51 protein-coding genes and 2 tRNA genes (2 of these 53 only partly in view) are annotated in these 56858 nt (G+C 56.9%); 20 read left to right on the top strand and 33 right to left on the bottom strand.

Annotation, left to right across the window (positions count from 1 at the left end):
- From AM218_RS10140 to AM218_RS10120, 4 genes are all read right to left on the bottom strand, one after another.
- Positions 1 to 610, bottom strand: the 5' portion of a protein-coding gene (locus AM218_RS10140; protein ID WP_054413759.1) for a M42 family metallopeptidase. 461 nt of this gene lie to the left of the window's left edge; the window shows 610 of its 1071 coding nt (coding positions 1-610); its start codon is at positions 608 to 610; its stop codon lies off the left edge, out of view.
- Positions 611 to 930: 320 nt separating this feature from the next.
- A complete protein-coding gene (locus AM218_RS10130; protein ID WP_054413757.1) occupies positions 931 to 2496 on the bottom strand; it encodes an acyl-CoA carboxylase subunit beta in 1566 nt (521 codons plus the stop codon).
- Positions 2497 to 2646: 150 nt separating this feature from the next.
- Positions 2647 to 5247, bottom strand: a complete 2601-nt coding sequence (locus AM218_RS10125; RefSeq protein WP_054413756.1) for an ATP-dependent Clp protease ATP-binding subunit — start codon at positions 5245 to 5247, stop codon at positions 2647 to 2649.
- Between the two features lie 131 nt (positions 5248 to 5378).
- On the bottom strand, positions 5379 to 5999 hold the full coding sequence (locus AM218_RS10120) for a WbqC family protein (RefSeq protein ID WP_054413755.1): 621 nt from the start codon (positions 5997 to 5999) through the stop codon (positions 5379 to 5381).
- Between the two features lie 107 nt (positions 6000 to 6106).
- Here AM218_RS10120 and AM218_RS10115 point away from each other — a divergent pair, with 107 nt between their 5' ends.
- A complete protein-coding gene (locus tag AM218_RS10115; RefSeq protein ID WP_054413754.1) occupies positions 6107 to 6979 on the top strand; it encodes a hypothetical protein in 873 nt (290 codons plus the stop codon).
- Positions 6976 to 7884 carry a lysophospholipid acyltransferase family protein gene (locus tag AM218_RS10110; RefSeq protein ID WP_054413753.1) on the top strand — a complete coding sequence of 303 codons (909 nt, stop codon included), beginning with the start codon at positions 6976 to 6978 and terminating at the stop codon, positions 7882 to 7884. The genes AM218_RS10115 and AM218_RS10110 overlap by 4 nt, the downstream gene beginning before the upstream one ends.
- Positions 7885 to 8011: 127 nt before the next feature.
- On the opposite strand, the gene AM218_RS10105 is transcribed toward AM218_RS10110, so the two are convergent.
- The gene (locus tag AM218_RS10105; protein WP_054413752.1) at positions 8012 to 8641 is read right to left on the bottom strand and encodes an L-threonylcarbamoyladenylate synthase; all 630 of its coding nucleotides are present in this window, start codon (positions 8639 to 8641) and stop codon (positions 8012 to 8014) included.
- Between the two features lie 287 nt (positions 8642 to 8928).
- Between AM218_RS10105 and mltG the strand changes: the two genes are divergently transcribed.
- From mltG to AM218_RS10075, 6 genes are all read left to right on the top strand, one after another.
- Complete coding sequence (gene mltG / locus AM218_RS10100; RefSeq protein ID WP_082318172.1) at positions 8929 to 10002, top strand: endolytic transglycosylase MltG; 1074 nt, start codon at positions 8929 to 8931, stop codon at positions 10000 to 10002.
- 86 nt (positions 10003 to 10088) lie between these two features.
- Entirely contained in the window at positions 10089 to 10592 is a 504-nt protein-coding gene (locus AM218_RS10095) for an acyl-CoA thioesterase (protein ID WP_054413751.1), read from the top strand.
- 49 nt (positions 10593 to 10641) lie between these two features.
- The gene (locus AM218_RS10090; protein WP_231717472.1) at positions 10642 to 11613 is read left to right on the top strand and encodes a YihY/virulence factor BrkB family protein; all 972 of its coding nucleotides are present in this window, start codon (positions 10642 to 10644) and stop codon (positions 11611 to 11613) included.
- Positions 11614 to 11705: 92 nt separating this feature from the next.
- Positions 11706 to 11795, top strand: a tRNA-Ser gene (locus tag AM218_RS10085).
- A gap of 53 nt (positions 11796 to 11848) precedes the next feature.
- Positions 11849 to 11933, top strand: a tRNA-Ser gene (locus AM218_RS10080).
- Between the two features lie 235 nt (positions 11934 to 12168).
- Positions 12169 to 12612 carry a hypothetical protein gene (locus AM218_RS10075; RefSeq protein ID WP_054413750.1) on the top strand — a complete coding sequence of 148 codons (444 nt, stop codon included), beginning with the start codon at positions 12169 to 12171 and terminating at the stop codon, positions 12610 to 12612.
- Between the two features lie 144 nt (positions 12613 to 12756).
- On the opposite strand, the gene AM218_RS10070 is transcribed toward AM218_RS10075, so the two are convergent.
- Positions 12757 to 14910: a hypothetical protein gene (locus AM218_RS10070; RefSeq protein WP_054413749.1), complete on the bottom strand. Its 2154-nt coding sequence runs from the start codon at positions 14908 to 14910 to the stop codon at positions 12757 to 12759.
- Between the two features lie 186 nt (positions 14911 to 15096).
- Between AM218_RS10070 and AM218_RS10065 the strand changes: the two genes are divergently transcribed.
- Both AM218_RS10065 and AM218_RS10060 read left to right on the top strand, forming a co-directional pair.
- Positions 15097 to 16350, top strand: coding sequence for a zinc dependent phospholipase C family protein (locus tag AM218_RS10065; RefSeq protein WP_054413748.1), 1254 nt, complete (start codon positions 15097 to 15099; stop codon positions 16348 to 16350).
- 94 nt (positions 16351 to 16444) lie between these two features.
- A complete protein-coding gene (locus AM218_RS10060) occupies positions 16445 to 17380 on the top strand; it encodes an alpha/beta fold hydrolase (protein ID WP_054413747.1) in 936 nt (311 codons plus the stop codon).
- Between the two features lie 117 nt (positions 17381 to 17497).
- Here the strand turns inward: AM218_RS10060 and AM218_RS10055 are convergent, their stop codons facing one another.
- From AM218_RS10055 to AM218_RS10025, 6 genes are all read right to left on the bottom strand, one after another.
- Positions 17498 to 17911 carry a hypothetical protein gene (locus AM218_RS10055; protein ID WP_054413746.1) on the bottom strand — a complete coding sequence of 138 codons (414 nt, stop codon included), beginning with the start codon at positions 17909 to 17911 and terminating at the stop codon, positions 17498 to 17500.
- 77 nt (positions 17912 to 17988) lie between these two features.
- Complete coding sequence (locus tag AM218_RS10050; protein WP_054413745.1) at positions 17989 to 19368, bottom strand: TolC family protein; 1380 nt, start codon at positions 19366 to 19368, stop codon at positions 17989 to 17991.
- 200 nt (positions 19369 to 19568) lie between these two features.
- The gene (locus AM218_RS10045) at positions 19569 to 22646 is read right to left on the bottom strand and encodes an efflux RND transporter permease subunit (RefSeq protein WP_071843756.1); all 3078 of its coding nucleotides are present in this window, start codon (positions 22644 to 22646) and stop codon (positions 19569 to 19571) included.
- Between the two features lie 86 nt (positions 22647 to 22732).
- A complete protein-coding gene (locus AM218_RS16355) occupies positions 22733 to 23191 on the bottom strand; it encodes a GNAT family N-acetyltransferase (RefSeq protein WP_071843755.1) in 459 nt (152 codons plus the stop codon).
- Positions 23192 to 23220: 29 nt separating this feature from the next.
- Positions 23221 to 24381, bottom strand: a complete 1161-nt coding sequence (locus tag AM218_RS10030) for an efflux RND transporter periplasmic adaptor subunit (RefSeq protein WP_054413741.1) — start codon at positions 24379 to 24381, stop codon at positions 23221 to 23223.
- 175 nt (positions 24382 to 24556) lie between these two features.
- On the bottom strand, positions 24557 to 25051 hold the full coding sequence (locus tag AM218_RS10025) for a YciE/YciF ferroxidase family protein (RefSeq protein ID WP_054413740.1): 495 nt from the start codon (positions 25049 to 25051) through the stop codon (positions 24557 to 24559).
- 118 nt (positions 25052 to 25169) lie between these two features.
- Here AM218_RS10025 and AM218_RS10020 point away from each other — a divergent pair, with 118 nt between their 5' ends.
- The gene (locus tag AM218_RS10020; protein ID WP_054413739.1) at positions 25170 to 25514 is read left to right on the top strand and encodes an MGMT family protein; all 345 of its coding nucleotides are present in this window, start codon (positions 25170 to 25172) and stop codon (positions 25512 to 25514) included.
- A gap of 27 nt (positions 25515 to 25541) precedes the next feature.
- Here AM218_RS10020 and AM218_RS10015 read toward each other — a convergent pair whose 3' ends face one another.
- From AM218_RS10015 to xseA, 6 genes are all read right to left on the bottom strand, one after another.
- Positions 25542 to 25955 (bottom strand): response regulator, encoded by a 414-nt coding sequence (locus AM218_RS10015; protein WP_054413738.1) that lies wholly within the window; start codon positions 25953 to 25955, stop codon positions 25542 to 25544.
- Positions 25956 to 26007: 52 nt separating this feature from the next.
- Positions 26008 to 26790, bottom strand: coding sequence for a sensor histidine kinase (locus AM218_RS10010; RefSeq protein ID WP_054413737.1), 783 nt, complete (start codon positions 26788 to 26790; stop codon positions 26008 to 26010).
- Positions 26791 to 26847: 57 nt separating this feature from the next.
- Complete coding sequence (locus AM218_RS10005) at positions 26848 to 27600, bottom strand: hypothetical protein (RefSeq protein WP_054413736.1); 753 nt, start codon at positions 27598 to 27600, stop codon at positions 26848 to 26850.
- An 8-nt stretch (positions 27601 to 27608) separates the two neighbouring features.
- Complete coding sequence (locus AM218_RS16570; protein ID WP_054413735.1) at positions 27609 to 27794, bottom strand: hypothetical protein; 186 nt, start codon at positions 27792 to 27794, stop codon at positions 27609 to 27611.
- 269 nt (positions 27795 to 28063) lie between these two features.
- Positions 28064 to 28342 carry an exodeoxyribonuclease VII small subunit gene (gene xseB / locus AM218_RS09995; protein WP_082318171.1) on the bottom strand — a complete coding sequence of 93 codons (279 nt, stop codon included), beginning with the start codon at positions 28340 to 28342 and terminating at the stop codon, positions 28064 to 28066.
- A gap of 45 nt (positions 28343 to 28387) precedes the next feature.
- Positions 28388 to 29755 (bottom strand): exodeoxyribonuclease VII large subunit, encoded by a 1368-nt coding sequence (gene xseA, locus AM218_RS09990; RefSeq protein WP_054413734.1) that lies wholly within the window; start codon positions 29753 to 29755, stop codon positions 28388 to 28390.
- Positions 29756 to 29899: 144 nt separating this feature from the next.
- On the opposite strand from xseA, the gene AM218_RS09985 reads away from it, so the two are divergent.
- Positions 29900 to 32005 (top strand): M13 family metallopeptidase, encoded by a 2106-nt coding sequence (locus AM218_RS09985; protein ID WP_054413733.1) that lies wholly within the window; start codon positions 29900 to 29902, stop codon positions 32003 to 32005.
- Between the two features lie 246 nt (positions 32006 to 32251).
- On the opposite strand, the gene AM218_RS09980 is transcribed toward AM218_RS09985, so the two are convergent.
- The 3 genes from AM218_RS09980 to AM218_RS09970 form a co-directional block, all read right to left on the bottom strand.
- Complete coding sequence (locus tag AM218_RS09980) at positions 32252 to 33004, bottom strand: peptidylprolyl isomerase (protein WP_197273943.1); 753 nt, start codon at positions 33002 to 33004, stop codon at positions 32252 to 32254.
- Positions 33005 to 33091: 87 nt separating this feature from the next.
- Positions 33092 to 33730, bottom strand: a complete 639-nt coding sequence (locus tag AM218_RS09975; RefSeq protein WP_054413731.1) for a TMEM175 family protein — start codon at positions 33728 to 33730, stop codon at positions 33092 to 33094.
- Positions 33731 to 33911: 181 nt separating this feature from the next.
- Positions 33912 to 35102: a zinc dependent phospholipase C family protein gene (locus AM218_RS09970; protein WP_082318168.1), complete on the bottom strand. Its 1191-nt coding sequence runs from the start codon at positions 35100 to 35102 to the stop codon at positions 33912 to 33914.
- 129 nt (positions 35103 to 35231) lie between these two features.
- On the opposite strand from AM218_RS09970, the gene AM218_RS09965 reads away from it, so the two are divergent.
- Positions 35232 to 36269: a hypothetical protein gene (locus AM218_RS09965; RefSeq protein ID WP_054413729.1), complete on the top strand. Its 1038-nt coding sequence runs from the start codon at positions 35232 to 35234 to the stop codon at positions 36267 to 36269.
- 12 nt (positions 36270 to 36281) lie between these two features.
- On the opposite strand, the gene AM218_RS09960 is transcribed toward AM218_RS09965, so the two are convergent.
- From AM218_RS09960 to AM218_RS09950, 3 genes are all read right to left on the bottom strand, one after another.
- Positions 36282 to 36938: a hypothetical protein gene (locus AM218_RS09960; RefSeq protein ID WP_054413728.1), complete on the bottom strand. Its 657-nt coding sequence runs from the start codon at positions 36936 to 36938 to the stop codon at positions 36282 to 36284.
- Positions 36939 to 37047: 109 nt separating this feature from the next.
- On the bottom strand, positions 37048 to 37566 hold the full coding sequence (locus AM218_RS09955; RefSeq protein ID WP_054413727.1) for a CinA family protein: 519 nt from the start codon (positions 37564 to 37566) through the stop codon (positions 37048 to 37050).
- 160 nt (positions 37567 to 37726) lie between these two features.
- Complete coding sequence (locus tag AM218_RS09950) at positions 37727 to 39019, bottom strand: amidohydrolase family protein (RefSeq protein ID WP_054415491.1); 1293 nt, start codon at positions 39017 to 39019, stop codon at positions 37727 to 37729.
- Between the two features lie 118 nt (positions 39020 to 39137).
- Here AM218_RS09950 and AM218_RS09945 point away from each other — a divergent pair, with 118 nt between their 5' ends.
- Positions 39138 to 39398, top strand: a complete 261-nt coding sequence (locus AM218_RS09945) for an acyl-CoA-binding protein (protein WP_054415489.1) — start codon at positions 39138 to 39140, stop codon at positions 39396 to 39398.
- A 77-nt stretch (positions 39399 to 39475) separates the two neighbouring features.
- On the opposite strand, the gene AM218_RS09940 is transcribed toward AM218_RS09945, so the two are convergent.
- Together AM218_RS09940 and AM218_RS09935 are read right to left on the bottom strand one after the other, a co-directional pair.
- Positions 39476 to 39697, bottom strand: a complete 222-nt coding sequence (locus tag AM218_RS09940) for a CDGSH iron-sulfur domain-containing protein (protein ID WP_054413726.1) — start codon at positions 39695 to 39697, stop codon at positions 39476 to 39478.
- Between the two features lie 132 nt (positions 39698 to 39829).
- Complete coding sequence (locus AM218_RS09935; protein ID WP_054413725.1) at positions 39830 to 40348, bottom strand: GNAT family N-acetyltransferase; 519 nt, start codon at positions 40346 to 40348, stop codon at positions 39830 to 39832.
- Between the two features lie 142 nt (positions 40349 to 40490).
- On the opposite strand from AM218_RS09935, the gene AM218_RS09930 reads away from it, so the two are divergent.
- Positions 40491 to 41147 carry a hypothetical protein gene (locus tag AM218_RS09930; protein ID WP_054413724.1) on the top strand — a complete coding sequence of 219 codons (657 nt, stop codon included), beginning with the start codon at positions 40491 to 40493 and terminating at the stop codon, positions 41145 to 41147.
- A gap of 21 nt (positions 41148 to 41168) precedes the next feature.
- Here the strand turns inward: AM218_RS09930 and AM218_RS09925 are convergent, their stop codons facing one another.
- Complete coding sequence (locus AM218_RS09925) at positions 41169 to 41612, bottom strand: hypothetical protein (RefSeq protein ID WP_054413723.1); 444 nt, start codon at positions 41610 to 41612, stop codon at positions 41169 to 41171.
- A 288-nt stretch (positions 41613 to 41900) separates the two neighbouring features.
- Between AM218_RS09925 and AM218_RS09920 the strand changes: the two genes are divergently transcribed.
- Entirely contained in the window at positions 41901 to 42524 is a 624-nt protein-coding gene (locus AM218_RS09920; RefSeq protein ID WP_054415487.1) for a deoxynucleoside kinase, read from the top strand.
- A gap of 113 nt (positions 42525 to 42637) precedes the next feature.
- Here AM218_RS09920 and AM218_RS09915 read toward each other — a convergent pair whose 3' ends face one another.
- The 4 genes from AM218_RS09915 to AM218_RS09900 all read right to left on the bottom strand — a co-directional run bounded on the left by AM218_RS09915 (position 42638) and on the right by AM218_RS09900 (position 47744).
- Positions 42638 to 43312: a DUF2461 domain-containing protein gene (locus AM218_RS09915; protein WP_054413722.1), complete on the bottom strand. Its 675-nt coding sequence runs from the start codon at positions 43310 to 43312 to the stop codon at positions 42638 to 42640.
- A 48-nt stretch (positions 43313 to 43360) separates the two neighbouring features.
- Positions 43361 to 44104: a DUF547 domain-containing protein gene (locus AM218_RS09910; protein WP_054413721.1), complete on the bottom strand. Its 744-nt coding sequence runs from the start codon at positions 44102 to 44104 to the stop codon at positions 43361 to 43363.
- Between the two features lie 367 nt (positions 44105 to 44471).
- On the bottom strand, positions 44472 to 45305 hold the full coding sequence (locus AM218_RS09905; protein ID WP_054413720.1) for an MOSC domain-containing protein: 834 nt from the start codon (positions 45303 to 45305) through the stop codon (positions 44472 to 44474).
- A gap of 105 nt (positions 45306 to 45410) precedes the next feature.
- A complete protein-coding gene (locus AM218_RS09900) occupies positions 45411 to 47744 on the bottom strand; it encodes a T9SS type A sorting domain-containing protein (protein WP_157547622.1) in 2334 nt (777 codons plus the stop codon).
- 407 nt (positions 47745 to 48151) lie between these two features.
- Here AM218_RS09900 and AM218_RS09895 point away from each other — a divergent pair, with 407 nt between their 5' ends.
- The 3 genes from AM218_RS09895 to AM218_RS09890 all read left to right on the top strand — a co-directional run bounded on the left by AM218_RS09895 (position 48152) and on the right by AM218_RS09890 (position 52761).
- Positions 48152 to 50776, top strand: a complete 2625-nt coding sequence (locus AM218_RS09895) for a PIG-L family deacetylase (RefSeq protein WP_054413718.1) — start codon at positions 48152 to 48154, stop codon at positions 50774 to 50776.
- 135 nt (positions 50777 to 50911) lie between these two features.
- On the top strand, positions 50912 to 51043 hold the full coding sequence (locus AM218_RS17125; RefSeq protein WP_262489764.1) for a hypothetical protein: 132 nt from the start codon (positions 50912 to 50914) through the stop codon (positions 51041 to 51043).
- On the top strand, positions 51040 to 52761 hold the full coding sequence (locus tag AM218_RS09890; RefSeq protein WP_054413717.1) for a sodium:solute symporter family protein: 1722 nt from the start codon (positions 51040 to 51042) through the stop codon (positions 52759 to 52761). The genes AM218_RS17125 and AM218_RS09890 overlap by 4 nt, the downstream gene beginning before the upstream one ends.
- A 107-nt stretch (positions 52762 to 52868) precedes the next feature.
- On the opposite strand, the gene AM218_RS09885 is transcribed toward AM218_RS09890, so the two are convergent.
- Positions 52869 to 53765 carry a DUF2911 domain-containing protein gene (locus tag AM218_RS09885; RefSeq protein WP_054413716.1) on the bottom strand — a complete coding sequence of 299 codons (897 nt, stop codon included), beginning with the start codon at positions 53763 to 53765 and terminating at the stop codon, positions 52869 to 52871.
- Between the two features lie 276 nt (positions 53766 to 54041).
- Between AM218_RS09885 and AM218_RS09880 the strand changes: the two genes are divergently transcribed.
- Positions 54042 to 55043 carry a 2-hydroxyacid dehydrogenase gene (locus AM218_RS09880; RefSeq protein ID WP_054413715.1) on the top strand — a complete coding sequence of 334 codons (1002 nt, stop codon included), beginning with the start codon at positions 54042 to 54044 and terminating at the stop codon, positions 55041 to 55043.
- Positions 55044 to 55073: 30 nt separating this feature from the next.
- Here the strand turns inward: AM218_RS09880 and ppsA are convergent, their stop codons facing one another.
- A protein-coding gene (gene ppsA, locus AM218_RS09875; protein WP_054413714.1) for a phosphoenolpyruvate synthase crosses the window boundary here: on the bottom strand, positions 55074 to 56858 show its 3' portion. It continues 657 nt past the right edge of the window; only the last 1785 of its 2442 coding nucleotides appear in the window; the start codon falls outside the window, past its right edge; its stop codon occupies positions 55074 to 55076.

Below are 56858 nucleotides of genomic sequence, written 5' to 3'. Positions count from 1 at the left end.
AGAGGCCGTAGGGCAGCTTGTTCTTATTCTCCTTCAGCATGCGGGCCACTTCGGCAATCATGAAGCCGCCGATGCGGTTGTCCAACGCGCGGCCCACATAGAACTTCTCGTTCAGCACCATGAACTCGTCCTCGAAGGTGACCACCGAGCCCACGTGAATGCCCATGGCTTCCACCTCTTCCTTGTTGGCGGCGCCGCAGTCCAGGTACACGGTTTCAATGGTAGGCGCTTTGTCCTGCTCCACCTTGCGCACGTGAATGGCCGGCCAGCCAAACACCGCCTTCACAATGCCTTTGGCGGTGTGAATATTCACGCGCTTGCTGGGCGCTACCAGGGGGTCAGAACCGCCATTGCGGCGCAGGTACAGAAAGCCCGATTCGGTAATGTAATTAACGAAGTAGCTGATTTCATCCGCGTGGGCTTCAATCACGACTTTGTACTTGGCTTTGGGATTGATAACGCCCACCACCGTGCCATAGGTATCCACGAAATACTCGTCGATATACGGCTTTATATAATCCAGCCACAGCTTCTGGCCTTCCTTCTCAAAGCCGGTAGGAGAGGCGTTATTCAGGTATGTCTGGAGGAAGTCGAAAGATTCTTGACGCATAATTTAAAGGAAAGAGCAGTTAGCTTACCCTTAACAGGTTAAGCAGTAGGAACAAGAGAGCAACAAAAACACAACTGCCGCCGGAAAACAGTAAGTATCGACTGGCTTTAGCAACATTAGTATCTGAGGCTAAACCTGCACCACTAAAGTCTGGTAAGTTGCCATCAATCATTAGGAATACGCAAAGTGCTATTACGAGTAATATCAATATTCCCTTCCCAATTCCAGATTTGAGTAGCAGGCCAATGAAAGAGCAAATAATGCCTAGAAAGAACAGTAAGATGCTTATTGCTGGCAAACCCATATCGTAGGTCTTAAGCTTATAGCGGAATGTTTCCGTGCTTCTTACGAGGTAGCGTATCCACTTTGTTCTCCAGCATCTTGAAGGCGCGAATCAGCTTCTGGCGCGTTTGCGAAGGCAGAATAACCTCATCCACAAAGCCGCGGTGGGCGGCGCGGTAAGGCGTGGCGAACTTCTTCTGATACTCATCTACCTTTTCCTGCAGCTTGGCTTCCGGGTCTTCGGCCTGCGCAATTTCCCGCTTGAAGATGATTTCCGCGGCACCTTTGGCACCCATTACCGCAATTTCGGCGGTGGGCCAGGCGTAGTTCATATCAGCGCCAATGTGCTTGGAGTTCATCACATCATACGCTCCGCCGTAGGCTTTGCGGGTAATTACAGTGATGCGCGGCACGGTAGCTTCGCAGAAAGCGTAGAGCAGCTTGGCCCCATTGGTGATAATGCCGCGCCACTCCTGGTCGGTGCCGGGAAGGAAGCCGGGCACGTCTTCCAGCACCAGCAGCGGAATGTTGAACGAGTCGCAGAACCGCACGAAACGGGCGGCTTTGGTGGAGGCATTGATATCGAGCACGCCCGCCAGTACAGAGGGCTGGTTGCCCACAATACCAATGCTGCGGCCACCCAGGCGGGCAAAACCCACTACAATGTTCTCGGCAAAGTTCTGGTGCACTTCCAGGAAGGTATTCGCATCAATGATGCCTTCAATTACCTCCCGGATGTCGTAGGGTTGGTTGGGGTTTTCGGGAATGATGGTGTCCAGCACGGGACGCATCTCGTCGGAGGCCTCGTAGGGCAGGGCCGGGGCGGTTTCCTCGCAGTTCTGCGGCATGTAGCTCAGCAGGGCTTTGAGGTGATTGATGCAGGCTACCTCATTGGCGCACGAAAAGTGCGTGACGCCGCTCTTGGCCGAGTGGGTGCTGGCACCACCCAGTTCTTCGCTGGTCACGTTTTCGTGCGTAACCGTTTTTACTACGTTGGGGCCCGTCACGAACATATAGCTCGTGTCTTCCACCATCAGAATAAAGTCGGTAATGGCGGGGGAGTACACCGCGCCGCCCGCGCACGGGCCCATAATGGCCGAAAGCTGTGGCACCACGCCGGAGGCCAGCGTATTTTTATAGAAGATATCAGCGTAGCCACCCAGGCTTACTACGCCTTCCTGAATGCGGGCTCCGCCAGAGTCGTTCAAGCCGATAACAGGGGCACCATTCTTCATGGCCAGGTCCATGATTTTTACGATTTTCTCGGCGTGGGTTTCGCTCAGAGAGCCGCCAAAAACCGTGAAATCCTGGGAGAAAACGTACACCAAGCGGCCGTTTACGGTGCCATAGCCCGTTACTACTCCGTCGCCCAGATAGTATTCCTTATCCAGCCCGAAGTCCTTGGAGCGGTGCATCACAAACTTGCCGATTTCCTCGAAGGAGCCTTCGTCCATCAGCAGATCTACCCGCTCCCGCGCCGTGAGCTTGCCTTTTTTGTGTTGGGCCTCAATTCTTGCCTGACCACCGCCGAGTAGGGCTTCGGCATTTTTGCGGGCCAGAATTTCGATTTTGCTCAGTTGGGCTTCAGCGTGCGGATCAGACATTGGGTGGGGATGGGGTAATCAGAAAATGCAACCGGAATGAATACCAAAGGTAACCAAGAGAGGAAAAGATTAACGCCTGATTTTTTGGCCAGGAAAAACAAAAAGGGCTGACCCAATTGGGTCAGCCCTTTTTGTTAACTGATTCAGCAATTATTTGCCCTTCTCCGCATCCGGCGCGTCAGGTTCCGGAGTCTCCTCCGGCCGTTCGTCGCTGGCTAGTTTGGGGGTTTCCCCGCTCTTGCTTACGGCAAACGTCAACTCTTCTGCGCCTTCCGTGTAGTCGGCCGTGATAACGTCTCCCTGGGCAATCTGCGCCTTCAGGATTTCCTCCGCAATCGGGTCTTCAATGTACTTCTGAATAGCCCGGTTGAGCGGACGAGCGCCAAATTTGGGGTCGTAGCCCTTCTCGGCTACGAAGTCCTTGGCGGCCTCCGTCAGTTCTACACGGTAGCCCAAGGCTTGTACCCGCGAGAGCAGCTTGGCCAGCGAGATGTCGATTATTTTGTGAATGTCCTTCTTCTCCAGGGAGTTGAAGACAATAACATCGTCCAAGCGGTTGAGGAACTCTGGGGAGAAGGTTTTGCGCAGGGCGTTGGTGATAGTGCTCTTCGTCAGCTCATCCATGTTCTCATTGCGGGCCTTTGTGCCGAAGCCGATGCCTGCGCCGAAGTCCGCTAGGTCGCGGGCTCCGATGTTGGAGGTCATGATGATGATGGTGTTGCGGAAGTCCACCTTGCGGCCGAGGCCGTCGGTCAGAATACCATCGTCCAGCACCTGCAGGAGCAGGTTGTATACGTCCGGGTGCGCCTTCTCAATTTCGTCGAGCAGGATAACCGAGTACGGCTTGCGGCGGATTTTCTCCGTCAGCTGACCGCCCTCTTCATAACCCACGTAGCCGGGAGGCGCGCCTACCAGGCGCGATACGCTGAATTTCTCCATGTACTCCGACATGTCGATGCGCACGAGCGAATCTTCCTTGTCGAAGAGGTAGGTAGCCAACACTTTGGCCAGCTCCGTTTTACCCACACCCGTTGGGCCGAGGAACACGAACGAGCCGATGGGCTTTTTCGGGTCTTTCAGGCCTACGCGGGTACGCTGGATGGCTTTCACCAATTGCTTAATGGCCTTTTCCTGCCCAATTACTTTGCCCTGCAGCTCCTCACCCATGTTGAGCAGCTTCTGGCTTTCGTTCTGGGCCACGCGGCTCACCGGAATGCCAGTCATCATGGCTATTACTTCAGCCACGTTTTCCTCCTTCACGGTGTACCGCTTCTTCTTGGTTTCGTCTTCCCAGTTCTTTTTGGCCAGCTCCAGCTGCTCCAAGAGCTTCTTCTCTTTGTCGCGGAGCTGGGCGGCTTCCTCGTATTTCTGCGACTTCACCACGCGGTTTTTCTCCGTCTTGATGTTCTCGATGCTCTCTTCGAGCTTGAGAATATCCTCGGGCACCACAATGTTGTTGATGTGCACGCGGGCGCCGGCTTCATCGAGAATATCGATGGCCTTGTCTGGCAGGAACCGGTCACTCATGTAGCGGTCCGACAGTTTCACGCAGGCCTCAATAGCCTTGTCGGTGTACACTACGTGGTGGTGGTCCTGATACTTGTCCTTGATGTTGTGCAGGATTTCGATGGTTTCCTCCGGCGTAGTGGGGTCCACCATCACCATCTGGAAACGACGGGCCAGAGCACCATCTTTCTCAATGTACTGCCGATACTCATCCAGGGTGGTAGCGCCAATGCATTGAATTTCGCCGCGGGCCAAAGCCGGCTTGAACATGTTGGAAGCATCCAGCGAGCCGGAGGCTCCGCCAGCACCTACAATCGTGTGCAGCTCGTCAATGAACAGAATCACGTCGGGCGACTTTTCCAGCTCGTTCATCACGGCCTTCATGCGCTCCTCAAACTGACCGCGGTACTTGGTGCCGGCCACCAGGGAGGCCAGATCCAGCGTCACCACACGCTTGCCAAACAGCACGCGCGATACTTTCTTCTGAATGATGCGCAGAGCCAGGCCTTCGGCAATAGCCGTCTTACCTACCCCGGGCTCACCAATCAGAATGGGGTTGTTCTTTTTGCGGCGCGAGAGAATCTGAGCTACGCGCTCAATTTCTTTTTCGCGGCCTACAATGGGGTCCAGCTTGTCGTCCTCAGCCAGCTTGGTCAGGTCGCGGCCGAAGTTATCGAGCACGGGAGTGCGCGACTTTTCGCCCGGTTTCTTGGCCGTGGAGCTGCTGCCTGATTTAGACGAGCTGCCAAACAGTTTGTCGTTGTCGTCGTCGTCGGTATCAGAAGGACCGGCGGAAGGACCCGGCGTGTTGCCGTGGTAGTCTAAGGAGTCGCGCACTGCTTCGTAGTTAACGTTGAACTTAGCCAGAATCTGAGAAGAGATGTTGTCCTCATCGCGCAGAATCGAGAGCAGCAGGTGCTCCGTGCCAATGATTTCGCTCTTAAAGATCTTGGCTTCCAGGTACGTAATCTTAAGTACTTTTTCCGTCTGTTTTGTCAGCGGAATAGAGCCGGTAATGCTGGTGCCCTGAGTGGCGGTATTGCGGGTAGCTTGCTCTAAAGCATACTTGAGCTCGTCCACGGAAACGCCCAGTTTTTTGAGCAGTCCAATGGCCGTGCCTTCGCCCTCGCGAATCATGCCCAGCAAGAGATGTTCGGTACCGATATAGTCGTGACCGAGCCGGATGGCTTCTTCCCGGCTCAGGGAGATGACCTCCTTGACTCGATTTGAGAATTTAGCTTCCATGCAGATAAGGTAGTGAAGAAAAACGGAACCCCGCAAGCGCAAATAGCACGTTTTAGGGCAGGGAAGGCCGTGGGTACCTGAAAACAGGCGGGTACGGACGAAGGTTCGGAAATAGATAAGCGGCAAAGACCCTACACGAGAAAACTGCCGGCAGCTGGCCCTTGCATAAATAACAAGTCCAGGATGCTTAAGTTGGGTACAAATTGTACGCCAAAGGTTTGGGCATACGGGCGTACCGACGTCCTGTCAGGTTCCGGGGTAACTGGATCTTTGGGTGACAGCCAGTCGCGCCGGTCGCGCAGGGCCTCGGGAGGGTAGGAAGCATGATACTCGGTGGTGAATTCCACAGGAATTCGCAGCCGCAGACAGCGCAAAAAGAAAGCGAGTAGCGAGAGATTCAGGTCGAAAAGCAGCGCCGGTTTCTGTACGTAAATGTCGTGCAGATAGTCGGCGTAATATTCAAAATACGGGCTACCCCCGTATGCGGTTTGCAAGGTGCGCCAGTGTTGATGCACCCAGTTCTGTCGATAATCGATTTCCAGCTCCGTAATACGTACTTTCTCGCTGCGGTTACCATCAATAACCGGTACCGTAAGTGGCTTTACCCCCTGCGCGGTGAGAATAAGGCAGCGGTTGCGGTAGGTCTGCTTGCGGTAGTGCTCGTGGCTCTCCAGCCACAATGCATCCTGGCCGGCCAGTGCTGCAAAAAATGCCGCCGGTGGATTATATTGAGTTTCAAATAAAACAGGCATGATGCTAGCTTAGGGCAGGCAGACAACTGGCCCGCCGCGCCCAAGTTACACGTTGCTGCCCCGGTCTGTACTATCCATTTGCCGTACCTTTAGTCCGCCAACCTGTCATGAAAAGACTTCTCTTTGCCTTTCTGGGTGTTTTTCTGAGCGTTGCAGCCCAGGCCGGAGCCCCTAAGCTCACGCTGGACGTAGCCGCTTTTCGTAACGATGACCGGGGCCGGAATGGTGGGGTGCTGGATATGTTTGCCACCGTGGATGGCAACTCCCTAGCCTATAAGCGCCGGGCGCCCAGAATTTTTCAGGCGACCGCCTCCCTTACCCTGGAAGTGCTGGCCAAGGATGGTAAGATAGTGTATAGCGAAATGGTAAAACTGCGGCCACCGGTGCTGAATGACACCACCCAGGCCCTGAAAAACCCCATGAGCTTTCAGAAGCGCATTATGCTGCCTGATGGCGTGTACACCATACGTGCCCAGGTAACGGACCAGTACCGGGCCGGTGGCAACCGCATTTTAGAGGTGCCTATTACCATAGAGTTTGATAAGCCAGGCCTGCGCCTGAGCGACGTGGTGGTGCTGTCCAAGCCCGCCTCCCGCTCGGCGGCGCAAACCAACTTCAACCGGGGTGGCTATATGCTGGTGCGCACGCCCGGTGGCCTTTACGGCCGCGGGGCCGATAAACTCTATCTGTACGCTGAGCTATATAACGCGCCCCAGGAGCAAACCCTCACCACCAAATACCGCCTGCGCCCCGTGGGCGGTACCAAAGACGCGGCCACGCTGGCCGGCACGGCGAAACCCGTGGCCGGGGCGCCCCATTTGCTGATTGCTGCCATGGATATTGCCAAGCTGCCGGCCGGGGAATACGATTTAATTGTGGAAGTTCGCGGCGCCAAAAGCAAGCTGCTGGCCAGCAAAACCACGCGGGTACTGCGCGACCCCGACACGTACGCCCCAGCCGGGGCTGTTATCAATCCATGAGTTCAACTATTGCCCCGCCCACGTACCCGTGGTATTATCGTCCGCTTGAATGGTTTTTACGGGGCTTAGCGTCTCTGCCGCTGCCGCTGCTGTACGGACTGGCCGAAGTGCTGTATTTCCTGATGGCCTACGTTCTGCGCTACCGGGAGCGGGTAGTACTGGAAAACCTGCGCAACTCCTTTCCCGAAAAAACGGAGGCGGAACATAAAAAACTGGCCAAGCAGTTTTACCGGCACTTTGCCCAGCTAATGGTAGAAATACTGTGGCTGCGGCAGGCTTCCCCGGAGGAATTGAGCCGGCGGGTTTCGTACCCCAACAAGCATGTCATTACGGATCAGCTGGCCAAGGGGCGCTCCTTGCTGGCCCTGGGCTCCCACGAGGGCAACTGGGAATGGATTCTGACTTCGGGGGCTCTACAGATCAATGCGCCGGCGGTGGGCGTGTACCAGCCGCTGAATAGTCCGTTTTTCGACGATTTTATGTACAAGCTGCGCACCCGCACCGGAGCTGAGCTGGTAACCATGCGCGAAACTATTCGCTATATGGCAGCCAGCCAGGACCGGCAGCAGCTGCTGTGCATGTTGAGCGACCAAAGCCCAAGCAACGCCAAAAACCGCTACTGGACGCAGCTCCTACACCAGGAGACGGGTTTCTATACCGGCGCCGACCGTTTAGCCGCCCAGTTTCAGCTGCCGGTGGTTTTTGTCAGCATCCGGCGAAAGCGGCGGGGATACTATGAAGTAGTGCTTACCGAGCTTTATGATGGCAATACGCCTCTGGACCCCAATCAGCACCGGATAACTGAAGCCTTTGCGCGGGCTATGGAGAAGGATATCCGGGCTGCGCCGGCTGATTATCTCTGGTCACACCGCCGCTGGAAACATAAGCGCCCGGTAGGAGAGTAGGGGCAGTTGGCTACTACAAATCCTGAATCTTTTGCAACTAAAAAGCCCCTGCCGTTTAAAAAACGGCAGGGGCTTTTTAGCGTCAATCAAATACTGCCCCTATACAGGCAACGGGTAATTAACCCTTTTACAAATACTGCTCAATATCTCCGGCACCCTGCCGGATGATGGTAAAGTCATCATCGGTGCAGTCCACCACAGTGCTGGCAATGTTATTTCCGAAGCCGCCATCAATCACCAGGTCTACCAGGGCGCGATATTTCTCGAAGATGAGGTCGGGGTCGGTGCTGTACTCCAGAATTTCGTCTTCATCGTGCACCGAGGTACTCACAATGGGGTTGCCCAGCTCCCGCACCAGCGCCAGGCAGATATTGTGGTCGGGCACGCGGATGCCCACGGTTTTGCGCTTAACGCCCCCGTATTTGGGTGCTTTGGCGCTGGCCTCAAAAATGAAGGTGAACGGGCCGGGTAGTGCTTTTTTCAGGACTTTGTAAATGGGGGTGGTAATGCCGTTGGCGTAGTCAGTAATGTGCGAGAGGTCGGAGCAGATAAAGGAGAGGTTGGCTTTATCGGGTTTCACGCCTTTGATGCGGCAAAGCTTCTCCACCGCTTTGGCGTTGGTGATGTCGCAGCCCAGGCCGTAAATGGTATCCGTGGGGTAAATAATAACGCCGCCGTTGCGCAGCACGTCCACTGCCTGCTGAATGCGGTTTTGCGGTGGGTTATCGGGGTGAATGCGGAGCAGCGTGGCAGACATACGGAGTAGGAGCTAGGGTGAAATAATCAATAACACCTCCGGACTAAGGGAGGCGGCCGGGGCAAGGTACGGTACCCGCCAGAAAACTTTCACTAGTTCGGTTTTTTGGCCCTGCAGGTTGCATCCGGCCTGCTAAATCTGCCGGCTACCGGGAAGTGCGGGCCGCGGCGGCGGAAGATGATGCGCAGAAGCTTACTTTTGCGGGTCGGAGCCATAACTTCCCGGGCGGATATCCGCCTGGTATTGGCTCTACTTCTTTTTACCTCTACTTATCGTCCTGCCTTCGCATGGCCTCACCCCGCATCGACTACAAAGCCCGCGCCATTCGCCGCCGCAACCGTTTTGCCGCCATCACGGCTGTTTTGGGGCTTTTGTTCGTCACGTTCTCCTACTATTTCTACCAGGTTTTCTACACGCCCAACGTAGAAACCAAAGGCCGCCCCACTTACGTGTTGGTGCGCCGCGGCGAAACCGCCAAAGCCGTGCTGGACTCCATTGAAGCCACCGGCGTGATTGTGGACAAGCTCAGCCTGCACTTCGTGGCCCGCATCATGAAGTATGATAAGCTGGTGAAGCCCGGCCGCTATGAGCTGAAGGATGGCTACACCAACCGGCAGCTGATTTCGGACCTTCGCGCCGGCCGACAGTCCCCGCTTAAGCTCACCTTTCAGAACATCCGTCTGCGGGAAGACCTGGCCCGCAAGCTTAGCACTGCCATCGACTCCCGCCCCGGCCAGTTTGATTCGCTGCTAAGTAGCCCCAACTACACCAAAAGCCTGGGTTTCGATACCACGAGCATTCTGACGATGTTCATTCCCAATACCTACGAGCTGTACTGGAACTCCTCGCCCGATAACCTCATGCAGCGCATGAAAAAGGAATACGAGAAGTTCTGGACACCCGCCCGCGACGCCAAGCGCAAGGCCCTGGGCCTTACCCGGGCCCAGGTAAGCACGCTGGCCAGCATTGTGGAAGCCGAGCAGCAGCAGCACGCCGATGAGCGCCCCCGCGTGGCCGGAGTGTACCTCAACCGCCTCAAGCGCGGCATGAAGCTGCAGGCCGACCCCACCGTGGTGTACGCCAACCAGGACTTCACCATCAAGCGGGTGCTGAACGTACACTTGCTGAAAGACTCGCCCTACAACACGTATAAGTACGCGGGCCTGCCGCCCGGCCCCATCAATCTGCCCAGCATCGCCAGCATTGATGCCGTATTGAACCCCGAAAGCCACCAGTACCTGTATTTCTGCGCCAAGGAGGATTTCAGCGGCTACCATGCGTTTGCCCGTAATGAGCAGGAGCACCTGGTAAATGCCCGCCGGTATCAGGCCGCCCTGAGCCGGGCCGGCATTATGAAGTAAATTCAGTGGCCGGTTGAGAGTTGCCAGTATGCTGGCTCTAATTCACATAACTGGCCACTGACAATTATCAACTGACAACTCTGAATATGTATAGCCACGATACCGCCATTCGCGTCCGCTACGCCGAAACCGACCAGATGGGCTACGTGTACCACGGCAACTACGCCGCGTACTTCGAGGTGGCCCGCACCGAAGCCTTCCGACAGCTGGGTATCCGCTACAAAGACCTGGAGGCCGATGGCGTAGGCATGCCGGTAGGGGAGATTCGCACCCGCTTCCGGCGCCCGGCCCGCTACGATGACCTGCTGACTGTGCGCCTGCTCCTCAAGCAGCCCGCCGAAGGCTCGCGCGTTCTTTTCGAATACGAAATCTATAATGAAGCCCAGGAACTGCTTACCGAAGGCCATACCCTGATGGTATTTGTGAGCACTGCCAATGGCCGGCCGGTTCCCATTCCCGAAGATATTCAGGCCAAGCTGGCGCCCTTTTTCAGCGACGATGAGCTAACCAGCCCGCTCACGCCGCCCAAGCAAAAACTACCCTCGGAAGCTCCGGCCCCGGCCGCGTTTTTAAAGGGGAATGAAAGTTAAGCCACCTAAAAGCTCCTTTCTCACTGAAAATACCGCCATGTTAATGCGTATGCCACGCCGGTACCGGGTTTCCAACATGCGCCAGCAGCGCACGTACCGGAAGCTTATTATCTGGCTGAAGCGGCTGCGCTTTAACCGGGGAAAAGCCTCGGTATATGATGTGGTAGACCACATGATTCAGGAGTTGAAGCTGGACAGTGTGACCAAGCGGGCCAGCTATATGGCCTTCAACTTCACCATCTCCATCTTTCCCACCATCATCTTCCTGTTCACACTCATTCCCTACATACCCGTCCCCAATCTTAACCTGGACATCCTGCAGTTCCTCTCCGATTTTATACCGCGGGAGATGTACGTGGCCATTGCGGATACCATTGAGGACATTGTGAACATTCCGCACGGCGGCTTGCTGTCGTTTGGTTTTGGGGCGGCCCTGTTCCTCAGCTCAAATGGCATAATGGCGCTGCTGGATGCCTTTGACAAAAAGTACCACACCTTCAAGCGGCGCACCTATCTGCGGAAGCGGGTTATTGCTACGCTACTTACCGTGGTGCTGGCTATGGTGCTATTGCTCTCCATTGCGGGTATTTTCTTTGGTACTTATATCATTGACACCTTAGTGTTTTATGAGATAGTGCCCGAGCGCCTCACGGCACTGCTAATCACGGTATTACGCTACGGCTCCGTGGTAGCCCTGTTCCTGTTTACTACCTGCCTGATTTACTATTATGTACCGGCCGTGCAGGACCGCTGGCCCTTTCTATCGGCCGGGGCCGTGGTAGCCACGCTGCTGATTTTTCTGGTGTCGTCCCTGTTCATTCTCTACATCAAAATCTTCGACTCCTATAACCACTTCTATGGCTCCATTGGCGCGCTGGTGGGCTTCATGGTGTGGCTGGATTTTGTTTGTATGACCCTGATTGTGGGCTTTGAAGTGAACGTGAGCATTGATGCCGTAACGGGCCGGCTGAAGCGGTATGTGATTCGTAATGAGGAATTAGCCGCGCACCCGCACCCTTAGCCGCAAAAAAAAACGAAAAAATAGCTGCCCGCGCTTGCGGCAGGCAGGGGAGCCGACTACTTTTGTCGTCCCAATCCACTCAGTTGGGCCTTAGAGAGGTGGCAGAGTGGTCGAATGCGACGGATTCGAAATCCGTTATACCTGCAAGGGTATCGGGGGTTCGAATCCCCCCCTCTCTGCCAGTGGCTTTTTCTTTCGCGGGAAAAGTTGTTGTTTTACATACCGCGAACAAGTTAGAGGAGTGGCAGAGTGGTCGATTGCGGCGGTCTTGAAAACCGTTGAGGGTTAAACCTCCGGGGGTTCGAATCCCTCCTCCTCTGCAGAGCAACAGCCCCGTTTCCAGCATGGAAACGGGGCTGTTGTATTTTAGGCTACTACTGCCCGCGACATACATTTAAGACACATCAGGCGGAACCAGCATGCATAGAAGCGGGTTTTCCAGTGAAGTAATAAATCAGTAGGAGATAGATAAGCTTCAGGGCATCCTGATATTCAGGCTTTAGGAATTATCTTCTGCTAGCTATATTGCGCCATCATATTTTCTAAATTCATCATATGCGCTTTTTAATTTATCTGGCCACTTTTCTAGTGCTTTTCACAGCTTGTTCAAAAGACAAAGCGGAGCCAGCCAAAACTCCCCCAGTAGACCCTAACAAGGCAGTTATTACGCTGCGTGTTACTTCTAATTCTACAGCCAAGGACGTACAGGTGTATATCCTGCCAAAAGATGGCACACAGAATGACCTGTTTTCCTATGAGGCTACTTACAACGAAACTCCTCAGGAAGTAACCGCAAAGCAGATCAGCCATCGGACGGACGCCACGTTTAGAATTGCTGGTTCCGATGAGTTCAAGCCTGTACCTAACTCTGGCAAAGTACACGCCGAGCTGATAGCCGATGGTCAGGTAATATCCACACTGGATTTTGATACCAGCAACCCTCCCCAAGATCCAACTACTAAGCTGTATTACATTCAGCGAGTGGTTACCATTCCATAACAACTACCAGCTTTCTTCCACAGAATAGGAATAGTTGGAGTGAGAATTTCAAGCAAAAGCCCTGGCATCAGAACTGATGCCAGGGCTTTTGCTTGAAAAGGGAATTGCCGAAATACAGCGTTTCGCTTACCACCATTTCCCGCCTTATAAGCGTACCCCAATACCCGGCCCCAACAGAAAGAAAGGCTTGCCTTTCGAAAGCAGCCAACCACCGCCTAGATACAATGGGAATGAGAGCTTGGCATCACGCCGTGTGGGGTATACTGAGCCTAGAATCACGATGCCCAAGTCACGCTCTACGCTGGTGTCATTGCTATTAAGATTGAAGGCATTGAGGGCAACAAAGCCCGCACCAATCTTATATGGCCGCAGCCGATTTATCTTCTCTGGATGATAAAAGCTAAGCTGCCCCAGCATAGCCAGAGAAATACCTCCGAAGGAGCCAAAACCTGTATCACCAGACTTGCGAGTGAGTAGACCGCCAGGAAAACTCACGTCAATATCAAACTTCATCTTACGTTTGAATACCAACTCCAGCTTCTGCGAAAAGCCCGGCTCCTGGTACTGCCCAGGTGTATGTTTGACGGTAATGATGACCGTACTCCAATCATCCATATCATAGGTTTTACGCGCTGACAGCAGGCTGTTAAGGCTGATATTACCTACCTGGCACTGCTTGTCTTGGTAGAACGCCGCCCGCACCGAGCTGCCATCAGGGCACACCACCACGTTATCTACCGTGCGCATTTCAATCAGCTCCCCCTTGCTGTTCTGCGTCCGGATATCGAAGGTGAGGTACTGCTTGCCGTAGAGCTGCTGGTCGGCATCAATGGCACCCGAGTTGAAGCTGAAAACGACGTCGCTGATGGTACGGTCGTAGAGAATAGGGCCGTTGAAGCGCGTGATGGGGCGGGGCGCTTCACCGAAGGTAACGGCTACAAAATCGAGCGGGTGAGGGCGCTGAAATTCCTTGATGGCCAGCTGAAAACCCGTGGGCTGACCGGCATTGAAAATGGTAATGCGCTTTTTATCAATGGTTGAGGGCACCTGCACACGGTACACCACGGCCGCATCGGAGCGGATGCTGGAATCGGAAGGCACTACCTGCACATCCTCAAAATGAAACCGCGCCCGCTGCAGAGACTCTCCCTCCAGGCGCACATCCACCGTTTCGCCGGGGTTCACGGTGTTGCTGCTGGTCCAGTCGCCGCCGCGGTGGCGCACGCTCAGGGCCGTAACGGCCGTTTTAGGTGAGATATTGAAGTTGGTGACGTACTTGGCTTTGTCGTCCTCTTTGATGTAGAGGTAGCTATCAGTCTGGCGGTGGGTGTTGAACACGCGCAGCCAGCACAGCACCCGGTCGTTGGTGAGGTACTGCCGCGTAAACAGCTCGGCAATAAGCGCGCCGCCGGCCTCTTCCTGGTCCTCAATGCGGTAGGTGTGCTTCAGATCGAAGGTGCGGCCGTTATCCAGAATCAGCTCTACGCCCTGGCGGCGGGTGGCTTCGGTCAGCGTAATTTCTTTTTTATCGACGCTCAGAAAGCGCAGCCGGGAGGCCTTCACCGTAAATTCCTGGCGCAGCGGTGGCAGGCCATAGGTAAGGCGGCGGTTGTTGTCGGTGAGGAAGGGGCGCTCCGTCTGGGCACGCACGGTGAGCAGGCGGTTACCTAAGGTATTAGGCAGAACATGCAGCCGCAGCTGGCCTTTGTCCTGGGTGAGGCGGTAGTCAATATCCTGGCCGCGCGTCCATTCACCGGTGGTACGCACGTTTTTGGCGTTGTTGCTGGACAGGTCGTACACCTTTTCCTCGCCCACAAATAGCTCCGTATCGTTGGGACGGAAATCGAGGGTGGTGCGCGTAACGGGCAGCAGGTTTACCGTCTGGGCCTGCGCGGGCTGGCCGGCGCTATCGGCGGGAGCCGTGAACGTGAGGCGCAGGAACTGGGCGGAGGTAAGGTCGCGGAAGCGCAGCTTGGCGCGGAGAGATTTTCCGTCCGGCGCCAGCGTGAGCGAATCAAGCAGCTGAAAGTCGGCGGAGCGGACCAAGCGGAGCGGTTTCTGCGGCTGCGAAGGCAATACGGTCAGATCCACCGTTTCATCGTCGCGCCGGTAAGTGAAGAAGAGGTGTGGCTCGCCTTTCACCAGGAAAGTGGAGTGGGAAAGGCTATAGCTGAGCGTATCAGTCCGCAGCACTACTTCCCGCAGTAGGGGACTGGCAGCCGGCGCCTGGGCCTGGGTGTGGGTGGGTAATAAGGCCAGTAGAAACAGCCATCCAAGAAAAATCCAACGGTAACTCACCAGACAAACAAAGCAGAACAAACCAAACCGTCGTGCTTCCGCATCAGACATTCACTGACAAAAATACGGGTGCCGCCGGGTTATGCCGCATTTTATTCGGGCTTTTCCCACCTGGCCGCCTCTGCGCTGCGCAACGGAATGCCCGGACTATACGTTGCGGACGTATAAGCTCCTTGCTTTTTTCCTATGCAACGCATTCTTCTTACCGGCCTGCTGCTGGTTCTGGCTTGGGTGCCGGCCGCCGCCTATTCCGTCCTCACGCACCAGGCCAACATTGATTCTACCTGGGAGCCCTGCCTGGTGCCCACGCTGCAGCGGCGCTTTCCCGGCGCTACCCCCGCAGAGCTGAAAGAGGCTAAAGCCTACGCCTATGGCGGGGCTATTATCCAGGATATGGGCTTTTATCCATTCGGCTCCAAGCTGTTTACCAACCTGACGCACTATGTGCGCAGCGGCGACTTTGTGCGCAACCTGCTGGATGAGGCCCACAACCGGAACGAATATGCCTTTGCTCTGGGGGCGCTGGGCCACTATGCCGCCGATATCAGTGGCCACCCCGAGGGCACCAATAAAGCCCTGGCTTTCGTGTATCCCCAGCTGAAAGCGGAGTTTGGCGAAGTCATTACCTATCATGAGGCGCCCAAACAGCACACACAGCTGGAGTTTTCTTTTGATGTGCTGCAGGTAGCGGCCGGCCGTTACCGCTCCGATGATTACCACAACTACATCGGCTTTAAAGTAAGCAAGGAAGTGCTGGAGCGGGCTTTTGAGAAAACGTACAGCCTGAAGCTGGGGCAGGTTATTGCCAACGTAGACTTAAGCATTAGCTCGTACCGCTTTGCCGTAAAGGAGATTATTCCGATGGCCACCCGCGCCGCCTGGCAGAGCAAAAAGAAGGATATCTTGGCCATCAGCCCCAAGGCCCGCCGCCGCGACTATATTTATGATATCAGCCGCCGCCAGTATCGCAAGGAGTTTGGGGGTAGCTACCAGCAGCCGGGCTTTGGGGCGCGCGTGCTGTCCTACCTGGTGCGGGTGCTGCCTAAGGTTGGCCCCCTGAAGCCTTTTGCGTTCAAATTGCCCACGCCCGAGGCGCAGAAGCTCTTTCGGAGCAGCTTTCATCAGGTAATAGGCACCTACTGCGGGCTGCTGAATAAGCAGGGCTACCTGACTGCGGCCGCCCTGCCCAATACCGATTTTGACACCGGCCACATCACCCGCACGGGCGAGTACCCCCTGGCCGATGAAACCTATAGTGAATGGCTGCTCAAGCTGAATAACAACAAGTTTGAGGGCCTGACAGCACCGCAAAAAAAGAGCATTCTGGCCTTTTACACGCCGGCAGAGGGCAAAACCAATCCTCCGCTCAATGAGGATAAGCAACGGCAGACCCAGGAGGCCCTGGACCATTTGCGCACGCTCGTGACCAAAGAAGAGTAACAATAGTTGTTAGCTCTTAATCAAGAGCATTCTTGCCGTAACCCGGGCAACCCTTGCCCAAAAATCGTGGTCTGGCCAACATAATAACGTTGCTATGACTCTGGTTTTCCGCTTCCGCCTGTTTCTGTTTTGCCTGCTGCTGCCCGCCCTGGCAGCGGCCGCCCCGCATGGGCCGCTGGTCAATGGCACCCCCACATTGCTTACTTCGGATGGGGTTCAGCTTTATGCCTCAATTTCCGGCAAAGGCATTCCGTGTGTGTTTGTGCACGGCGGGCCGGGAGCCTGGAGCGGCATGCCGCAGGCGCTGGCCGGCCCCGCTCTGGAAGATAAGTTTCAGATGATCTGGTACGACCAGCGGGGTAGTGGCCGCTCCCAGAACGACCCGCGCCACAACTATTCGCTGGAGCGCATGGTGCAGGATCTGGAGGAAATCAGGCTGCAGCTGGGCGTAGAGCAGTGGGTGGTGATGGCGCACTCCTTTGGCGGTACCATTGCCACTGCCTACGCTGCCAAATACCCACAGCATGTGCGCGGACTGGTGCTGGTAGAGTGCACGCTTTACCTCTCAGACTCTATGCGCAGCATGATTCAGGATGGTATGCCCTTTACTACCGTCACTGACCGCACCCCGTACCTGGATGAAACCAGGCCCCTGTCGGAACGCTGGCCGCTGGTGATTGATATCTTCAATGCGCAAAACACCTGGCGCAAGCTGCAGTACCAGACCGACGAGGGTTTCCAGAAAGTAGAAGCCGCCGACCAGGGGAACCCCCGAACCGGCGAATTCGGCTCCTACGTCTTCAACCTGCCCGAATATCAGCAGGACTTCACCCTGCTCACCCCGCAGCTTACCGCCCCGGTGCTGGTCGTAACCGGAGCGAAAGACTACTGCATCGGCCCCAACCACTACAAGCTCTTCCGTTTCCCCAATCAAAAGGTAGCCGAGATGCAGACGGGCCACGTGCCCTTCGTGGAGGAGCCAGTTGCCTTTCAGCAGGCCGTGGCAAAGTGGGCGAAGAAGCTGAAGTAGTTTCCTTACAAATCAATTGCCGGCCTAAGCCGCGCATATTAAGGCCCGGTCTGGAAGGTGCAATCCTTCTAAACCGGGCTTTTTAAATGAAGGGCAGAAGCCCGATTTTCGGCAGACTTAATTGGCCAGAAGCCATGTATTGGCTTCCCCTTCGTTGTTGAAAATGGCCACGTCATAGCCCCGGTTGGGGTTGGAGGCCGTTTTCATGCTGGCCCGCAGGCTGGGGCTGGCGTTTAGCGCTTCTTCGCGGCTGGGCGAAATTAGGTAAGCCAAGCGTGCCCGGCGCGGAGCCAGCGCCGCTACTACTTCCGGCAGCCACACGTTGGCGGCCCAGGCCGCCATATCAGGGGTAGGCTGGGGTCGGCGGCGCACGTCAATTAGCCAGCGCGTGGTATCGTGCGTGCGGGCCTGGGCGAGGATGGTGTAGTAGTCGTGTTGGAAAAGTTCGGGCTGCAAGGCATCCAGCCAGCGTACCGTGAGCACATCCAGGTCGGCGCGGTACTGAATTTCAAGTCTGGGCGAAGAATCCATAAGGCAAAGAAAGCACGGGAAGCGCAATTACGGCTTATTCTGCCAGAATGGCTTCCCCGCAGCGGCTGCGGATACAGCTATTCCCGTACCAGGCCGCTGCTCAGGCGGCGGAGCGTCGTCTCGGCCTGCTTGGCCTGAAAGCGGATATCGAGCAGACGGTTTTCGGCGTCCAGCTGGCTGCGCTGGGCTTCCCGCAGAGCCAGCGGCGTAAGCAGGCCCAGGCGGTAGCGCTCCAGGGCAATGGCCACGTTCTGGCGGGCCAGCAGAATATTATCTTCTTCCAGCTGCAGCAGCTGCAGGCGGGTTTGGTACTGGGCATACGCCTGCTCGGCTTCTGCATCCAGCTGCAGTTGGGTTTGCTCCAGCTGCAGCTTGCTTTGCACCTCGCCAATACGCGCGTTCTGCTCCAGCCGGTTGCGGTTGAAACCATCAAAAATAGGCACCGAGGCCACCACGCCATAGTTTAAGCCGTGCGTGGTGTTGGTGCTGGTAGTGAGCTGGGTGCCGGCGAAGGCCGCGTTATTAATGTTGCGGTTGAGCCCGTAGCCGGTAGTGAGGCCCACCTGCGGCAGGCGGGAAGCCCGCACCAGGCGCCGCTCGTAAGTGGCCACTTCAGTATTAATCTTAGCCTGCTGCAGGCGGGGGTTATTCTGCCGGATGGCCTGGGCTACGGTTTCCCGGCTCAGGTCGCGGCTGACCACAATGGAGTCGGCGGGCTGAAAATCCAGGGCGGGGGAGCGGCCCAGTAGGTTATTCAGGTTTACTTTAGCCGTTTTCAGGGCTTCCTGCTGCTGAATCAGGCCTGCACGGTCGGCGTTATAGTCCACGCGGGCGGTCAGTACTTCCACCTTGGCACTCACGCCCACATCCGCGCGGGCCTGGGTCAGGTCAATTCGCTGCTGCCCGATGCGCAGGGCTGCTTCAAAGCTCTGAATCTTGCCGGCTTCGCGCACCACCGTAAAGTAGGCGTCGGTAATGTCGGCCACGGTTTCCTCGGCTGTAGCACGGGTAACCTGGCGCTGGCCCTGAGCCACACGCTGGAGCCGGTCGTAGGCAATGAACATCCCCAGGCCGTCGAAAATGGTCCAGGTGGCGGCTACGTTGGTGTTTAGCTGGTTGGAGGTGGCCCCGTTCACAATGCGCGGGTCATTATCTCCAAACTGCTGGTTGAGATTGTTGCGGTTGAAGTTGCGGGTGGCATTGCCATTCACGGTGGGCAGCTGCCCGGCGTTGCCGCGCGTTACGTTGTTGCTGGCAATGCGCTCCTCCTGGCGGGCCAGCTGAATTCCGTAGTTATTTTCCAGCCCAATGCGAATCGCCTCCGCCAAGGTCAGCGTGGGGCCGGTATTAACTACCTGCGCCGAGGTGGGCTGCGGCCGGGAAGCAGGCTGCTGGGCCAGGAGCGGCAGGGGAAAGGCCAGAAGCAGAAACAGAGAACGGCGAAGCGGAAAGATCATGAATATCAATACTGTAGCTGAAAATCAGTTCCCCGCCTTTGGAAGGCAGGGTGCCCGAAGGGCGGGGTAGTTAACCGGTAAACGAGGCACGAGGGAGGTGTTTTCAGTAAACAACCTTCGCCAGGCGGCCAACCACCCCAGCGGCAGGAAACTGCCGCGTCCCCTTCTCCCCGCGGAGAAGGGGTATTTTGTTTGGCTGCTTAAGCGGCCACGGCTTGTTTTTCCTCGGTGTGCTTGTGCTTTTTCGCCGTGGCGAAATAGGAGTACATCACCGGCACGATATACAAGGTGAGGCCCGTAGCGAAGAACAGGCCGCCCACCACGCCAATACCCATGGCCCGGCGGCTAAGAGCACCCGCGCCCGTGGCAATGGCAATGGGCAGAATGCCCAGTATAGCGCACAAAGAGGTCATGAGAATGGGGCGGAAGCGGGCCGTAGCGCCTTCCACCAAGCCGGTCATGTAGTCCACGCCCTGCTCCACGCGCTGGTTGGCAAACTCCACAATCAGAATACCATTCTTGGTTACCAAGCCTACCAGCATGATAATGCCGATTTGCGAGAACAGGTTGAGCGTCTGGTTGAAATACCACAGGCTCAACAACGCGCCCGAGAGTGCCAGCGGCACCGTCACCATGATGATGACCGGGTCGCGGAAGCTTTCAAACTGCGCGGCCAGCACCAGGTAAATCAGCACCAGAGCCAGGCCGAAGGCAAACACCAAGGAAGAGGAGCTTTCCTGGAAGTCGCGGGAAGGGCCGGAAAGCTCGTTGGTGAAGGTGTCGTCCAGGGTTTTGTCGGCAATGGCCTGCATGGCCGCAATACCATCGCCCAGAGTTTTGCCCGGGGCCAGGGAGGCGGAGAAGGTAGCCGCGTTGTAGCGGTTGAAACGGTAGAGCTGGGGCGGCGTGCTGCTTTCCGTCAGGCGAATGACATTGTCCAGCTGCACCAGCTTGCCGTCGGCGGCTTTCACCGAGAGTTGGCGCACGTCCAGCGGCTGGTTGCGGTCTTCCCGCGCTACCTGGCCAATAATCTGGTACTGCTTGCCCTCCCGGATAAAATAGCCGAAGCGCTGCCCGCTCAGGCCGGCCTGCAGCGTCTGGGAAATACTCTGCACTGATACACCCAGGCTCTGGGCCTTTTCGCGGTCAATGTTGATGCGCAGTTCCGGCTTGTTGAATTTCAGGTTGACATCCACAAACTGGAAGGTGGGATCCTGCCGGGCCGCATCCAGAAACTTGGGTACGGCTGTGCGCAGCTTCTCAAAGTCCTGGGTCTGAACCACAAACTGCACCGGCAGGCCGCCACCGCCACCACCAATACTCTGGTCCTGCGAAACGGAGGTGCGGGCGGCCGTCAGGCGCTTCACGCCGCGGCTCATAATTTCGGCCACCTGGTCCTGGGTTTTGGGGCGCTGATCAGCCTCTACCAGCAGCACGCGGGCAATACCGGAGTTAGAGCCACCGCCAAAGCCGGGCGAAGTCACGGTAAAGACACTGTTCAGGTTTTCAGCCCCCGTAGAGTCCATGGCCAGCTTGGTTATCTGGGCCATGTAGGCATCCATAAACTCAAACGAAGCGCCTTCCGGACCGGTAGAATTCACGTTTACGCGGCTGCGGTCTTCCACCGGCGCCAGTTCCGAAGGCAGCGTCTTCATGAAAAACCAGATGCCTACGCCCGTGCCGGCCACCACCAGCCAGGCCAGCCAGCGGTTGCGCAGAAAGGTTTGCAGGCTTTCCTGGTAGCCCCCAATCATGCGCTCAAAAAACGGCTCGGTTTTGCGGTAAAACCAGTTATGCTTTTCCTGCCGCTTGAGCAGCTTGGAGCACATCATGGGGGTGAGCGTGAGCGAGACGAAGGCCGAAATCAAAACCGAGCCCGCTACCACAATGCCAAACTCCCGGAACAGACGCCCGGTAATACCCGTCAGGAACACCACCGGCAGGAACACGGCCGCCAGTACAATAGTGGTACTGATTACGGCCATCAGAATTTCTTCTGAGCCCTTGATGGAAGCCTCCTTCGGGTCTTCGCCGTCCTCAATGCGGGAGTAAATATTCTCCAGCACCACAATGGCGTCGTCCACTACCAGGCCAATAGCCAGCACGATGGCCAGCAGCGTCAGCACGTTAATGGAGAAGTCCAGCAGGTACATCACGAAGAAAATACCCACCAAGGAAACCGGAATAGCCACTACCGGAATCAGAGTAGAGCGCCAGTCGCGCAGGAACAGGAAGATGATGACCACTACCAGCACAAAGGCCTCAATAATGGTGTGCTCCACTTCCTGAATGGAGTTGCGGATGAAGACCGAGTTATCAATGGCCGGGCGCAGCTCCAGGTCCTTGGGCAGGTCTTTGCCGAACTGCTTTACCCGCTTGTTGAACTCGTCGGCAATATCAATCTGGTTGGAGCCCGGCTGCGGCACCACGGCCAGGGCCACGCCCGGCACGCCATTCACCCGGAAAATGGTCTGGTCGTTTTCCGGGTACAGCTCGGCATAGCCCACATCCGAGAAGCGCACCAGGGAAGAGGCGTCTTTGCGGATAATCAGGTTGTTGAAGTCGTCTACCGACGTCAGGCGGCCCATGGTGCGCAGCGTGAGCTGCGTGTTCAGGCCCGAAACGGCGCCGCTGGGCAGCTCCACGTTTTCGCGGGTAAGGGCCGCCTGCACCTCTACCGGCGACACGCCCAGCGCCGTCAGCTTCACGGGGTCCATCCACAGGCGCATGGAGTACTTTCGCTCCCCGTACACCCGGATTTCCGATACGCCCGGAATGGTCTGCAGGCGCTCTTTCAGGGTGTTGTTGGCGTAGTCCGTGAGCTCCAGTAGGCTGCGCTTGTTGCTGCTGAGGTAGTTGATGACAATGGGCTGGGAGTCGGCGTTGGCCTTGCTCACGATGGGCGGGTCGATGTCCCGGGGCAGGCGGCCCTGGGCGCCGGATACCTTGTCGCGCACGTCGTTGGCGGCGGTTTCCAGGTCGGCGTCGAGGTCAAACTCCACGGTAATCTGGGTGCGGCCATCACGGCTGTTCGAGGTCATGTTCTTGATGCCCGCAATGCCGTTGAGGGCTTCTTCCAGCGGCTCAGTTACCTGGCTCTGCATCACATCGGCCGAGGCCCCGGTATAGCTGGCTGATACCGTAATAATAGGCGGGTCTACGCTGGGGTATTCCCGAATACTGAGGTACCGAAACCCGATAACGCCAAATATCACGATGACAAGGCTCATCACGATGGCGAGGACCGGGCGGTTGATACTAGTGGAGGATAAGCTCATAAGGAAGCGCTTCTACTACTCTATACTCTACAAAAATGCTGCTTGCAACCGCCCTAAAGCCAGCTGGTCAGCTTAAAAACAAGGGGCTACTCCGCCGGCACCGGCTTTATAAACCGTTTGGGCTGCTCGGAGTAGCCTTCGCGCAGGTAAAACCGATGAGCGGCCTCACGCCGGGCGCCACTACTGATTTCAATACGACCACAACCCAGCTGCAAAAGTGCCTGTTCAGCGGCCCTTAGCAACTGTTGGCCAATGCCCTGGCTGCGGTATTCGGCCGCGACCACCAAAGTAACCACGCGGCCATCGGGTGGACGGTGCAGAAAATACGTGCGATGCAGCAGCACAACCCCTACTATCTGCTCTTGCCGCACCGCTACCAGTACCTGGTCACCGGCGGCAGTAAGGGCATCCAGTCGCTGCTGCAACTCCTGCTGTTCGGTCGGATACCCGAGTTCCGCTACTAACTCTGCCAGGGCCGCCGCATCTGCCGGCATTGCCTGCCGGATGTGGATGGCAGACGAAAGGGGAGGAGAGGTGGCGTTCATGGGTAAATCCTTTCGACAGAAGAAGAAGCTTATAGCTCAGTTTTCTGGACCAGAACAGCATCGCCGGGCTTCAGCTGCAGAATACCCGTCCGGATAACGGTGTCGCCCACGGCCAGGCCGTCAGTAATCTGAATCACTTTTTCTGAGCGAATACCAATCTTCACCTTCGTAGAAACAGCCTTGCCATTTTTTACCGTGAATACGGTGTAGCCGCTGGCTTCCGGTATTACCGCTTCGGTAGGCACCTGCAGGGCATCCGTGGATTCGCCCAGCTGCAGGTTTACTTTCACAAAGGAGCCGGGGCGCAGCTCGTTGCCGGTGTTGGCGTAGCGGGCGCGCACCGGTTGGGTGCGACTCACGGGGTCAATCTGCGGGTCAATGGCGTATACCTTGGCCTCGTATTTCTTGTTGGTGGCTTCGTCGGTTACCGTTACCACGTCGCCTGCCCGCACTTTAGAGGCAAAGCGGCCGGGCACGGCGAAGTCAATCTTCACGGGCCGGATGCGGGAGAGAGTGGTAATCTCAGTGCCAGGGCTCACGTAGGTGCCTACCGTAGCGGTGGTCAGGCCCAGCACCCCATCAAAGGGGGCGCGCACGTAGGCTTTGGCCAGGTTGGCGCGCAAAGCCTGCAGCTCGGCCTGGGCCGTGAGCAGCTGGTTGTTGGTTTGCTCGTATTCTTGGGCGCTGATGTATTCTTTATCCAGCAGCACGCGCTGGCGGCGCTCCTGGTCGCGGTAGAGCTTAATGTTAAACTCCTGCTTGCGCAGATCAGCCTGAATCTCATCGGCATTGATGCTGAACAGTACCTGCCCCCGGCGGACCGGCTGGCCCTCCCGAATGTTGAGGCTGGTAATCTTGCCCGATATCTCACTTTTGATAACCACGGCCTCATCAGCCAGCACAGAGCCGGTGGCGGCTACTTCATCGGTCAGGTTAGTGGGCTTCACTACATAGGCCTGTACGGGAGTCTTAGAGCCTTTCCCGTCTTTGCCGGCGGGGCCGCCGGCGCCACCCTTACCTCCTTTACCGCCCGGACCACCCTTGCCGCCGGCCGCCGGGGCCGGGAAGTAGTGCATCTTCACAAAAACCAGCCCTGCTAGCAGCGCCAGCGTCAGAAAAATCCATAAAAACCGTCGGCCGCCGGTGCGTGGCTCTTCTACAACTTGCTCTTCGTGTTCCTTTGTTTGCATAGTATCAAAATAGGCACGCCTGCTTTCTCGCTATCAGGCGCTTATCCGCTGCGAAATTATCCGCTGTACACAACACCCCGCTTCCTGATAAGGTTACCAGAAACCCGGGCAATGCGCCATTGACACAAAAAAAGCCTGCATGTTGCAGGCTTTCCCTGTTTTAGGGCGCAATTACCTACATGGCTTTGGCATTGATGTAGTTCTTGGCCAGGTCATTGAGCTTGGTATCAGTCATTTGCTCTTCCTGCAGTGTCTGGCGCAGCAGCTGGGCCGCATCGGTATGGCCGAGGCGCTCGGCGTAGTGCGCCGCCGTGCCGTAGCCGGAAATTTCGTAGTGCTCTACGCGCTGGGCAGCGGCAATCAGAGCAGCATCCTTCACTTCATCGGTGGCATCTTCATGAATGGTATCCTGGCCTTCTTTTACCAGGCCTTCCATGGCTTTGCAGGTATGGCCGGAGAGAGACACATCCAGCATTTTGCCGATTTTCTCTAGGCGCGAAACCTGATTTTGTGTTTCCTGCAGGTGCTTTTCAAACCCCTGGCGCAGGCGGGTATCCTGAGCTTCTTTGGCCATTTTGGGTAGCGCCTTCAGGAGTTGATTTTCAGCGCTATAAAGATCTTTCAGCTGTTCGTGAAACAGGTCGTCGAGGCTTTTGAGTTTACCAAACATAAGTCAATAGAAGTAAGGTGAATAGATAAAATGCTCCGTTCATCGGAACACTTTATCTGCTTACGCCTACTCCCGGCAGCGGTTGTTATGTTATTTTGGTCTTTCTAACGTTTGCCGTATGCCAACCTCAGCTGAAAAGCCCCGCAATTTCTTTCAGGATGTATACGATGTAGTGCGGCTGGTGCCGCCGGGGCGGGTCACCTCCTACGGGGCCGTGGCCCACTACCTGGGCGCCAAAAATGGGGCGCGCATGGTAGGCTGGGCCATGATGGCGGCCCACACGGAAACCGACGTGCCCGCGCATCGGGTCCTGAACCGGCAGGGGCTGCTAACCGGGCGCCAGCACTACAGCACGCCCACAGCCATGCAGAAGGCTTTGGAAGCGGAAGGCGTGCGGGTGGTAGACGACCAGGTACAGGACTTCAGCCAGCTGTTCTGGGACCCCAGCATTGAATTAGGCTAAGCAACCGGCTGGCCGGGCCAGGAAATTTCAGGCCAGGCTCAGGCTGGCGGCATGGTCCTGCGCGGCGGCCTCAATGGCCAATTTCATTTCCTCGGGGCTGGCATTTTTCAGCAGGTAGCCGTGGGCACCTTCTGCTACCAGCTGCTCTATCAGCTCCGGCTCGTCGTGCATGGAGATAATAACCACGCGCACCCGGGGGTATTGCACGCGCAGCAGGCGCGTGGTCTGCAGGCCGTCCAGCACGGGCATCTGCAAATCCATGAGTACTACCTGGGGCGGGGTGGGCAGCTGGTCAATGAGCTCCAGCAGTTCCTGCCCGTCACCGGCTTCCGCCACAATCTCCACGTTGGGAAAGCTGGAGAGCAGGGCCCGCAGCCCTTTGCGGAACAGCACATGGTCGTCGGCGAGGGCAAGGCGGATAAGCGAAACAGGCTGGCTCATGGGCTAAACAGGCAGGAAGCTGTAGGGTAGCAAAGATATAAAATAGAGTAGGCTAATTGTCAGAAAGATAAAGCACCGGAAAGGAAATCCAGATCCGGGTTCCGGTTCCGGGAGTAGACTGCTGCCGCAGGGTGCCCTGCAGGAGCGTAACCCGGCTGCGCATGTTGGTGAGCCCTAGTCCCGTGCGCGTATCAGGCGAGGGTACGGCTTCGCTGCCCGAGAGGTCGAAGCCTATACCATCATCAGTATAGGTGATATTCAGATGGTTGGTGGCAAATACCAGATGAATGTGAATCAGGCTGGCCTGGGCGTGGCGCAGGCCGTTGCCCATCAGCTCCTGCACAATGCGGTACACGGCCAGCTCCTGCATGGGGCTTAAGCCCAGGGGTTTGCCATGCTGCGTCAGCTCTACCCGGGTGCCGCCCGGCGGCACCGCCCGCGCCAGCGCCTCCAGGGCAAACGTAAGCCCGAATTTGACCAGGGCAGCCGGCAGCAGATTACGCGAAATGCGCCGCACTTCACTGATGGCCTGGTCCAGCAGTCCGGTCATTTCCCGGGTGTCCTGGGGCTGGCCCATGGCCGTGAGGTGCAGCTTTACAATGGCCAGGGTGGTGCCTACTTCATCATGCAGATCAGCGGCAATGCGGCGGCGCTCTTCTTCCTGGGCTACTAGCGCAGCCTCCAGGGCTTGGCGCTGGGCAGCATCCTGCACGTTGCGCAACCGTTCCTGCTGCCGAAGCAGCCGCCGCTGGTAGCGCACCACAAACACCACAATGCTAAAGGCCAGGAATAGTAGAACGGATAGTACAACCGCGAATACGCGTAAAATATCCATGAATTTCCTGGGTTGCGGCTTCCGCGGCGGTTAGAAGAATCGAGAATAATACCAGGCTTACTTCAGCACCATTTTTTGTTGCCTACCTAATTGATAAAAGGCCAGGGTAAGCAACCCATAGCTCACCAAAGTTACACTGGAATGCACGAGACCGAATAAAGCCTGATAGTTCCGCCCATTGGTGTAATTAGTATCTGCCAACATTTTGTTGATAATGTTACCAAAGACTAATACCCCGGTAAGCTGGACAATGGCCGATATACTGATCCAGAACATCGGTTCACGCTCTATCTGGCTGGTGCGCAATTGCTGCAGTAGCTGCTCAAAGTACAGCAGACAAAGCACTATCACCGTAATATTCTGGCTGAACTCAGTGTATTCGTTGTGTTTAAACTCTAAAAAAGGATTAAAGTAGAACGAATCGAACAGGGCGATGAGCACCAAAACCGGTATCCATCCGTGTAGCACCCGCCTGATGGTTTGGCTTTGCAACGCATAGTAGTACACGCCTATAAAGCCCAAACACCGAATATTGCTTTGTAGGTGCGCAAATCCCCAGGTGGAGATACCATAAGACGGCAACTCAAACATGGCTATAAACTCCGCGTTAAGGCTAAGCAGGTTGAGAGTATTTAAGAAAAAGCAGTTGATTTCGAGTGCTACTAGTACCCAAAACAAGATCTGCACCGGCAAGGTCCAATACTCCCGGCGCTGCCACGCTACCCAAAGCGGATATAGAAGTGCAAACTGGCAAATCCAATAAATAGAACTGCCCACTTCTTGCAGCCAATTGGGTAGCGTGTAGTCCATTCGCTGGGTTATATGTTATTTAAAGAGTTGGCTACGCCGGAGTTAGGCGGCGATGCGCAGCCTTCATCCAGTACCAGAGTGGTCATATCATCTTCGTTGCTTTTAGCACCTACCAGAACCAGTTTGGGAGTAGTGCCATCCAAACCATAATAAACCCGAATGCCCATACAGCCCGTTTGGTTGAGTAAGCTCATGAGTTTGTTTCTGCCGAAGAAGTATCCTTTTACTTCATCAGCATGATCAGTCTGATATGCGCAAGTAAGATTATGCGCTGTGTCTAATTCAATGATGCTGCCTTCTGACCCGGAGAATGCCATAGAGATTGTAAAAAGGTAAACTGTAAAATGATTGAAAACGACGCATTTGCAGCCGTTTTCAAATATAGATTTTAATGCATGTTAAACAATGCGGCCCTTAGGTCAGAATGATAAAATAGCTGGGTTTTTGGGCTTTAGCCGGAAGGCTAGAACAGCATGCCGGGAATGCCGGGAGGCGGGGTGTTCCGGGGGGCTTCCTCCCAGCTTTCTTCCTCTTCGTCGGCTTCTTCTTCGTCCAAGCTATCAAATACCTGGTCAATAGCCGCTTCAGCGGCCCGCAGCTTCTGCTTGCACAACCGAATCAGCTCGGAGGAGCGCTGCACTTTGGCCGTCAGCTCGTCTACATCTACCGTGTCTGTTTCCAGCGCCCGTAGTATGGTTTCCAGCTCTTCAATGGCGTTGCGGTAGGTAAAGTCGGTACTCATTTTACTAAACGATAAATCAGCAGATGGTAAATGTAAATGGTTTTATCAGCGCTTAGGCAGCAGGGCCGTAAGCAGGCGCAGGCGCTCCGCTGCCAGCAGTTGCACGGTGTTAGCGGCAGCGGTATGCAGGCGGGCTTTTAGCTCCAGTTGGTAGCGCAGGCGCACCAGGGCATCGTGGCGGCGGCGGTGCTGGCGGCGGAACCGCTGGGCTAGGGCGCGCCCCAGCCGCCGGAGCCGGCGCTGCTGGCGCTGGCTGGCCTGGTGGGCCGCGCGCTGCAGGTGGTGGCGCCGTGTGGTAGTTGCCCGTTGTTGAGCCGTTACTACAGTGCGGGCGGCACTGGTCAGCTGGCGGGCATGCTGCTGCAGGTCCAGGTGCTGGGTCTGATACCGGCTTTTGGCGGCCTGCCGCAACTGGTTCCCCAACTGCAGAAGCTGGCGCTGCCGGTCAACTAACTGCTCATTGGCCAGCTCCCGAATGCGGGCGGCATAGCCATCAAATACTGCATCCAGCCGGCCCAGGCGCTCCGTAAGGAAAACCGCTACGGCCGTGGGTGTTTTCAGCGCCATATGCGCGGTCAGGTCTACCACGGCTTCGTCCCGCTCGTGGCCAATACCCGTGAGCACCGGCAGCGGAAAAGCCCCCACCGCCGCCGACACGCCATAATCATCAAAAGCCAGCAGATCAGTCTTAGAGCCGCCGCCCCGGATAATTACTACCGCATCAAAGTGCCGCTGCTGGCGCCGGATCTGCTCCAGCGCCCCCAGCAGGCTCTCCGGCGACTCCGTGCCCTGCATGGTGGCGGCAAACAACGTCACCTCAAAAGCATACACGGTTTCATCCAGCTGCCGCATAAAGTCCTGAAAGCCGGCGGCGGTAGGGGAGGAGATAACGGCCAGACGCTGCGGAGCCAGGGCCAGCGGCAGACTCTGCTGGCGCGTGAGCAGGCCTTTGGCTTCCAGCTTGCGCACGGTTTCCAGGCGCTGCCGGGCCAGGTCGCCCACGGTATAGGTGGGGTCTATGGCCAGCACATCCAGGCTGAGGCCGTACTGCTCATGAAATTTGATGCTCACGCGCAGCAGTACCCGCAAACCGGCGCGCAGCGTTTGACCGGTCAGCAGTTCAAACTGCGGAGCCAGCTGCTCGTAGCGCGCCGCCCAGATGGTAGCGCGGGCCTGGGCTTTCAGTTGGGCGCCGCGGCCGGTCTGGGCCTGGTCGGTGAGGGTGAGGTAGCAGTGCCCGCTGCCAAAGCGCGGCAGCGTGAGCTCCGCAATTTCCGCTACCACCCAGTAAGCATCGGGGAAAGTGCCGGTGAGGGCCTCGCGCACCCGGCGCAACAGCTCCGCCAGGGCCAGCGGCGCGGGAGGTTGTGGCGTCAGGCCGGGGTCGGGTCGTCGGTTATACAGCGGCGGCATGCCCGAAAGGTACGGAATTGGGCGCGGCGTACCCAAGCCGCTCCACTGGGGTTTCTGTGCTTTTACCGCCCGAGATATGTGCGTGAAACGGCACATTCTTTTATCTTTCTGCCAATTCCCATTCTGTCACTTTTCTTTTCTTATATGAAAAAGCGTACAAACGCTTCGTTGCTGGTAGCGGCGGCCGGATTTGCTCTGGCAAGCTGCGCCACCACAGCGCAGGCGCCTACCACCGCAACCACGCCCGCACCCGTGGCAGCGCCGGTGGCGGAAACCTTCCCTAAAGGGGTGGGCCTGAACGTAGCCAACCTGGATCCGTCCGTGTCGGCCTGCGACAACTTCTTTGAGTATGCCAGCGGCAACTGGCTGAAAAACAACCCTATTCCGGCCGCCGAAGTGCGCTGGGGCTCTTTCAATGAGCTGTCGGACAAGAACAACGCGGTAATGCGCAGCATTCTGGACGAGGCTGCCGCCAACCGCTCCTCAGCAAAAGGCACCAACGCCCAGAAAGTAGGCGACTATTACGCCACGGCCATGGACTCAGCTGCTATTGATGCCGCTGGTCTGAAGTATCTGAAGCCCGAGCTGGACAAGATTGCGGGCATCAAAACCGCCGATCAGCTGCAAACGGCTATAGCGCGCCAGCAGATGCTGTCTGCCGGCTCGTTCTTCGGGGCCTATGTGGGGCAGGATGATAAAATCAGCTCCCAGTATGCCGTAAACCTGTACCAGGGCGGCCTTTCGTTGCCCGACCGCGACTATTACCTGAAGGATGATGCCCGCTCCAAAGGCATCCGGGCGGCTTATACTACCTACCTCACCAACACCTTCAAGATGTTGGGTGAAAGCGAAGCCGCGGCCGCCAAAAACGCCGCTACCGTGCTGCGCCTGGAAACACGCCTCGCCAAAGCCAGCAAGAGCCGGGTAGACCTGCGCGACCCGTACGCCAACTACAACAAGATGACGGTGGCGCAGCTGCAGAAAACCTATCCTAACCTGAACCCGCAGCACCTGCTCAAGGATATGGGCATGGGCAGCGTGAAAGAGGTAATTGTGGGGCAGCCCGCTTTCTTCAAGGAGCTGAACACCATGGTGAAGACCGAGCCGATGGCCGATCTGAAAACCTACATGCGCTGGCATCTGGCTACGTCGTTCACCTCGGCGCTGCCGCAGGCTTTCGGCGACGAGGCCTTCAAGTTTACGCAGGTGCTTACGGGTGCTAAAAAGCAGCAGCCCCGCTGGAAGCGCATGCTGCGCTCCACCGACGGTGCCCTGGGCGAAGCCTTCGGTCAGCTGTACGTAGACAAAGCCTTCCCGCCCGCGGCCAAAGCAAAGGCCCTGGAGATGGTGACCAACATCAAAGCCTCTATGGGGGAGCACATCCAGCAGCTGGACTGGATGAGCGACGCTACCAAGAAGGAAGCCCTGCGCAAGCTGAGCACCTTCACCGTGAAAATCGGCTACCCCGATAAGTGGAAGGACTATTCGGCCCTCACCATCTCGCGTGACTCTTACCTGCAGAACGTAGCGGCCTCGCGCATGTGGGCGTTCAAAGACATGACCAACAAGCTGGGCAAGCCAGTAGACCGCACCGAGTGGGGCATGACGCCACCCACGGTTAACGCCTACTATAACCCGTCGATGAACGAAATTGTGTTCCCCGCCGGCATTATGCAGCCCCCGTTCTTTGACCCCAACGCCGACGACGCCGTGAACTACGGTGGTATGGGCGCCGTTATCGGCCACGAAATCACCCACGGTTTTGATGACCAGGGCCGCCAGTACGATGCCGAAGGCAACCTGAAAGACTGGTGGACCAAAGAAGACGCCGAGAAATTCACGCAGCGCGCCGACATGGTGGGCAAGCAGTACTCGGCCTTCTCCCCGCTGGACTCCGTGTTTGTAAACGGTAAGCTGACGATGGGCGAAAACCTCGCCGACCTCGGTGGCCTGAGCATTGCCTACACGGCCCTGCAAAAGCAGCTGCAGCAGAAGTACGGCAACGGCCCGCGCCCCAAGTTCGATGGCCTCACGCCCGAGCAGCGCTTCTTCCTCTCATGGGCGCAGGTATGGCGTACCAACGCCCGCCCCGAGTACCTGCGCCAGCAGGTGATGACGGACCCCCACTCGCCGGCTCAGTTCCGCACGGTTGGCCCGCTCATGAACATGCCCCAATTCTTTGAAGCCTTCGGCTGCAAGGACGACGCCAAAATGGTGCGCGCCCAAGCCGACCGCGCCAAAGTGTGGTAAGCTGAATAGCTAATTAAATTACCAAAAAAGGCGGTCTGCATAATGCAGGCCGCCTTTTTTGGTTAATAGGGGAGGAAGGAATATAACCGTCATGCTGAGCGCAGCCGAAGCATCTCGCTAGTGTGGTAAATAGTATGGCAACGACAGCGCGCGAGATGCTTCGGCTTTAATCAGCATGACAGTTACCTTGGCAACCTCAACACGCGTGAGTCTTGACAATGCCCGGCAGGAGGAACGGCGGCTCGCTTACTTATTTCCATCTACCACTTCCATCTTAATATCCACATCCTGCCTGGGCCACATGGTATTATCCACGGGTTCGGCGGCAATTTTATCGATGACATCGAGGCCTTCCACTACTTCCCCAAACACGGTGTACTGGCCATCCAGGGAAGGCACGCCGCCCGTGGTTTCATAGGTGCGCAGCTGCTCCGGGGTGAGTTTGCGGCCGGCCATGGCCTGCGCCTGGTATGGGGTTAGCTTTTCACCCTGCACCAGGTAGAAATCGGTGTTGGAGGAGAGCTTGCCGGGGTTCTTCTGATCATCGTAGCGGGCCATGCCCAGGGCTCCGCGTTTGTGAAAGTGGCGGGAGCTGATTTCAGGCGGCAGATGATAATCGGCAATGCGGATGGTGCGGTGGTCGGAGCGGCCGCCCTGCACGGCAAAGCCTTTTACCACGCGGTTGAATACGGTTTCATCAAAAACGCCTTTGCGGGCCAGCAGCAGGAAGTTGGCTTTGTGGATAGGCGTATCATCGTAGAGCCGGATGCGCATATTGCCCAGGCGGGTACGGATGATAACCTCGGTAGCCGGGTATTCGCGGCCGTAGGCGGGCAGCAGCCGGGCCACGTTGGTATCTGCCAGACTCACCAGATCAGGGCCGGGCGCGGGTGGGGGAGTAGCGGCGGCAGGAGCTTCTGCGGGAGTTGCTTTTTGAGATTTTCCGCAGCCAGCCAGCAGGCCGGCCGTCAGCATCAAAGAGAAATACAGCACTTTCACAATTCGTCGCCAAATAATAATAAAGCTTCCCAATCCAAAAAGCCGCATCGTGGCCAAGTAATAGGTTTCCTACGAATGCCGCTTCCCTCACGGAGCCAGCGGCGCGGCCTCTGCCTTCCCAAAAGCACTGGGTTTGGTGTTAAAGAAAATGAAATAGAACGGAATTAAGGCGAAAATAGCCAGGGCCAGCCACAGGCTCACGAATGCCAGCCCCACGCCCGTGCTGTACAGCAACGGCCCTAATACTAATGAGCGCCACGAAATACGGCGAAAAAGGACAAGGTCGATGCCTGGTGCCAGCAGCCTGGGGTGGCTCTGCACGTAGAAGCGAATGAGCAGGAACGACAGCGACATGACCGCCATTACGCCCCCAAATACTGCCGCCGACATCGGGTTGGTGAGGTAGTCGCCCAGCAGTGCCGTGGGGAAGGGTATAAACGAACACCACAGCATCAAATTGGCATTGAGCCAGAACACCACGTGGTCCAGCACCTGAATCTGGCTCAGCAGCCGGTGGTGGTTAACCCAGATTACGCACATCATCAGGAAGCTGGCCATCCAGCTCAGCACTTTGGGTAGCAACCCCAGCAGGGCCTGCCCCAGCTCCGGCACCGACTGGGGATGCACGAGGTGGGGTACCTTAATTTCAAGCACCAGCAACGTGACGATGATGGCGAAAACCCCGTCGCTGAAAGCTTCAACCCGGTGCTTGGCAAAGTAGTCCATCTCAATAAGGGCCAGGCCGAAAAAGGTGCGGGCCGAAGCAGGTGTCAGCCTCGCATCATCTTACAAGATAGTACCTTACGCAGGCTTCAATAGCATAATACAGTAACAAAAAACGGCGGGTAGCGAGCTGCAGGCTACTGCCTATAACTCGCTGCCCGCCGGGCAGACTGTTCAAATGCGGTTAATTCCAGCCGTCGTTGGCGGGAGCAGCTTTTTTCGTCTTCTGTTTGCTCTTGCCAGCCGGGGTTTTGGTTTTTTCTTTCACCTTTTCGGGAGCTACCGCGGGAGCGGCCGGGGTAGCAGTGGGCAGCGCAACCGGAATAGCGGCCTCCACGGGTGGGGGCGCCATATCGGCGGCGGGTTTAATCTGGTCGGGCGCTTCTACGGGCTTTTCTTTCACTTGGGCCATCAGCATGGAGTTGGGCACCAGCAGGTTTTTCTTCCAGGCCGTGAGCTGCTCGTCCAGCTTTTCTTTTTCCCCTTTGGTGATGGGCTTTTTCAGAAGCTTGTCTAGGTTGGGGCGGCCGGCATCCTGCCAGGCGGTGAGCCACATAGAGGCCACGGTGGCAGGCGCCAGCTGCAGCCGGAACATCACCATGCCGCCTACCTGCTTATGGTAAGCATCAGCAAAGGCATCGGAGTAGGCCCGGCGGGTTTTGCCGAAGCGGTGCGAGAAGGAGTATTTCTGCTCAGGTGTGAACGAGCGGCCTACCTTTTCCTCCAGATCAAAGGTGGCGCCCAGGAAACCATATGACTGCTGCAGCACGTCCCAAATGGCTTGCTGCGGGTCTTTCAGGTACTTGCCATCCTTGCCATAAAGCTTGTACTCGCCTATGTGACGCTCGGGGAGCTTGCTTTCCCACAGCGCGTGCAGGCCCTGCTGGTTGGAGAGCTGCCCGTCGTAGTTTTCGGTGGTGTGCAGGGGCACGTAGGCATCGGCTACGTAGTGGCCCAAATCCGCCGAAAGATTGAGAATGGCGGTGGTGTCGCCGGTGCGGAAGGCCTGCGTGAGCTTATTCTGAACTTCCAGAATCGTCCATGGCACGGTGCCGTACTTGCGCAACGTATCGGCGGAGTATTTGGCTACGGCCTTGTCCCAGGCTTTGGGCACAGTATTGAACGGGTCGTCACCGAAATGGTCCATGTCGATGAAGTGCCGGCTGGCCTCCAGCGTATCTATCTCCCGGCGCTGGTCGGCGGCGGTGGAGAGCTGCACTAGGCGGTTGAGGTTGCGGAAATAGAAGCCCTGCATGCCGCTGGGCAGCGAGTATACCGCAATCTGCGTAATGACTTTATGGCCGAAAAAGCCCCAGCCCGGCGAAAGCATCGGGCAGAGCAGGACCAGTAACAGAGTAGTAAGTAGTTTCTTCATAGGCGCAAAGGGTGGGCAACGGGCTGGCCACACAAACCCAAAGTTCGGTATTTTTCCGTGACGACCAAAGGGAAAGCGCCTGGATAAACCGGCTGATACTCTACCTTGTAACTGTTATTTTCCGCATCCGTGACCAGCATCTCCAAAAAGAAGATTTCGTATAGCATCAGCGCCCCGCTGCGCAGCTATCTGCGCGAGTACGACCGGGAAGCACATCTGCCCGTTGCCTACCACGACCTGCTGCGCATGAGCGGGGCTTATCCGCTGTTAGACCGCAAAGGGCGCGATACGCTCTGGGAAACGGTGTTTTATGAGCCGCAAACCCTGCAGGACCTTTCCCGGGGGCTCACGGAAGTATATGCCCTGCTGAAAACCGGCGGCGACCTGTCCTTTACCGAGCACCTGATGGCCGACCGCATCGACTATTGCCGCTTCGGCAACAGCCAGCCCTTCCGGGTGCGCATCGTGAATCAGTTCAATGATAATTATGATTATTTCTACGTGAAGCGGGCCGATGCCTCCCGCGTATATGGCCTGGAGCTGGAGCACGTGCTGGCGCCCAACAGCATCAATTATCTGGTGTGCGGCGAAACCCTGATTGAGGAACACATTGCCGGCATTCCCGGCGACGACTTTATCCGGGACCGGCTGCAGCGCCCGCACCTCAACCAGGTGCGCATTGCCAAGGAGTTTGTGAAGTTTAATGAGCGGTGCTTTGCCCGCCTGCTGGGCGATATGCGCGCCTATAATTATGTGGTAGACGTAACGGCCGATTTCGAGGACGAGCAGTACCGCGTGCGCGCCATCGACTTTGATCAGCAGAGCTACGAGGGCAAGAAAACTATGTACCTGCCCCAGTATTTCAAGGATAACCGCGCCATTGTGCAGCTCTGCACCCGCCTGCTGGCGCCGGAAACCATTCGGCAGTACCAGACGGAGGAGCGCACACTCATGCTGCGCCGTGCCCGTGCCGAGCGCTACCGCCTGAAAAACCTCATTGACTGCATGCGCCAGGACGAGCTGGCCCCCCGCGAAAAGGTAGAGCAGCTAAAGCAGGAGCTGAATGAATATCATCACAGCTCCCGCTTTAACCGATGTGACTCTATGGGCGACGTAGTACGCCTGCACCTGAAGCTGATGCTGGGACGCGCCCGGATAGCGAAGTAGGGGCGCAGGGCTTTACCGTGGGCCCAGGTTAATGGCCAGTCCCAGGGAAATTTCTACGCCGCCGGGACTAATGGTTTCCACCAGATTGCGCAGCTCCATAGAGGGCGTATAGCCATTCTGATAGGTAATGGGGTTGCCAGTGAAGCGCACGCCGTAGCCCAGCGTGCCCAGCAGGCCCAGGCGGCCGGGCTGCCAGCGCAGGCCGCCGCGCAAATGCAGCACGCCACTGGGCGCCATGCTATACACGGCCTTTTCCTGATTCAGCTCTATCTCCACGTTATCCAGCCGCCCGCTGCGCACCAGGTTGGCGCCCAGGTAGGGGGAAAGCTCACTCTGCGGCCGCAGGTAGTAGCGCGCGCCCACTCCAATCTTGCCGCCTACGCCAATGCCCAGCCCGGCATTTATATCCAGGCTTGGCGACACATGGTGGCCGTAGGAAAAGCCCAGCCCGCCATACGGCGCGCCCCAGCCCACTTCCATGCTCAGCACGGAACCAGAGTAGGGCGAGGGTTGCTGGGAAAGCAATGGAGTTGCTGGGGTTGCCACGGCCGGTGCGCCAGGCTGGGCTGGCGCAGTGGGCTGGGGCTGGGAGTTGAGCTGGGTCTGGGCAGTGGCAGTGCTCAGTGCGGCGAGGGTGAGGCCGGAGGCCAGGAGTATAGATAATTTCATAGAGCCACAAATATGGACGGATTGCCGGAAGAATGGCAGCCCGCCGGAAAAAAATATGGCTCTCCGAAATGCGGAAAATCAGCAGTTACCCAATGGGGCTATGGGCGTTTTAGCTGCCGTTCACTTTGGAATTGGGCGCTTCCTGGCGGCGGGTCAGCAGCTCATCCAGCTTCGAGTAAATGAACTCGGCTGCCTGGTCCCGAAACTTATCCGTGGGGCCCTTTAGCTGCTCCCGATACTCCTGGGCGTGGCCTTCCAGCAAAATAGTCACGAAGATGGTGCCCGAGGGCTTATCCGGCGTTTCGGAGGCGCCCGGCCCAAACAGGCCGGTAATGGCCACGCATACATCAGCCATGGGAAGCTGCTGATGCAGGCCCTGCGCCATTTCGTTGGTGGTCTGCTGGCTTTCGGCGGTATAGGTATCCAGGGTTTTCTTTTTCACGCCCAGTAGGCGCTGCTTGGCCTCGCCGTGGTAAGTAACTACCGAGCCCAGTAGTACTTCGCTTATGCCCTGCGCCGGAGCCAGCTGCGCCGTAGCCCAGCCACAGGTACAGCTCTCGGCCAGGGCCAGGGTGAGCTTGTGCTGCAGGAATTTTTTAACCAGATCATCAACTAAGGTAGATTTCATAAAGAGAGCGTAACTGGGCTATAGAAAGTATTCTCCCATACGCCAGACAGTCCCAGGGAAGTTGCCGAATGAAAAAATCGGGTCCGGGCCTACGCCAAAGCGCCGCGCTTCTGGCTGGCAGAAATGCGGCGCTAACCAAGGCCTGGCTACTCTTTTTCTTTTACTCCTGCTTATACACCACGCCCTGCTTCATCACAAAGCGCACCTGCTGCATCACCTTAATATCCTGCTCTGGGTCGCCATCCACGGCTACCAGGTCGGCTAGCTTGCCAGCTTCCACGGTGCCCAGCTGGTCCTGCTGCCCCAGCAGCTCCGCCGCCCGCACGGTGGCCGCCTGCAAAGCCTCGCGGGCCGGCATGCCGGCTTCTACCATATACTGAAACTCCAGGGCATTTACGCCGTGCCGGAACACGGAAGCATCGGTGCCAAACGCAATTTTAACCCCGCCCTTGTAAGCGCGCCCAAACGTGTCCTGCAGTTTGGGGCCAATGGCCAGTGCCTTGGGTGTTACCAGGGGCGGGTAGTAGTTGGGGATTTTAGCGGAGTCGGCTACCGACTTGCCGGCCGTGATGGTGGGCACGTACCAGGTGCCGTATTTCTTCATCAGCTTAATGCCTTCGTCGTCCATCAGAGAGCCGTGCTCAATGCTGGTTACGCCGGCCCGAATGGCGCGCTTAATGCCCTCCGGCCCGTGGGCATGGCAGGCCACTTTCAGGCCCAGGTCGTGGGCCGTTTGCACAATGGCTTTTATTTCTTCCTCCGTCATCTGGGAGCCGCTGCCATCTTTGGCCACGCTCAGCACCCCGCCGGTGGAGGCAATTTTAATAAGGTCGGAGCCGCGCTTGTATTGCTCGCGCACGGCCTGGCGGCATTCGTCGGGGCCGTTGGCTACGCCATCCGCAGGGCCGGGCACGCCCATCAGATCCTGCCGATAACCATTGGTAGGGTCCATGTGGCCGCCGGTGCCGGAAATGGCTTTGCCGGCAGTAAATACCCGCGGGCCCACCACTTGCCCGCGGGCTATGGCATTGCGCAGGGCCGTGTTCACGCCGGAGCCGCCCAGGTCGCGTACGGTGGTAAAGCCGGCCAGCAGCGTTTTGCGCGCGTGCTCCAGGGAGGCAAAGGCTACGTCGGCGGGGTTTTCGGTAAACTCCTTCAGGAAGTTATCCTTGCTGGTTTCGCCCTCCAGGTGCACGTGGCAGTCAATCAGCCCCGGCAGCACGGTTTTATTTTTTAAGTCGATGACTTTGTCCGTGGCCCCGCCCGATTGGTAGCCTGGGGTAACGGCCACAATGCGGCCTTTCTCCACTACTACCGTCATGCTGGTTTGGGCGCGCTGGCTGCGCATATCTAGCAGGCGGCCGCAGTGCACATAAGTTTTTTGGGCCTGAGCCGAGAAACTGCTCAGCAAAGAGCCGGCGGTGAAAGCAAGCACAAGTAAAGGACGACGCATAGAAGGACTGAGTGAAAAGAAAGAAGTCAAGTCATGCTGCATGCAGCATAAATTCCGGCAGGATAAGTATCTTGCTCACCACGAGTATAGCGTATTTTCCCTCTTAAATCCCGTTTTTATGGCAACTCAGGAAGAATTTGAAGCGGCGGCCCAACGCGCCCAGCAATTGCCCAGCAAACCCTCCAACACGGTGCTGCTCCAGCTCTATGCGCTTTACAAGCAAGCCACCGAAGGCGACGTGCAGGGCGACCGGCCCGGCGGCTTCGATTTCAAAGCCATTGCCAAGTACGATGCCTGGGCCAACCTCAACGGAAAAAGCCAGGACGATGCCCGCCAGGAGTATGTAGCGCTGGTTGATTCCCTGTTTCAGGGCGCGTAGATCTGCTCCGGAAATCATCAAAAAAAAGCCCCGGCGTAGCTACGCCGGGGCTTTTTTAATACTGTTGGTTTGCTGCGCTACACTTTAGGAGCGGGCAGGTCGAAGGCTTCGGCATTGTGCTCGAAGTGCCCTTTGTGGGAGCCGTCGCAGAACGGCTTGTTTTTGGAAAGCCCGCAGCGGCAGATGCTCACCCGCTCGCGGCCTGCCAGACCATAGGTCTTGCCCTGGGCATCTACAATTTCAAATTCGCCCTCTACGCGGAGAGAGCCATTGCTGAGGACGGTGATTTTAGTGGCCATGAAGTAGGTTGTAAAAGGATGACTTGGTTGAGAAATGAAGTAGGAAGCGTACTGAGCGCGGTGGGTGAGGATGGTCCTGCCAGCATAAACCGGCACATGTCGCCTGGTATCCCACGGTAGCCACGCAATCTGTTAGCGCAGCTCTTTGCGCATGACGTAGTCGTGCATCCAGTAGGGGCCGATAGGAATGTCTACCTCCTGATGGCGCTGGAAGCCCTGCCGCTCATAGAAGGCAATGGCGGGGTTGTAGCGGTTCACGTTCAGCTCCAGCGTGTGGCCTCCCAGCTGGCTGGTGGCTTCTTCTACGGCCTGAATGAGGTGGTGGCCCAGCCCCTGGCCCTGGTGGGAGGGAAGCAGGTAAATCTTGTGCAGCTTGTACAGGGCCTCGTGCGTGGGCTGGCGTGAAAACGAGGCGTAGCCGGCCGGATGGCCATCAGCATACAGCAGCAAAAACGTGTGGCCTTCCTCCGCAATCTGCCGCTGCAGGGACACTGGGGTGTAAATCACCCGGTACATGTATTCAATCTGCTCCCTGGAGATAATGAACCGATAAGTAGGCTCCCAGGTAGCCTCTGCCAGCTCAATGATAGTGGGAATATCTTCCAGCGTAGCAGGCCGGATGGTAACAGAAGCGGGGGCAGCAGACGTCATAACAGGTGCAAAAACGTCATTTTTTAATCAAAAAACGAACTTGAGATGGGTTCGTCCCCGTTTTTGGGCCGGAAATTGCCGGGCTGCTTATACCTTATTCAAGAGGGGAACCGTTCTACTTACCTGTACTTCTTTCCACCGCATGAAACGACTTACTATTGCTTTTGCCCTGCTGGCCGCCGGCCTTTCCCTGTCGCCAATTGCTGCCTCGGCGCAGCAAACCGGCGCTACCCGTGCCACCCAGCCAGCGGCTTCTGCCGCCGAGCGCGACCTGCGCTCCTTTGTAGATTGGGTGAGCGACAAGATGGATAAGGCCGAAACCGGCGCCCGCCGCGAGTGGCCCGGCATGATGGCCGACTTCGACCGCCAGAGCAAGCGCTTGGACAAAGCCACCGATAGTCTGTCGGTGCAGTCGCGCCGGGAATACAGCGCCCAAAAGGCCCGCTACCAGACCTGGTCGGAGGAGCAGCAGCGCCTGGAGGCGCAGGCCAAGCAGCCCGAAACGGCTCAGCAGGCGCAAAACCGGCTGCTCAAGGCGCAGGTAACCATCAGCCGCGCCCCGGCTGCCGACCTGCCCGAGCTGTATGAAAATTTGCTGACCAACACCCGCGAGCAGCGCCGCCAATGGACACTGCAGGACTGGGCTCTGGCCAGTGATGTGCTCACCCGCTTAAATACGCGGTATGAAAAAGTGCGCCAGCAGCTCTCGCTGGAGCAGCGGTTGCGGGTACGCACCTTGCAGGGCGAGTTCCGGACCCTGGAAGCCGCCCGGGCCGGCAAAGAAGTATACGTTCGATAAGCAGACAGGGCCGCGTACTGGCTACGCGGCCTCAAACTGCTGCTGCAGCCACTGACTGGCCGAAGGAACATCATAGAAAAGATGTACGGGCATATGCTGCCCAATCTTTTCGGAGAATTCGGCGGAAATCAGGTGGCTTGCCAGGTCCGGGGAGAAAACGTAGGCAAAGGCGCGCAACCCTTCCTCAACGGCCGCTGGGAGCCACTCGTATTCCAGCCAGGGTAGGGCGTCGGCCCATTCGCCGGTGGCGTGGGTTTTGTCATTGAGCAGCAACGGGAAATGATATTGCTTCTCGAGCTTCAGGGCTGCGGTAGCCACTTTTATTACTTCCGGCCCGGTCAGGTTGCCACTCCAGGAAATATACAGCAGCTGCTCGTTCGGATAGTGCCGAAACGAAGCAATAATATTTTCCTGCTCATCGAAAACAGAGCCTAAATCGGCGTAGGTGGTTGAAAGAAAAGGCATGTGAAAAATGTGCTAAGGGGAGCCGGGTAAGCATGCAGTGCAGTGCTGCCAGGCTGTTTGGTTGTGGTTCGGAAAGCGGCGGCAGGCCCGAGGTTAGGGCTTTTTAGGTATTGGCTGCTGAGCCAGCAGGCAGGTGAGGATGAAAATATACCTTTTTTTGAGTGATTAATTCAACAAACGGTTGAGCTGAGTGCGTGGATTTAGCCTGGCCAAGCTGGGCAATAAATGATGCGGGGGCCACGGGTTTCCACTACTTTTGCAGCTCACTTATTGTCCTTCATTTCGCTCATGCATATTGCAATCGTCGGCAACATTGGCGCCGGCAAAACCACGCTGGCCAACAAACTGGCGCACCATTTCAATTGGGAAGTTTTTCTGGAAGATGTGGACCATAATCCCTATCTGAAAGATTTTTACGACGATATGCACCACTGGGCGTTTCACCTGCAGGTGTATTTCCTCAATAGCCGCTTCCGCCAGACCCAGCGCATAAAAGAGCTTCAGAAGGCCAGCAAAGGCGTTATTCAGGACCGCACGATTTATGAGGATGCGCACATTTTTGCGGCCAACCTGCATGAGTCCGGGCTGATGCCTGAGCGCGACTACCACAACTACCTGGGCTTGTTTGAGTCGATGGTGAGCATGGTGGACCCGCCGGATCTGCTGCTCTACCTCAAGGCCGATCTGCCCAAGCTGATTTCGCAGATTGAAAAGCGCAACCGCGACTACGAGAACAACATCAAAATTGAGTACCTGAAAAACCTCAATGAGCATTACGAGCGGTGGATCAGCAACTACCACCACGGCCGCCTGCTCGTTATCGACGTCAACAACCTCGACTACGTGAATAAACAGGAAGACCTGGGCATCATCGTGGACCGCATCAACAGCACCCTATTCGGGCTGTTTTAGACACCGGAATAACCAAGTAGAAGTCATTCCATCAGCCCGCTTTAAAAGTAAAAGCCCTTGCCGTTATCACGCGGCAAGGGCTTTTACTTTTTAATGCGGGCTTTCGGGCTTCCTTATTCCTCCACTGTCATGGCGTCGTTCAGGAAGTGCACCAGGGGTTGAGCAGCACGCCAGGCTGTGAGCACCTGCTCCGGGAAATCGGGCCGGAGCACGTCGGCATCCGGAATGGATTGCCACACAAAATGACTTTTCAGCTGCAGCCATTCAATGTCCGGGTCCGTGCGGTCGTAACCTTTGGGGGCGGTTTTCAGGGCCTGGCTGCGGTCGAGGCCCTGGGGATAGTGGCGCAGCAACTCCGGTTGCTGGCGCATGACGTGAAAGGCCTCACCGTTGTAGTGAATCTCCTGCCGGATGCGGGCCAGCTGGGCGGGCTCGGGCATCCAGCGGCCGGCGCCCACGTAGCTTTCGCCGCCGGGCTCCAGAGCAATAAAATAGCCTGCCCACGGACTATGGCGCCCGCCGGGCTTTACGCCGGCACCCATGTGGCGCTTGTAAGGCTCGTTACTTTGCTGAAACCGGTCGTTTTTATTGATGCGGAACATTACATCCGACGGTGAGAGCGGCGCCAGATCGGGCTCGAAGCGCTGGGCCCCGCGCAGCAATTCTGCCACCAGCTCCGTGTAGATGGCGCGGGCGCGGTGGTAGTCGGCCCGGTTGGTATCCATCCAGGTTTTATGGTTGTTGGCCGCCAGCTGGCGCAGGAAATTCAGTAGAAAAGCTCTATCCATGCCTGCTATAACTACGCAGCGGCCCCGGAGGTTAGGAAAAAGTAGAGGTTAGCGGGTGAGGGCCTGGGTCCCGCTCAGCGCCTGGCGGTCGTTCAGGCGCCAGTCAAACGGCAGGAAGTCTATTTTAGCCGTGGCGGCCACCGGGGTGCGCGAATAGCGGTTTATGAAAGCCACTAGGGCATTAGTATCAGACCCAAATTCAGCGGAGTACCAATCGAACAGGCTGGAGAGCTTCACGTGCTCCGGGGCAATGGTATTGAGCAGCGGGTCGGCGAGGAAACGCTGGGTCTGCTCTTCGAGCTGGGCTTGCAGGCGGCGGCCTTCGTAGGCTTCATTGCGAAGCACGGGCGAAGAAACGGCCCCACTTACCAGGGCAAAATGAATGCGGGGGTCCTGAAACTGGTCGCGCAGCTGGGTGCGCTCCACCTGGTTCAGGGAATATTCGTGCCCACCTGCCATTACCGTAAGCGCCTCCCAGGGAGAAAAGCCAGTGCCGGATTTAAGCCGAATAGTATTCAGGCTGCTGACCGGGTAGTATTCCAGCACCAGGGATACTGTGGTAGCATTGTAGACATTCAGCCAAAAGGCTTTTACGTCGTCGGGGGTCCAGGTTTGCTCGTTGGGAGTGGTTTGGGCCAGTACCTGCAGGTATTCGGCCAGCTTTTCCTCATCGTCCAGGAAACCCTGGTAATCCACGCGGCCATCTGGGGTTACGTGCTTGAACAGCAGCTCATTCCAAAGCTGATGCACCTGGGCGGGGCCATCTGCTGCCAGGGCGTTGGTATACAGCATGCACAGCACCAACCAACCCACAAGCGCAGGTAGGAGCCGGGAAGGGAAAACCATGAAGAAGTGCAATAGAGGTGAGGAGCGGAGGCAGGCAAGCGGTGTGAAGGCCAGCCTGTAAGAGAGGGGTAGCGGGGCGCAAAGCCGCTTTTATTGCTAAAAGCAGATCTTGGCTAGTCAAAGGTAATTACTTGCCCAGAAAATGCACTATAACTACAGATAAATCAGGTGCTTATTGCGCTGGATAGGCCTTTGAATGGGGTAAAGCAGGCTGCAAACGCCATTATCAGCGCGCACGCAGTGGGGCTGCCAGCCAGAGCGGCCACCTGCTCAGTAGTATTTTTGGTTTTCAGAAATGCCCGAAACCGATGCGCTAGGCGTGGACTTCCCGGAGTTTGTGCACCGTAATAACGTCGCCGAGGCGCACGAGGCCCTGCCCGGGCCCGGTGAGATTTTGCCCAAACAGCACTTTATTGCCCGCAGCGCGATAGGTGGCCAGCGTGCGAAGCGGCTCGGCGCTTTTCTGAGCCGTTAGCTGATTAATGGTAGTAACCGGGCAGCGCGCACACGGCTTTACCGCCCGAAAGCGGACTTCCCCAATCTGAAAGTCTGTCCAAGTGTCTTCCTGCCAGGGCGTGCCGCCGGCAAACACGAAGTTGGGCCGGAAGCGGTCCATAGGCACCGGCTCCGCCAACCGGGTATTCAGTTCCTGCAGCGAAGCTTCCCCGGCCAGCAGAAACGGGTAGGCATCGGCAAAGCTCACCATTTGGTCGTCCGGGTTCTGCTCGGGCTCTGTAGCCCGCATGACCATATCCGACATATAGACCAGCCGGCAGGTTTGGCCCAGAGCTTCCGTCAGCCACGCATCGGCGGCGGGAGTGCCGCGCCAGGCAAACACCATATCGTCCCAGATGGTGACGAAAAGGGTCCGCTCCGGGGTGGCTTCAAAAGGGATATATAAGGGAAGCAGATCCGGGCGCTGGCGGTGCGTGAGCAGGAAGCCATTATAAGCGGGAGACACCTGCAATAGGGCCATATGCGGCTGCTGCCGCTGCGTCATAAACTGGTTACGGGCGTCCACAATAAGCCAGCGCCGGTCGTGGCGCAGGCCGCGCAGCTCTACCTCAGCCTCCGTGAGCGGAATGCCGCCCAGCGACTTAACCGGATAAATATAAAGGGCAGATAACGTCAGGGGAGAGGCAGCCATATACACAAAGGTACAAGTCTGCGGAAGCTCCCAAACGATATTTATAGCCGAGCCCTGTCCATTCGGCAGAAGCTGCGGGGTGGACGGGGCCCGGCGGAAAGTGGGTTAGCGCTTGATAAAGCGGGCATTCTGCACGGTGCTGGCCCCCAGTATGCGGACGGAATACGTGCTGGGCGACAGGGCACTAACAGAAACAGTAGCCGTAGTTCCCGTTACGGCCTGCCGAAGCTGCACCCGGCCCAACTGGTCGAGAATCACCAGTTCTTTTGCCCCATCGGGCAGGTTGCTCAGCGTCAGCATATCGGCAGTAGGTACCGGACTCAGCTGGAGCTGATGCGCTGCCTGAGAACCGGTAATGACGGCAACCACGGAGGAATAAGTGAAGGTGCCATTGTCATCGGTTTGTTTGAGGCGGTAATACCAGGTGGCGCTGCCCTGCGCCTTGCGGTCCAGATAGGTGTAGCGCCCGCCATTGGCGCCCTTGCCGGGCAAAGCGGCCAGAGCTTCCCAACGGTCTGCCGCTACCTGCCGCTCTACGGTAAAAGCGTGGTTGTTGCGCTCAGAGGCGGTATTCCAGGTGAGCTGAACGCCACCACCCACGGCGGGTTTGCCGGCAAAGCTGGTCAGCGTAACGGGTAGGGGCGCCGTGCCATCACCCAGGGTAAAGATGAAACGTTCTACAAAATCCCTAAGCCCATTCACCCCAACCGTATTGGCATCGAGGTTGCGTACCGGCGGTTTCATCAACTGCCAAGGGCCTTGCATCGAGTTAGACCGGAAGAGGGCCAGGTTCGATTCAACAATGCTGTTGAGCTCAGTGGGCTCTACCAATACGGTTGGTACGGCAGGATCATGCCGGTAGGTGAACACCAGGTTCACGTTTAATGGGTTCTGCGGGTTTTCGCCTTTGTAAGTAGGCTCTACCACATATTGCCGCTTAATGCTCTTGGCAAAAACCAGGTTGTAGGGGTCGTAGGGAGGCAGCGCCTGGCCGTAGAGTGTGGTGCCGGTATAGCGCGTAACGGTGGTAATACCCAGGCTGGGTCCTTGGCTGGTACCGTTATTTCCATTGGCGTTCAGCTTTAACCCAATGCCACCGAAGTTATAGTTGCCGGGCACACTCACCGGGTCTTTGCTGATGGCTACTACGGTGCCCAGCACATAGCCTTTGTCCTCAGTCAGCATGATGTTTTTCCCATCCACTATCATCTTCAGCCGATAAGCACCCGTATTAATTATACCATCCTTTAGCTGAAGCTCCTGTAGGATTTCCAGTTCATTATACAATTGCTTAACCCCTGGCTTAGTGACTATTAGCCGGTAAAATTTCGTTGGAGCTGACAGTAAAATATTTTGATTGCTGCCCGTAAAATTAGTGGTGCTTTTTCCAGTGTTAAAAGTCCCCATTATTTTAAAGTCGCCACCTACGCTAAGCGTATACTGCCCGGTGAAATTGTTGGTGCTGGGTGCAAAAGAGGCATTTTCGCCCAGCAGAAAGTTCTTTACCACTGTGAGGTTGGATGAGCTTTCCATTCGGGCATTTCCCTGATAAAGGGAGAAATTACCATTAATCACCAGCTGCCCATTCATGGTTAACGTTTTACCAGGAGCATTTACCGTGAAGTCATAAAAAGGCGAAGTGGTAGGTGCCACGCTGGCATCCTGGTACGTGTAGCTAATCCGGCTGAATATAGTGCTCCGGTCAGCATCGCTCATACTGGGCACCGTGTAGTAAAAGGAGACAGGTAGCACCTGAGTGCCACTTGTAAGCAAGGGGTTGGGATTGTTGATGGGTATCTGACCACCTGAGGTAGCGGTTGAGTTTCTCAGGGTATAGGCAAACCAGTTGAAAGCAGAAGCGCTGCCTTCCATGCCTACCGCGCTTCGATACACGCGAAATTCCCGGATAATAGAAGGAGTATTTCCTTGCTGAGACCCGGAGTGTAAATCTGCCGGGTCGTTCTCAGGATTGAGGGCAGAAGGATAATTAGCCGGCGAAAACCAAGTGCCCGTATTGGTATTGGCTAAGTACATACTTAGTCCGGTATTAGTAAAAACGAAAGCCCTGTCTGCCCTGAAGGGAGGCGTAAACGTCAGGCTGCTGTTACTATTAGCCGGATCGGTATACGTTATCCCGTCCAGCGTACCATCGGCGGAAAGGGCGCTGTTAACGGGCGAGGCGGGGTTGCTATCCAAAAACAGTACGGAGGGAAGCGTCCAGGCAGAAAGGTTGCTCCCCCCATTTTGCTGAATAGCTACATACAAGTAGGTATTGTCCCAATCCAGGTACCAGGTATAGTTACCACTGGTTTGGGAAGCTTTGTACTCGTTGGGGGTGATTTTTCCATCTGCAGTAGCTCCGTGCGAATTGAAGGAAGCAGCCAGGCACACGAGGCACAGCGCCATCCGGAAGCCGGAAGCGGAGAGTAGCTTTCTCATATACAAATAATATAATGTTGTATTAGCAAAACAATATAATAAATAACAATAATGCAATTTTGCAATCTTTCGAGTTCTTAGCATATTCTGTATAGGCCACCGCTTGCCAGCGCACTGATATTATATAGCCATGCATTCATATGGCGAGGAACTGCTTTAAGAACTTTATTTATTTAAATAATTTTAATAATCAATAGAATAAATTCATTTTATTTAAACATTATGAAAAATGTATGTTTTAAACAAATTCTTGGTAATTAAGTGCTTATGTATTTTTTTCTAATTTAAAATTATGCCTCAGGATAAATTTCAATAAACCTGAATTTATCTAAGCTATGCAGTGGCCAAGGCTGTTCTCGTGTATATGGTGAACTAGTACCTTTGCCGCCTACCTGAACTTTGGATATATGCGCTTGTCTTTTTGGTGGAAAACCGCTGTGCTGGTTTTACTACTACCTTTTACAACCCTCGCCCAGGCTCCCAAAACCTATTCCTCCTCTGATATACTGCTGGGCCTGAAAAAGCTCAACGTACTGGGCTCGGTGCTATACATTGCGGCCCACCCCGATGACGAGAATACCCGCCTGATTGCCTACCTGGCCAACGGGCGCCTGCTGGAAACCGGCTACTTCAGCTGTACCCGCGGCGACGGCGGCCAGAACCTCATTGGCCCTGAGCTGCGCGAGCAGCTAGGCGTCATCCGCACCCAGGAGCTTCTGGCTGCGCGCCGCATTGATGGGGGCCAGCAGTTCTTCTCCCGCGCCAACGACTTCGGCTTCAGCAAAACCGCCGAGGAAACCTTCACCATCTGGGACCGGGAGCAGGTGCTCTCCGATATGGTCTGGGTGATTCGCCAGCGCCGGCCGGATGTGCTCATCACCCGCTTCCCGCCCGACGCCCGCGCCGGCCACGGCCACCACACCGCCTCCGCCATGCTGGCCATTGATGCCTTTGATGCCGCCGGTGATCCTAACCGTTTCCCCGAGCAGCTGAAATACGTGAAGGCCTGGCAACCCAAACGCCTGCTCTGGAACACCGGCTCTTTCTTCGTGAAGGCGGGGGAGGATATGAGCAGTTACCTCAAACTGGATGCCGGCGGCTACAACCCACTATTGGGCCAGAGCTACGGTGAAATTGCTGCCCGCAGCCGCTCTCAGCACCGCTCACAGGGCTTTGGCTCTGCCGCCACGCGGGGCGAGGCGCTGGAATATTTCCAGCCGCTGAAAGGGGAGAAGGCAGGTAATGACTTGTTTGAGGGCGTGGATATGAGTTGGAACCGCGTGAAAGGCGGGGCTGCCGTGGCTAAGCTCCTTGAGGAGGTAATTCAGAAGTATGATCCGAGCAAGCCGGAGGCGAGTGTAGTGGGGCTACTGAAAGTGCGAAACCAGCTTATGGTGCTTGCTTATTCAGGGGCTAATCAGAAAGGACAAACCTCAAACGACGTTTTTTGGGCGGAGGAAAAGGCAGCAGCGGTAAACCAGTTGATATATGACGCATTAGGATTGCATTTGGAAGCAACTGTGCAACAAGCAACCACTGCCTCTTCAGATTCGGTTAGATTGAACACTATGGCCATTAATCGGTCATCTATTCCGGTTCAGTTGGAATCAATCGTTTATAAGATTAGTGGTTTTAGAGATAATGTAGCTGGAATCGAAGAAACAGCAAATACAGTTCTGAAAAACGACATTGTGCGCAATGGTACGTATCGATTCAAAGCCCCCATCACCTTAGCCGTGTCGCAACCTTATTGGTTGCGTGAACAAGGAACAATAGGTATGTATAAAATCCCGGACGTTATAGACAGGAGAGACTGGGGACTAGAGGTTGCGGCTGCGAAAGCATTATCAGCTACTGGTCTAGACGTCATTCATTCACAAGAAGTAGTTGGCGAGCCAGAAAACGAGCCAGTAGCCATTGCGAGCTTTCATTTGAAAGTGAATGGGGAAGGAATTGGCTATGACATGCCCATCCAATACAAGCGCGTCGACCCTGCCCTAGGCGAGCTGTACCGCCCTTTGGCCGTAGTGCCGCCCGTGGCCGTGAACATCGTAGGCCATGCCTACGTCTTCGCGGAAAACAAGCCCAAAACAGTGCTGGTAACCCTAAAAGCCGGACGTTCCAATGCCAAAGGCACGGTGGCGCTGCAAGTGCCCACCGGTTGGAAAGCAGAACCCACCAGCATTCCGTTCGACATCAAGAACAAGGACGAAGAGCGCACGGTGGAATTCTGGGTGCAGCCCACAAGTAGCCAGCAGAGTACCGGCCAGCTGCGCGCCGTGGCAACTATGGATGGCCAGGCATATAGCCGCGGCATTCAGGTTATCAACTACTCCCACATTCCAACCCAAACATTATTTCCAGAAGCCGTGGCCCCGCTGGTTAAGCTGGACCTGAAGCGGCGGAAGCAGGATATCGGCTACCTCATGGGGGCCGGCGACGACGTGCCGGATGCTCTGCGCCAGATTGGCTACAACGTAACCCTGCTCAAGCCCGAAGACCTGACCGCAGAGCGCCTGCGCCGCTACCAGGCTGTGGTAGTAGGCATACGTGCCTACAATACCCTGGACCGCCTCAAGTACCAGCAGCCTGCCTTGCTGCAATACGTGGAAAATGGCGGCAATCTGGTGGTGCAGTACACCGTGAGCCGCGGTACGGTATTGCCCGAAATTGGCCCGTACCCCATGAAGCTCTCCAGCGACCGGGTAACCGTAGAAAACGCCCCCGTTACCTTCCTCAAGCCCCAGCATGCCCTGCTGAACACCCCCAACAAGATTACAAGCAAAGATTTTGAAGGCTGGCAGCAGGAGCAGGGCCTCTACTACCCCTCGCAGTGGGACACCAAATACCAAACCATCATCAGCAGCCACGACCCCGGTGAGCCCGCCAAGGAAAGCGCCATTCTGGTAGCCGATTATGGTAAAGGTCACTACATCTACACCGGCCTCTCGTTCTTCCGGGAGCTGCCGGCCGGTGTGCCCGGTGCCTACCGCCTGCTCACTAATATGATTGAGCTGGGAGATAAGAAGTAATTAGCTAACCAACCCAAATTGTCATCCTGAACTGGCGAAGGATCTTATCACATGCGAACGAATGGTTGTAACGCTTGTCGTTCAGCTTTAATAAGGTCCTTCGCCAACTCAGGATGACACACTTTTTTCAATTCTATGCCCGCCTCCCCCGAAACAAATAAGCCACCCCTGCTGCCTTCCTGGCGCGCCTGGTATGGGCTGGTGCTGGCGGCGCTGGTGGCGGAAATAGGGTTGTTTGTGTGGCTTAGTGGCTACTTTGCCACATGAGCGCGCTGGACTGGGCCGTACTGGCGGGGGCGCTGACGTTTATCATTGGGTATGGGGCCTGGCGCACGCGGCAAGCCGGCTCCTCCTTGGATGGCTACCTGCTGGGCGGCCGCCAAACCCGCTGGTGGGGCGTGGGGCTGAGCATTATTGCCACCCAGGCTTCGGCCATTACCTTTCTCAGTACTCCCGGCCAGGCCTATGCCGATGGCATGCGCTTTATTCAGTTCTACTTTGGCCTGCCCGTGGCCATGGTGCTGATTTCGATAGTTGCCGTACCCATTTACCAGCGCCTGCAGGTATATACCGCCTACGAGTACCTGCAAAGCCGTTTTGATAAGCGCACCCGCACCCTGGCTGCCGGCCTTTTCCTGCTGCAGCGCGGCCTCAGCAACGGACTTTCCCTATATGCCCCCGCGTTAGTTTTATCGGCTATTCTGGGCTGGAATACTACCGTAACGGTGTGCCTGCTGGGCGCCGCTATTATTGGCTATACCGTGAGCGGAGGCACCCGCGCCGTTACCGTCACGCAGCAGGGGCAGGTAGCGGTTATCTTCAGTGGCATGGTGGTGGCTGGCTACCTGCTGGTGCATTATCTGCCGGCAGAAGTAGGCTTTTCGGATGCCATGCACCTGGCCGGGCGCATGGGCAAGCTGAACCTGGTGGACTTCCATTTCGACTGGGAAAACCGCTACAACTTCTGGACGGGTATGACGGGCGGCCTGTTTCTGGCGCTGTCCTACTTCGGCACCGACCAAAGCCAGGTGCAGCGCTACCTCTCCGGCCAGAGCGTAACCCAAAGCCGCCTGGGCCTGCTCATGAACGGGCTGGTGAAAGTGCCCATGCAGTTTGGCATCCTGCTGGTGGGCGTGCTGCTGTTTGTGTTCTACCTGTTTCAGCCCGCCCCGCTCACCTTCAACCGGCCTATCTATGAGCGGGTAATGCGCAGCGCCGTGGCGCCCCAGGCCCGGCAGCTGCAGCAAGAGTACAGTGGCATTCAGGACGCGCAGCGCGAGGCGGCCACGGCGCTGGTAGCTGCCCACCAGCAGAACAATGCTCCGGCCCAGGCTGCCGCCGACCAGCGCCTGCAAACCACCCAGGCCGCCGCCGCCGGCATCCGCGAATCGTGGAAAGGCCTGGTAAAGCAGGTAGCGCCCGCGGCCGATTCCAAAGACACCGACTACGTGTTCATTTCCTTTGTGCTGCACTACCTGCCCCGCGGGCTGGTGGGGCTGCTGGTGGCCGTGGTACTAAGCGCCGCCATGAGCTCGGCCGCCTCGGGCCTCAACTCCCTGGGCTCTACCACGCTCATCGACTTATACCGCCCGTTTACGCGCCGCCTGCACTGCCCCGATGCACATCTGGTAGCGGTTTCGCGCTGGTCTACGGTGGGCTGGGGCGTGCTGGGCGTGGGTTTTGCCCTGTTCGCGGCCCGCATGGAAAACCTGATTCAGGCCGTTAATATTCTGGGCTCCCTGTTCTACGGCACTATCCTGGGTATTTTTGCCGTGGCTTTCTTTCTGAAGGAGGTGCGGGGCCGGGCCGTATTCTGGGCTGCCGTCATCACCCAGGTGGCCACCTTTCTGGCTTTCTGGCTTACTGATATTGCCTACTTGTGGTACAATATCTTGGGCTGCTTTGCGGTGATGCTGCTGGCGGTAGTAGGCCAGGCGGTGTGGAATAGAAAATCAACCCACCTGACAGAACACGCTTCCCTCTAATGAAAAATCCCCTGATGTCAGGGGAGACATCAGGGGATTTTTAGCGTTGAAGTGGCCGTTATACAGCTGCCCTGCTGGCAAGCCGGGAGCAGGAAACGGCCTGCGGCTTACAGCTTGCCGGCTTTCTTGGCATCCACAATCAGCGCGTCGTTCATCTTCACGTAGTCAGCATTTTTAGCTTCCTGCGCCAGTTTCTTCGACTGCTCCGCGGCCGTAACGGCGCCTTTGTAATCCTTCATTTTCAGGCGGATTTTGGCTTCCGTCAGCACGTTCCAGAACTTAGGCTCCGTGGCGTTGGCTTTCTGAATCCAGGCCAGTGCCTGCTTGGCGTCTTTGTTGTTATCGTAGTAGTAAGCAGCGGCAGCGGCCAGGTCATTGGCGCTGGGAGAAGCGTTTTTGATAACCTTCTCATCAATCTGCGCCATTACTTTGCTGTCCACGTCGGCAATTACCTTAAACTTGGCGCCGGTCATTTCCCACTGCATGTCCACGTTGGCCGTGGCCGGGGTCAGGTCAGCGAAGTTGATGGTGAAGGTTTCCACCTTCTGGCCCAGCTTGTAGGGCTTCACTTTAAAGGAGGCTACATCGTCGGCGGCCTTAAAGCCGGCCACGTCAGCGCCCTGTTTCAGGCTTTTGTTGAGTACAACCGTCCACTCCGTCTTGCCGGGAATGGTGTACAGGCCGTATTCGCCGGCTGGCACTTTCTTGCCTTCCACGGTCACATCATCCGAAAACTTGATGGCCGTAGTAGAGTTGGCCCCGGTGCGCCAGCGCTTGCCGTAGCCCACCACCGCCTTGCTGGTGGAGTCGCCGAAAATCACGCGGCCTTTCACGCTGGGGCGATAATAAGTAATGGTTACCTCGGTGAGGCCTACGCGCTGCGTAACGGTGCTTTTTGGGCTGGCAGCCGGGGTGTTCAGCTGGGCTTGGGCGGTTGGAGCCGAGAGAAGGAGGGCACCGGCCAGGGCCATGCTGGTCAGCAAAGCAGAAGATGTTTTCAGCATTATCAGGAATAAGTAGAAAGATGGAACGTGGGGTAAAAGTACACCTTTTGCGCAATGCCGGATACGGTGTAGAAATGCCCTGCCATCGTAAACAGCAGCGCCCGGATATGTTTTGACATTTACGGCGGACCGGGAAAAATAAGCCGGGTTAACTGATAGATATCATTGGTTTGCTCTGCCCGGAAGCCGGACCTTCGTGCCAGGCCCGCTACCCCGCTGTAGCCGGGCTGGAGTGGGGACTCTTCTTCCCTTCGCCTTCGGGCCATATTCTCTTGTATGCAAATTACGGTATTTAGTGCCCACGCGTTTGAACAGCCTTACCTCACTACCGCTGCCCAGGGGAGCCATGAGCTGCATTTTGTTACGGATGCGCTAAGTCTGACAACCGTAGAGCAGGCCAAGGGCAGTATGGCCGTAGCCCTTTTCACCAGCGACGATGCCTCGGCCCCCATCCTGGAGCGCCTGCATGCTTTGGGCGTGCGCTACGTGGCCGTGCGCGCCGTGGGCCACGACCAGGTAGACTTGGCCGCCGCCGCCCGCCTGGGCCTGCGCGTAGCCAACGTGCCCGAATACTCTCCCTACGCCGTGGCCGAGCACGCCGTGGCCCTCATGCTGGGCCTCAGCCGCCAGCTGTGTCGCGCCAGCAATCAGCTCCAGCACGGCGACTTCCGCCTAGACAACCTGGTGGGCTTCGATCTGCATGGCAAAACGGTGGGCATTATGGGCTGCGGGCGTATTGGGGCCGTTATGGCTACCATTCTGCACGGGTTTGGGTGCCGCCTGCTAGGGGCCGATGTGGTAGAAGACCCAACGTTGTGCCAACGCTTCGGGCTGGCGTACTTACCAAGCGAGAACCTCTATGAGCAGGCCGATATCATCTCGGTGCATATCCCCCTGACTTCGCACACCTACCACTTGCTGGACGCGGCGGCCCTGGCAAAAATGAAACCCGGCGTTATGCTGATCAACACCGGGCGGGGTGGAGTTTTAGACACCCAGGCGGCGCTGGATGCTCTGAAATCGGGGCAGCTGGGCTACCTCGGGCTGGATGTATATGAGCACGAAAAGGGTCTGTTCTTCAATGACCGTTCCCAGCAGCCGCTGCCGGAAACCGACCCACTGCTGGCCGAGCTGGTGAGCCTGCCCAATGTGCTGGTTACCGGCCACCAGGCCTTTCTCACCCACGAGGCCCTGACCAACATAGCCGCTACCACCCTGGCCAACATTAACTGCTGGCAGCAAAAAGAAACGTGCCTGAATGAGCTGCGTCCCGGGTAGTGCTAACCGGGCCCCGGCAGGCCACCCGCGCTAAATTCCCTCTTTTGATAACGAAGGCCCGTAGCTGGGCGTAACATGCGCCGCCCGGCGGCCGGCTTCCGCGCGCACCATATTATCAATGCCTTTCAGCAGGGCATCGGGCGTGAAGGAAATGCTGTCGATGCCCTGCTCTACCAGAAACTGCGCAAACTGCGGGTAGTCGCTGGGGGCCTGCCCGCACAGGCCAATTCTCACGCCCGCGTGGTGGGCCGCCTGAATTACCTGGTGCAGCAGCAGCTTCACGGCCGGATTGTTCTCATCAAACAGCTCGCTCACGATGGCCGAGTCCCGGTCGATGCCCAGGGTGAGCTGGGTGAGGTCGTTGGAGCCGATGGAAAACCCATCAAACACGGTGGCAAACTGCTCGGCCAGCAGCACGTTGCTGGGAATTTCGGCCATAACGTAGATTTCCAGCCCGTTTACCCCGCGCGTTAGGCCAAAGTCGCGCATAATGTCCACCACTTTCTGGCCTTCCTCCACGGTGCGGCAGAAGGGAATCATGGCCTTCACATTGGTGAGGCCCAGCGTGTCGCGCACCCGTTTCAGGGCTTCGCACTCCAGCCGGAAACCGTCGCGGTAGGCTGGGTGGTAGTAGCGCGAGGCGCCCCGGAAGCCCAGCATGGGGTTCTCCTCCTCCGGCTCAAACTGCCGCCCACCCAGCAGGTTGGCGTACTCGTTGGTCTTGAAGTCGCTCATGCGCACAATCACGTCTTTGGGGAAAAACGCGGCCGCCACCAGCGCAATAGCCTGCGACAACTTCTCCACGAAATACTCCGATTTGGAAGGATAGTAGCGCGTCAGCTTTTCAATCTCCAGACGGGCCGCTTCATCTTTCAGCTCATCAAACTTGACCAAAGCCATAGGATGAATACGGATGTTGCTGCTGATGGCGAATTCCATGCGCATCAGCCCCACACCCTGGTTGGGGTAGCGCGAAAGCCGCATGGCCTGGTCGGGGTCGGCCAGGATAAACATGGGTTTGGTGCGCGGCATCCGGATGGTGCTCAGGTCGATGGTGGTTTCCTGCCAGGGCAGCTTGCCGCCGAAGATGTAGCCGGCGTCACCTTCGGCGCAGGAAACCGTGATTTCCTGCCCATCCTGAATCTGGCGGGTGGCGTTGCCGGTGCCCACCACGGCCGAAAGGCCCAGCTCCCGGGCCACAATGGCGGCATGGCTGGTGCGTCCGCCCTGGTTGGTCACCAGCACCGAGGCTTTGCGCATCACCGTGTTCCAGTCGGGGTTGGTGATGTCGGCCACCAGAATGTCGCCGGGCTGCAGGCGGTGGCCTTCGGCAGGGGAGGCCAGGATGCGCGCTATGCCGGAAGCAATCTGGCTTCCTACGGCTTTGCCCGTGGCCAGCACCGGGCCGCGCTCCTGCAGGTGATATTCGTGCAGCTGCAGCTCCTGGTGGCCGTGGTGCACGGTTTCGGGGCGGGCCTGCACAATGTAGAGCTTACCGTTGCGGCCATCTTTGGCCCATTCTATGTCCATGGGCAGGCCGTAGTGCTCCTCAATCAGCAGGCACCAGCGGCCCAGCTGCTCGGCTTCCGCATCGGTGAGTACAAACTGCGCCTGCTGCTCCGGGGGCGTGGGCACGTTTTCAATGGTAGGGCCGGGGCCGGTGTGCGCGGCGGCGTAGCGCATGGTGCGGGCTTTGTCGCCCAGCTTCTTGCTGACCAGCGACTGATGACCGGCCCGCATGGAGGTCTTGAATAGGTAGAACTCATCGGGATTCACGGCGCCCTGCACCACGTTTTCGCCCAGTCCCCAGCTGCC

The sequence above is a fragment of the Hymenobacter sp. DG25A genome, assembly GCF_001280305.1.
GTDB lineage: Bacteria > Bacteroidota > Bacteroidia > Cytophagales > Hymenobacteraceae > Hymenobacter.
This window is presented reverse-complemented; position numbering and strand designations above follow the sequence as displayed.

Coding starts and splice junctions, on each gene's coding strand:
- AM218_RS10130 (WP_054413757.1), bottom strand. CDS start 2,496: ATGTCTGATCCGCACGCTGAAGCCCAACTGAGCAAAATCGAAATTCTG.
- AM218_RS10125 (WP_054413756.1), bottom strand. CDS start 5,247: ATGGAAGCTAAATTCTCAAATCGAGTCAAGGAGGTCATCTCCCTGAGC.
- AM218_RS10120 (WP_054413755.1), bottom strand. CDS start 5,999: ATGCCTGTTTTATTTGAAACTCAATATAATCCACCGGCGGCATTTTTT.
- AM218_RS10115 (WP_054413754.1), top strand. CDS start 6,107: ATGAAAAGACTTCTCTTTGCCTTTCTGGGTGTTTTTCTGAGCGTTGCA.
- AM218_RS10110 (WP_054413753.1), top strand. CDS start 6,976: ATGAGTTCAACTATTGCCCCGCCCACGTACCCGTGGTATTATCGTCCG.
- AM218_RS10105 (WP_054413752.1), bottom strand. CDS start 8,641: ATGTCTGCCACGCTGCTCCGCATTCACCCCGATAACCCACCGCAAAAC.
- mltG (WP_082318172.1), top strand. CDS start 8,929: ATGGCCTCACCCCGCATCGACTACAAAGCCCGCGCCATTCGCCGCCGC.
- AM218_RS10095 (WP_054413751.1), top strand. CDS start 10,089: ATGTATAGCCACGATACCGCCATTCGCGTCCGCTACGCCGAAACCGAC.
- AM218_RS10090 (WP_231717472.1), top strand. CDS start 10,642: ATGCCACGCCGGTACCGGGTTTCCAACATGCGCCAGCAGCGCACGTAC.
- AM218_RS10075 (WP_054413750.1), top strand. CDS start 12,169: ATGCGCTTTTTAATTTATCTGGCCACTTTTCTAGTGCTTTTCACAGCT.
- AM218_RS10065 (WP_054413748.1), top strand. CDS start 15,097: ATGCAACGCATTCTTCTTACCGGCCTGCTGCTGGTTCTGGCTTGGGTG.
- AM218_RS10060 (WP_054413747.1), top strand. CDS start 16,445: ATGACTCTGGTTTTCCGCTTCCGCCTGTTTCTGTTTTGCCTGCTGCTG.
- AM218_RS10055 (WP_054413746.1), bottom strand. CDS start 17,911: ATGGATTCTTCGCCCAGACTTGAAATTCAGTACCGCGCCGACCTGGAT.
- AM218_RS10050 (WP_054413745.1), bottom strand. CDS start 19,368: ATGATCTTTCCGCTTCGCCGTTCTCTGTTTCTGCTTCTGGCCTTTCCC.
- AM218_RS10045 (WP_071843756.1), bottom strand. CDS start 22,646: ATGAGCTTATCCTCCACTAGTATCAACCGCCCGGTCCTCGCCATCGTG.
- AM218_RS16355 (WP_071843755.1), bottom strand. CDS start 23,191: ATGAACGCCACCTCTCCTCCCCTTTCGTCTGCCATCCACATCCGGCAG.
- AM218_RS10030 (WP_054413741.1), bottom strand. CDS start 24,381: ATGCAAACAAAGGAACACGAAGAGCAAGTTGTAGAAGAGCCACGCACC.
- AM218_RS10025 (WP_054413740.1), bottom strand. CDS start 25,051: ATGTTTGGTAAACTCAAAAGCCTCGACGACCTGTTTCACGAACAGCTG.
- AM218_RS10020 (WP_054413739.1), top strand. CDS start 25,170: ATGCCAACCTCAGCTGAAAAGCCCCGCAATTTCTTTCAGGATGTATAC.
- AM218_RS10015 (WP_054413738.1), bottom strand. CDS start 25,955: ATGAGCCAGCCTGTTTCGCTTATCCGCCTTGCCCTCGCCGACGACCAT.
- AM218_RS10010 (WP_054413737.1), bottom strand. CDS start 26,790: ATGGATATTTTACGCGTATTCGCGGTTGTACTATCCGTTCTACTATTC.
- AM218_RS10005 (WP_054413736.1), bottom strand. CDS start 27,600: ATGGACTACACGCTACCCAATTGGCTGCAAGAAGTGGGCAGTTCTATT.
- AM218_RS16570 (WP_054413735.1), bottom strand. CDS start 27,794: ATGAGCTTACTCAACCAAACGGGCTGTATGGGCATTCGGGTTTATTAT.
- xseB (WP_082318171.1), bottom strand. CDS start 28,342: ATGAGTACCGACTTTACCTACCGCAACGCCATTGAAGAGCTGGAAACC.
- xseA (WP_054413734.1), bottom strand. CDS start 29,755: ATGCCGCCGCTGTATAACCGACGACCCGACCCCGGCCTGACGCCACAA.
- AM218_RS09985 (WP_054413733.1), top strand. CDS start 29,900: ATGAAAAAGCGTACAAACGCTTCGTTGCTGGTAGCGGCGGCCGGATTT.
- AM218_RS09975 (WP_054413731.1), bottom strand. CDS start 33,730: ATGGACTACTTTGCCAAGCACCGGGTTGAAGCTTTCAGCGACGGGGTT.
- AM218_RS09970 (WP_082318168.1), bottom strand. CDS start 35,102: ATGAAGAAACTACTTACTACTCTGTTACTGGTCCTGCTCTGCCCGATG.
- AM218_RS09960 (WP_054413728.1), bottom strand. CDS start 36,938: ATGAAATTATCTATACTCCTGGCCTCCGGCCTCACCCTCGCCGCACTG.
- AM218_RS09955 (WP_054413727.1), bottom strand. CDS start 37,566: ATGAAATCTACCTTAGTTGATGATCTGGTTAAAAAATTCCTGCAGCAC.
- AM218_RS09950 (WP_054415491.1), bottom strand. CDS start 39,019: ATGCGTCGTCCTTTACTTGTGCTTGCTTTCACCGCCGGCTCTTTGCTG.
- AM218_RS09945 (WP_054415489.1), top strand. CDS start 39,138: ATGGCAACTCAGGAAGAATTTGAAGCGGCGGCCCAACGCGCCCAGCAA.
- AM218_RS09940 (WP_054413726.1), bottom strand. CDS start 39,697: ATGGCCACTAAAATCACCGTCCTCAGCAATGGCTCTCTCCGCGTAGAG.
- AM218_RS09935 (WP_054413725.1), bottom strand. CDS start 40,348: ATGACGTCTGCTGCCCCCGCTTCTGTTACCATCCGGCCTGCTACGCTG.
- AM218_RS09930 (WP_054413724.1), top strand. CDS start 40,491: ATGAAACGACTTACTATTGCTTTTGCCCTGCTGGCCGCCGGCCTTTCC.
- AM218_RS09925 (WP_054413723.1), bottom strand. CDS start 41,612: ATGCCTTTTCTTTCAACCACCTACGCCGATTTAGGCTCTGTTTTCGAT.
- AM218_RS09920 (WP_054415487.1), top strand. CDS start 41,901: ATGCATATTGCAATCGTCGGCAACATTGGCGCCGGCAAAACCACGCTG.
- AM218_RS09915 (WP_054413722.1), bottom strand. CDS start 43,312: ATGGATAGAGCTTTTCTACTGAATTTCCTGCGCCAGCTGGCGGCCAAC.
- AM218_RS09910 (WP_054413721.1), bottom strand. CDS start 44,104: ATGCTGTATACCAACGCCCTGGCAGCAGATGGCCCCGCCCAGGTGCAT.
- AM218_RS09905 (WP_054413720.1), bottom strand. CDS start 45,305: ATGGCTGCCTCTCCCCTGACGTTATCTGCCCTTTATATTTATCCGGTT.
- AM218_RS09900 (WP_157547622.1), bottom strand. CDS start 47,744: ATGAGAAAGCTACTCTCCGCTTCCGGCTTCCGGATGGCGCTGTGCCTC.
- AM218_RS09895 (WP_054413718.1), top strand. CDS start 48,152: ATGCGCTTGTCTTTTTGGTGGAAAACCGCTGTGCTGGTTTTACTACTA.
- AM218_RS17125 (WP_262489764.1), top strand. CDS start 50,912: ATGCCCGCCTCCCCCGAAACAAATAAGCCACCCCTGCTGCCTTCCTGG.
- AM218_RS09890 (WP_054413717.1), top strand. CDS start 51,040: ATGAGCGCGCTGGACTGGGCCGTACTGGCGGGGGCGCTGACGTTTATC.
- AM218_RS09885 (WP_054413716.1), bottom strand. CDS start 53,765: ATGCTGAAAACATCTTCTGCTTTGCTGACCAGCATGGCCCTGGCCGGT.
- AM218_RS09880 (WP_054413715.1), top strand. CDS start 54,042: ATGCAAATTACGGTATTTAGTGCCCACGCGTTTGAACAGCCTTACCTC.